We start from the raw sequence: 56,501 nt of genomic DNA, 5'->3' as shown, positions 1-56,501 counted from the left end.
ATTGAAGACCACTAAATTTTCAATTTAGTGGGGGTTTTAAACCCGGTTATTCATCCGCTTTTTCGGTCAAAATTCATACTGAATTCTGACTCCTGACTCCTGTATTCTCTTTTAAGATATTTTCTGCAACTTCTATCTGAGGTAAAATCTTATTTTGGGCACGTTCAATATCTTGGGGGAAATCGATTTCAAGCCAAGGTAATCCAGTGATGTCTTCGTAGCCAAATGTTTCTGGAGTTTCTAACAATAGATCCCGAATGGCTTCTTCATAAGGTTCATTTTCTAATCCATCTGTAACATACTGTTCTGTGCGGGTTGCAAGACGTTGAGCAATAGCACTTCCAAAACGAAAGAATCCCACTGATTCGCCTGCAAAATCATAAGTCAAACCAGGGGCTAATTGTTTGCGAAACTCCACTAGATAATTATCTCTCACACAAAGCTTCACTGGTTCATCTCCCGGTTCAAAATCTCGATCTAGCAAGAAGCTGTTAGGGATATTTGTTTTTACTAGTCGTTCGATGATACGGCGATCACACAATACGTCTGCATCCATTAATAATATGTCATCGCCTAATAATATGTCATCGCCAGCAGCTAAATGCTGACGTACAGCCCAAAGGCTAATTACACTGCCTTTGGTGTAGTCAGAATTATAAACTGTACTAACCCAATTTTCGGCTCCTAATGCTTTGATTTCCTCTTGAATTTTTTGTGATTCATAACCTACAGCAATTACCAACTCGTCAATCTGACAATGACGGAGATTGTTCAAATGGCGCTCTAATAAAGATTTTCCGTTAAATTTAAGTAAGCATTTGGGTTGATTTTGCCCATCTTTACCTAAGCGTCGGCCAACGCCAGCAGCTAATATAATTGCCTTCATTGTCAAGTCACCAGCAAAGCTAAAATACCAGGAAATCTAGAAATTTTCACAGTATTTCCCAGTATTTTATGATGACTGTTTTTTGCCCAAGATAATCTTTGTTAATTAATTCTTAATCTAGTTACCCCAAGGGCGAAACACTTGGCGAAACCCAAAGTAGGCGATCGCGTCTTTCATGTTCGAGACAAAACGCTTTACCATACCCATACGGGTATCGGTGACGTATTCCAAAGTCAAGACAATACGCTGTTCGTTTTCACCCAAAGGAGTAACTCGATGGTAAAGTTTATCACCATTGAATAATACTAGAGTTCCAGGAGTTATGGAGAGCGATCGCGTTTGTGTTTCCCGTTCGGGAATATCCTTGTAGAGTTGATATTCCAGCTTACTGGATGAATTATCAACTAACCCAAGCAACACTGTATAGCGTTTCCCTTCATAGTAAGAGGTATCGTAATGATACTGGATATGATCTCCAGGCTCAGTATAATAATACAGCGCATAAGTATGGGGATCGCTATCAGGACAGGGAAGGAGTTTTTCTGCCGTTATGTTGTTGAGGAACTCAAAAAAGGCACTGAGTTGATAAAACTCTCCAAAAATCGGGGCAAGGCTATCTAAACTATAGCGGCTGATACTACCGCCCTTTTTATGATTGGGAATATAGTTGCGGTTGATAGCAGGTTGCAAAGATGGCAACAGGGTTAAAAACTGCTCAATGATGGAGTCAGGGAGAAAGTTCTCAACCACCAACAATTCATTCTGCGCTTGAAACTCAGCTTTAAGTTTCTGGTAATCAACAACTGCTATAGCTTTATCAATTTCAGTTTGAAGCTCCATTGATAGTTTGATACGTCCAATAAAAAGACTTTTTCCTGATTGTAATACCTAAAATCATCCGTATTACATTTGAAGCGAAACTTGCAAAATTATTTTAAGTCAGGAAAAGGTTTGTTGAACTAACGTTGTTTTATTAGTTTTTTGCCCCATCCCCTTAATTGGCTTCAGACTGTGGGAGTGTGAAAAATTGCCAAATTACCCATAAAGCAAAGGTTGGTGCCCCAATTGTAGCTGCTATTAGTAATGGCTCTAGTCCATTAAGTAAAGTAACTATGGGAAACAAATACAGCACGTCTTCAATGTCAAAGCCGGCGAAATTTGGTTGACGGCTGGCATCTTTACCTAAACGCTGTTCCATAAGGTTTCGCAAATGAAAGATGCAAGCAACAGACACGCCAGATGCTATCCCCATTAACAATGCCCACAAACCAAATTTTCCCTCTCTAAGACCATATCCAATACACACAAACAAAAGAATGTGGATGATAGCGTCACTAACGAGGTCATACTGATGTCCCCATTTGCTACTTTTCCCACTCAAACGAGCTAATTCCCCGTCTGTGTGATCTAAAAAGTTGGATAAAGCAAATAACCAAGCCCCAATGTTCGCCCAGACATCGCCAACCGCAATCGCTACAGCCGCCGCTAATCCGGTTACAAGTCTTACTGTGGTGAGATGATTGGGGTTTACCCAACTGTCTTTTAGAGGTTTAACTAGCCAGTAAGCAAGTTGAGCATCCCAAGGCTTGGTAGTCATAAATGAACTTAAATTTGATGTGGTATTTAAATATTCATAACACTGTAAATCACCACATCTGTCTCTTATAGATTTTTATCAGATGATTTGGAAAACTGCATAGGCATAGCCCGTCGTAGACATCGCTTTTTCCAAAAAGAAACTCCAGATGCACTAAAGCATTCTGGAGTAGTAACAGGTTTCTAACATCAATTAATTTTGACCCACGCGATCGCTAGATGTCGTTGGGGTATATACTCAAATGTATTTATGTCTATTCATCCGCAAATCGAACAGCAAATTACCTTCTTTTACACCCATAATCTCAATGCCTCTACAGAATTCTACGAACAAATGCTGGGGTTGGAGTTATGGCTTGACCAAGGAGCCTGTCGAATTTATACTGTTACTGGTTCTGGATACTTAGGATTTTGTCAAGCAAGCGAAACATCAGCTTCTCCTGACGACCAGCAATCAAGTGTCATTTTCACCCTGGTAACGCAGGAGGTGGATGAGTGGTTTGAATATCTTAAAGAACGGGGTGTTAAATTTGAAAAGCCACCTACACAAAATGAAAAGTACAACATTTATCACTGCTTTTTACGCGATCCCAGTGGTTATTTGATTGAAATTCAGCGTTTTGAGACTAACCCCAAAAAAAAGACATAACTTATTCAGTTATGTCTAAAGATTCAACTTACAGGGCAGGATTTTACAGATTAGAACTTTTTGATTTACTAAGGTATATGACACCGACTAATGCTGTATTACCATTATCCAGAGCCATATACCTTTTCTTCTAGCGATTTATCGGAGTAAAACGCGGAGTTTATGCAGCCACAGATAAATATTTATATTTCTTTACAATTAACCGCGTAGGCGTAGCCAGCCGTAGGTATCGCTTAATTGCAAATAAAAAATTATTTACATTACATTATTTATAATAGGTATTTAACCGGACTAGATATTGTATAACAGAGGCTAAAATACAATCATCGTCGCTAATGTATAATGTTCTTCAGCAAAATTACTTTTTAAAGTATCATCTTTGCCAATTTTGCTATTTATATAGTTATTATTTTAAAGTATTGATATTTAATCTATCAATTCGCTAAATATTCTCTTGGGGTGACTGCATGACAGCCAAAATTACATGGCTACGTACAACATTGCAATTTAAAGGTTCGGTAATTAAAGCAATTTACAAGCATGTTTTATGGTGCGGAGCTTTCGGATTTCTGATTTCGATACTCTACCATTTTGAAGTGGGTGTATCCCAACCCGCTTTAGGAAATGTTATTCCTAGTATTGTTTTAGGTTTATTACTTGTATTTCGCACAAATACCGCTTATGAGCGATTTTGGGAAGGGAGAAAATGTTGGGGATCTCTAGTAAATAACATCCGAAATCTGGCTCGACAAATTTGGGTATCGATTGATGAAATATCTCCAGAAGATAAAGAAAATAAAATTATAGCATTAAATTTATTAGTAGCTTTTGCTGTGACAACTAAATTACATTTGCGTGGAGAAGCAGTTAATAGCGAGTTAGAAGATTTAATGCCATCGAGTAAATATATCAAGCTGAAAATTATGAATAATCCTCCTATAGAGGTTGCCTTTTGGATCGGAGATTATTTACAAGAGCAATATCATCGCAATTGCCTGAATAGTTACCAGCTAACATCTATGCAAGAATTATTAAACAATCTTGTAGATAATTTAGGTGCTTGTGAACGAATTTTAAAAACACCTATGCCATTAGCCTATGCCATCCATCTTAAGCAATTATTGTTACTATATTGTTTACTGCTACCCTTTCAAATAGTGGCAACTCTGGGTTGGTGGACAGGTTTAATTTCGGCTTTAGTTGGTTTTACATTATTTGGAATTGAAGCAATCGGTTTGGAGATAGAAAACCCTTTTGGTTATGATCCTAACGACTTACCTCTAGATACGATTTGCGCCACAATGAAACGGAATATAGACGATTTAATTACTCTGACTCCAAATGCGCGTAGACGCGAAGCGGCTTGTCGTGAGACATCGCAGCCAGGTAATTTGACTTATGAAAAAAGTTGAGATTGTTTCTAAAACAATTAGAGCGTTTTCTGACAAATTCTAAATATTGATGAAATTCATCTGTTCAGCTTTTCAATTTGCTGCTGGAAATAATCTCGCCAATCTTTAGGTAAGGCCCCAAGTTGTACGACACGGTGTAACAGTTCTAGGTCTTCTGTTTCGCGTACATACAATCGAGTGATATCAGCAATAGTGACATTATTTGAGTCTCGACTAATTAACTTTAAAGTATCACCATTTCCTATTTTCCCCTCTTGTAGCACTGAAAAGTAGAACCCCGTTAGGCGGCTATCTAAAAACTGTTTAACTATATCAGCACGTCCAAACTTGATTAAGAGTTTATAACAAGGCATTCGAGGTTGAGTCACTATTACCTCTGCGCTACCAATCTGGAAGCGATCGCCAATATTAACCTCATTTTCTAACAGCCCAACTGTAGTAAGGTTTTCACCAAACATTCCCCAGGGCAAATCTATACCAGGTAACTTGCGCCGCCAGTAGTCGTAATGCTCAAATGGATAAGCATAAACCGCTTTATCCTTGCCTCCGTGGACGCTTAAATCAGCTTGTCTATCGCCATCTAAGTTGAGCGATCGCATCATCACCCGTCCCTCAACTGGTTCTTTAAAAATCCCAGTTGTAACTGTTTTACCCTTCCAAAATACTTCGCGCGGAAGTCCTACATTGACTGAGATAACTTGCATAATTTAACATTTATTATGGCTAGGTGTAGCGCATCGAATAGGCTCATTCCTTCCTGCCCTCCAGCTTTCGCAGTACTATATAAACGCGAAACTATCTCTTCATTGGTGGATGTGCAATGATGCCTGTACGTCAAACTTTATCAAAGCCTGATATCCAACTTTCTTACTTAGAGTGGAACCAAGGTCAAGAACCCTTACTGCTATTACACGGTTTAGGGGATCATGCTCTAGTGTGGTCTAGTTTAGGAAATTACTTAGCAACAGACTACCACATAGTCGCCCCAGATATGCGCGGACATGGCGAAAGTACTAAGCCTGAGAGAGATTATACCTTTGAAAGTGCGATCGCAGACCTCGAAGCACTTATGGATCATCTCGGATGGACATCTGCCCAGATTGTAAGTCATTCGTGGACAGGTAAATTAGCCGCTATCTGGGCAAGACAAAACCCAAAGCGTTTGCGGAGTATAATTCTCATCGATCCAATTTTCATCTGGAAAATGCCCAGCCTTCTCAGGCTAACTTTTCCCATGTTGTATCGCTTCTTACCCTTTCTCAAAAGCATGGGCCCCTTTGCCAGTTATGAAGAAGCCGAACAACAAGCACGGCAGTTAAAGCAATATCAAGGATGGAGTTCCTTACAGCAGCAAGTTTTCCAAGCAGGAATAGAACAAAAACCTGATGGTAGCTGGGGTAGCAAATTTACCATCGCCGCCCGCGACGGGATTTTTGAAGCAGTCATGCAAGTGCCTGGTTTTACAATCCCCCTTGATACCCAAGCCCTCTTTATCCAACCAAAACAAGGACTTAACCGCCAAGATTGGCAAATCCAACCCTACAAAACCTATCTCAAAAAACTACGCATCTGCCAAGTTCCTGGCAATCATTGGCCATTTTTGACACAATCGGAGGCATTTAACCAAACTGTAGCAGCTTTCTTGGCAGAACACAGATAGAAAATCTCATTATTATTAGACGGGATTATCATCCGGCAACAGAAGAATTAATAGGAGTGATGTCTAGCGAGATTGGGCATGGCGCATTGAGTATTGGTTATTCCCCCATCTCCCTCATCTCCCAATACGGTTCGGTTAAAGGGGAAAGGGGAAAGGGGAAAGGGGAAAGGTTTTAAATACATCCTTTACCCCAAATCCAGTAACCTTTTCCCAGACCACAAGGAAAGTTCATTGTGCTTATCCGAACCGTATTGCCTCATCTCCCTCATCTCCCCATTCCCCATTCCCCATTCCCCACTCATGAGCCTTTGTATCAACCCCGTTTGCCCTACACCAAATCACCCGAATAATGAACAAAACCGCTTTTGTCAAAGTTGTGGTTCCCATTTGGAATTGCTAGGGCGTTATCGGGTGACGCACCTATTGAGTGACAAAACAGGGTTTAGTAAAGTTTATGAAGCTTATGAACAAGATACGCCTAAAATCCTCAAAATCCTTAAAGAGGATTTGTCAGGTAACGCCAAAGCAGTAAAACTATTTCAGCAAGAAATAACTGTACTGGAACAACTAAAACATCCCGGCATTCCCAAAGAAGATAGTTATTTCCAATATCAAACCCGAAATGGTTTAGTCTTGCATTGCATTGCAATGGAAAAAATCACCGGGTACAACTTAGAACAGTGGCTACAGCAGCATGGCCCCATTTCCGAAGAACAAGCTGTAGCTTGGTTAAAACAATTAGTAGAAATTTTGGATTTAGTGCATGGTAAACAATACCTGCATCGAGATATTAAGCCATCTAATATCATGATTAGATCCCCCATTGGGAAGGATTGGGGGGATTTAGTACTGATTGATTTTGGCACAGCCACAGAAATTGACAGAACCGACCCAGACCAACTTAGCAACGGCGGCGGGATGACAGCACTTATGTCATCTGGCTACAGCGCTCCAGAACAAATGAATGGTCAAGCAGTACGGCAATCAGATTTTTTTGCCTTGGGACGCACCTTTGTATTTTTGCTAACGGGACACCATCCCTTAGATATGTATGATGTCCAGCAAAATGTATTGCACTGGCAAAATCACGCCATCAATATCTCACCCTTACTATTAAATTTAATTGATTGGCTAACAGCACCAGATATAAAAAATCGTCCTGCGAATGCCCAAGAAATTTTACAGCGCCTAGAACAAATTGAAGAAAGCAAAAAGTTCTGCTCAGATGAGGATTCAACCCCATCTAAACAGGAGCTACTTGTAGAAGTCGAGAATTCAGAGCCAAGCTCTCTGTCGTTGGAGCAAGAGCCAGAAAATAGTATTTCTCCCACCCCTGTTGTCGAAACCCAGCCAACAGAAACTACTTCTGAAAATATTAATTTAGCAATCGATTTGAACACGGAGCAGTTATCCGCGCCAATTCCTCAAACTTCGTTATCACCACAGAAAGATGTAGAAGAAGTACCACTTCTGAAGTTTTTTGCAGGGCTGCTAGTGATATTAGGATTACTTAGTATAATTGCTTTGGCAATGCGAAACTCACAGTTTATTGTCAGGTCAAATTATGGTCAGTCTCCTGAAAAAAGAGGGAATATTGATTATTTTTCTTATCAAGAAGGTAGGGATAGCCAGGGGAAAATAGCCGAATTTAATATTGCTGTTTTATCTTTAAAATATAAATGGCTTTTAGGTAGCAATTTCCAGATTCAATATAACGATCAAATTATTAGTCTAGACCTTTTAAAGTTGAATTTAGAACAAGAAGGCATACAGAATATAATGCAATATCCTAATGAAATTATATCTGTAGGGACAGCTTCTTGTAAAGGTAATATAGCAGTTCAACAGCGAATGGCTCTAGAACGTTCTAAACAAATTCAATTTTTAGCAAAAAAAATATTTATTAATATACCAAGTGTTAAACGTTATCGAATATTAAATTTGGGGCAATTCCAACGGAGTGATTGTCAGACAAATCAGGATTTAACTAAATATCAGAAAAGTATTATAATTATTGGTGTGAAAAACCAATCCGCAGGTGTAATTATCGATGAAGCACTACGGGATAGGTTAGAGAAAAAGCCCTTTGCTGATTTTAAGTTAGAAGATTATTCTTTGGGGACAGCAGAAAAATTTAAGACAATACCAAGTAATTTATAAAATCTTTAGTAAAGTACATCAGTGGATAGACTTAACCCATCGTAGATATCGCAACTTTAGCCATAAACTAAAACTATGCTTTGTCCCAATTCTCAAAGGAGGTGCAGAAGAATCTACTGTGCAACGAGCATTGCAAATTCTTCGCGCCGATGAGCAATTAAGCCAGTTAGAAACCGTCATGGCTTTTTTTGCTACCTTCGTATTAGACAGCGCTTTAGTTCAGCAAATCATGAGGTGGGATAAAAAATAAAAATATGCAGGTTGGGTTGAGGAACGAAACCCAACATTTCCAGGGCTTTGTTGGGTAGCACTAAAGTTCAACCAAACCTCCAAATCTTCTTAACCGAGCAGTATTGAGATAGATTAAAAGTAATTCGACAGGCAATTAAAACTGTGAATAATTTAGATGAATTACGACAATTAATTTGAAGTAATAAAACTTCTTTGAATTTGGCAAATTTGAGATAAGATATGTCAGATATTGAGATATCTTTCTTCTCTAAAGAAAGTTTTAAATTAATTCAAATTAGCCAAACTCTGGAATGGCAGACATCCTCCAAATTATTCATGCTCCCATGCCAGAATACCGCTTCAAACCTGCACGCCATAAGAAGCGATTTGCACCCAAAAACACTAATAGCCAACCGAATATTGACCAAAATCCCCGCCCTATATCCACAGGTAGCCCTACCAAAATGCTCACAGGAAAATTAATCAAATAGGGAAAAGGCGTAAACATAACTATTTGCCGTACAGTTTCTGGAAAAACCTCTAAAGGTGCTATCAATCCAGATAAAAACAGATAAAATAACAACCAAAAATTTTCTAAAGCAGTAGCCCGTTCTGTCCAAAAGGCAAACATGGCAAAAGTGTACTGAATCGTAAACCGCAAAGTAAAAGCTAGCAGCACTGCTAATGTAAATAGCAAAAATCTACTTAAACTTGGTATCCAAAAAGCTTGGGGATAAAGAAGAAAAAATAATCCCACTAATAGAAAAGTAAACGAGATCCTAGCAAATCTTTCAGAAATATGTCCCGCAACATGATGCCATACCGGGTCGAGTGGTTGTAACAACTTGGGCGAAAGCTTGCCTTCTACTACTTCTCTTTCGAATTCCCAAATTACCCAAACAACTGTTAATTGTCTAACAACAAAAACTGTGATGAAGTAACGGCTAAAATCTACAGATGATAGCCCAAATTGCCCACCTTGTGCTGCCTGTATCCAGACACCCATGAGGATAATCGGCAAAGACCCAGACAAAACCCATAAAATTAGTTCTGCTCGATACTCAACCATATAGGCGTAGTATACTAATAGCAAAGTTAGAGCTTTTCTAATAAATTTTTTCATCTATTGTGTATTCTCCTTTGGACAACTTTATTTCTGGCAGCGATCGCTACAGCTACACAACACCTGCCTGAAAAACTCGTCCAATCACTTCTTCTACAGGCGGTTCGGTGACAGTTAAATCAATTACCTCCAAATCCGTCAAAATTTTCGATACTGTGCGGGTGAGCGCCTCTCTAGGTATCATAAAATGCACCGATCGCCCTTCTAAGAGTTGCACATCTCCATAAGTCATAAGTTTTTCTATCGGTAGAGGTTGGCCTAACTCGATATGAACTTCCCGGTATGGGGCAAAACGTTCTAGTAGTCCATCCAAACTACCGTCATACATCAAGCTTCCTTGGTGAATCAACAGCACTCGTTGACACAAAGCTGTAATATCAGCCATGTAATGACTTGTTAACAGCACCGTAGCCTGATAACGCTGATTGTAGTCGCGCAAAAAATCGCGTACCGCCACCTGAGCATTTACATCTAGCCCCAGAGTCGGTTCATCTAGGAACAATACGTGGGGACGGTGCAAAAGTGCTGCTAGTAATTCTGCTTTCATCCGCTCACCTAAAGATAGCTTCCGTACTGGTTGGGTCAGTTTGCCTTCCAGGGAAAGCATCTCTGTTAATTCTCCTACCCGCCGTTGAAACTCTTTATCAGAGATGTTGTATACAGCAGCATTAATTTTCAAAGAATCCAGCGCGGGTAAGTCCCAAATTAGCTGCTGTTTTTGTCCCATCACCAAAGTAATTTTTTGCAAAAATGCTTCTTTACGATGAAACGGGATTTGTCCAGCTACTGTGACTTTACCGCTAGAGGGATGAATCAGCCCCGTGAGCATTTTTAGTGTGGTGGTTTTACCAGCGCCATTTGGCCCCAAAAACCCCACTACTTCACCAGGGGCAATTTCAAAGGAAACATCCTGCACTGCTTTAATTGAGCGGTAGGTGCGGCGAAAAAGATGAGTGATTGTTCCTTTGATACCCGGATTTTTAACCGCGACTGGATAAGATTTACTCAGATTTTCAGCAACGATGATTGACATATTTTTTATATAAAACCACGGATGTATACAGACACACGTACAATTACCCGTGTTTAACTAAACAGAATTCAGGAGTCAGAATTCAGAAGTCAGAATGGGCTAAACCTTAGCTATCTGCTAACAGAATTTAATTTTGACCGAGAATGTGGATAGGGGATCGAGTTTCTTTTAATTCTGACTTCTGGATTCTTCTACTGTGGTTCCAAATACGAAAGCAGGGATTTTTGCCAGTGAAATATGATGATTTTCTGTGGTGGGCATGACGCACAACACATAGATTTTACCGTAAACGTCCCGATCGCAATGTACTGATAATTAACCACAAACCTAATAAGCTAGCGACGGCAAAGAGGGCGGTGCTTAAAAAAGATAGCTGACTTGTCTGCGCTTTGGTGGAAATAATTGCTGCACCCATAATCAGCGAACCTACTAGTATGCTAAAAGATAGTCGGTTAGCTGCATCGTCCATCGTGCGCCGCACCCCATCTAAACCCCGCAGCGATAGATTCCACTGTAAAGTTTCTGAGGTAACTCGGTCTAATAGCAGTTCTATTTGGCGAGGAGACTGGAGAGAGAGACTTTTTATATCTAAGGCTGTTCGTAATAGCGATCGCACTGGATTATCGCCCAGTAATTGCCGACGAAACAAGTCTGTAATTAATGGTTTCACTTCATCGAAAAAATTAAGCTCTGGGTTGAATGTCCGCGCTACACCCTCTAAATTCGCTAGGGTTTTGGCATACAGACCCATATTGCTAGGTAATCTAATTTTATTGTTCCGGGCAACTTGTAAAACTTCATAAATTATCTGACTGAAGTTGATTTGCGTCAGGCTGACATTGTGATACTTTCGCAACATGCGATCGTAATCATTTTCTAACCGTGATAAAATTACTGGTTGAGCCGAATCTGATAGCTGTAAAGTTAACTGAGCGCACCTTTGAGCATCTAAATCAACGATCGCTAACAACATCTCTGTTAATATCTGCTGTGTGCGGGGATCAAGTCTTCCGACCATGCCACAATCTAAAAGAGCAACCCGCCCATCTTTGAGATAAAACAAGTTTCCTGGATGGGGATCAGCATGAAAAAACCCATCAATATATAGTTGCTGAAAAAATACCCGAAATAATAGAGTAGTTATTTCTTTACGCTCTACGTCAGGGTCTTTACCATTATTGTTATTGTTCAAATCTGCCAATAAGAACGGCACGCCATCCAGCCATTCCATCACCAGTAATTTTTCTGTGGTCAATTCCCAGTTAATCTCCGCAACCACTATTTGCGTGGGATCATACCAGCGACTTTTAGATAAGTTGCGCCGCAGTTGGTCTGTAAAACCTGCTTCCCGTGTAAAATCCAACTCGGCTTCTAAAGCTTTAGTAAATTCTTCGGCGATGGATTTGATTTCATAAGTTTGCCCAAATTCAGTCCGCGCTACTAAATCGGCAATACCTTGAATTAAAGCAATATCTTGACCAATAGTTAAATCGATTCCCGGACGTTGGACTTTCAAAGCGACTTCTCGACCATCTGCTAATGTAGCGCGATGTGTTTGGGCAATTGATCCCGCCGCGACTGGGATCGGGTTAACTGTCTTAAAGGTTTCAGCTAGTGGACGTTTTAATTCTTTGCGAAGGATTATTTCTATCTCTGACCAAGGTACTGGCGGTACTTCGTCTTGTAAAGTTGATAGTTCCTCAATGTAGGCAGCGTTCAGTAAATCTGGACGCGTAGACATTAGCTGGCCAAGTTTAACGTAAACTGGCCCCAAGTCTACCAAGATATTTTTTAAAACCGCAGGTGTCGGTAACTGGGGTTCATCAGCTTTACCACCAGTAAGTAACCTTCGCATATAGTCCCAGCCATTGCGAAGGAATACTTCAAGAATTTCTCGTTGACGGGGAACAGTTTGGGTGAGGAACATTTTTTTGGGAATTGGGAATGGGGAATGGGGAATGGGGAATTGGGAATGGGGAATGGGGAATGGGGAATGGGGAATTGGGGAAGAAATAACCAATGCCCAATGCCCAATGCCCAATTCCCAATATTCAATGCTTCCCTTTTCGACAGTCAAGTTATAATAGAAAAATAGACTTTTTCGCCTCTGCCAAGGGTTCTAACTTTTATAGCAGGTCAGTAAATCGGGAATCGCTTTGAAGAATTTTGAGGATCTGCTTAATTTCCTGGGTACGTTCTTTATTGACAACGAGGGTGACATTGCGATCGCGCACAATTACCACGTCCTCTAAACCAATTGTAACAACTACATCCTCTGGATTTGAGGCATAAATAATCGCCCCCTGCGTATCTAGCCCTACGTGGGTAGCGAGTTCCACATTGGGATTCTCTTCTGTTTTGAGTAAGCGCTCGATCGCATTCCAATCTCCTAAATCATCCCAACCAAAATCAACTGGCAAAACGTATGCTAAAGTTGTCTTTTCCATTAGGGCATAGTCTATACTCTTCTTAGGCAACTGGGGATAAATATCAGCACCCTGTTGTTCTAAAGGTTCGATAATTTCTGGAGCATGGGTGTGTAGTTCTTTGAGAACAACTCCTGCCCGAAAAACGAACATTCCACTATTCCAGCTAAAACGTCCCGTAGATAAAAAAGTCTCTGCCGTTTCGCGGTTGGGCTTTTCAGTAAAGCGATTGACGTGATAAGCTGGCAACTCATTAAAGCTACCTATCTTTTCACCTTGTTCAATGTAGCCGTAACCGGTTGATGGAAAAGTAGGTTTGATCCCCAGTGTAACGATCGCTGCTGTGCTTGCTGCCAGTTGCGTAGCCGCGCTTAATGTGTGTGCAAACGCTTCTTCGTCAGCAATCCAGTGGTCAGCAGGGAAAAAGCCAATAACAGCGTCTTCTCCATAGCGCTGTTTGATTTCTAAACTTGTCCAAGCAACGGCTGCGGCTGTGTCTCTGCCTTCCGATTCAATTAGTAAGTTTTCAACTGGTAGATCGGGTAATTGTTGTCTTACCCCTTCAGCTATCTGACTAGAAGTGATCACCCACAAGGAATCCCAACTGCCACCGAGTTTTATCAATCGATCGGCGGTTGCTTGTAATAAACTTCTAGAGCTACCATCAAGACTTAAAAATTGTTTGGGTCGGTCTTTGCGACTCAGGGGCCAAAAACGTTCACCTTTACCACCAGCAAGGATTACGGGGAACAATAAAGTATTCATGTTGTCATACACGCCTACCGAAGAACATTATAAGTTTACAGTGAGCCTTTCCACTGGCAATATCTGTAGCTTGGATTAACATACTTTTAGGGAGTGGTTGAGTGGGGAGATAATTGTGATAAAACAAGTCGAATGGTCGGAAAATCCGGTTACATCTCAGCAAGTTGTAGAATTTGAAACTGAGGTGCGATCGCAACAAATTCAACGCACGGAAAATCAGGTAACGCCAGCACCAGTAGCTGACTCAGAGGAAGAGGATGTCGAACTAAACCCGCCAGCCAATCCGAATCGTAGCGTCGTCGAATCAGTGGGCGCAATACCCAATCAGCTTTACGAGAGACTGGGCTTAACCATGCCTCGATGGTTATTGTGGATAATGACGATTGTCATCGGCATTATCCTATCTGGGCTGCTAGTCTCAAGTTTAGCGTTGTGGACTCCTTTGTGGAGTAACCTCGATCGAACAGATGAAGATTTAGGAACTAATCCTAAAGACGAGATAAAAATCCCGTTACCAGGGGAATTGTGGGGCAAACTCTCTCAGTATGAGCTTTCACGCCCCATGAATATCTTAATTATGGGGATTGAACCAGTTAACGGGAGTGTTGATGGTTCACCAGAAAGCTTTGCCGGCAAAAGCGACTCCATGCTGATGGTACGGCTTAACCCTAGTGAAAAATCTGTACGGGTGCTTTCCATTCCCAAAGATACGATGATTGCCATCCCAGAAAAGGGAGAAAAAGGATTAACTAAGGTATCTGATGCTAACGCCAAAGGCGGCCCAGTCTTGGCAGCACGGGTAGTCAGCCGTACCTTAAACAACGCCCCCATTGATCGCTACATCCGTATTTCTACTAGCGGCTTACGGCAGTTAGTCGATCAGTTAGGCGGAGTAGAGGTCTTTGTTCCCCAATCAATGACGTATAAAGACTCTAGCAGTCGGCTGTCGATTAATTTAGTCAGTGGCTGGCAAACCCTCAACGGCGAACAAGCAGAACAGTTTATCCGGTTCCGCGAACCAGGTTTGGGAGATTTGGCGAGAGTGCAGCGTCAGCAAGCACTAACAGCAGCATTGCTGCAACGCTTAAATAGTCCTACCATCTTACCCCGGTTGCCTCAATTAACTCGCTTGATGCGAAAATACTTTGATACCAACCTGAAGATGGAAGAAATGATGGCGTTGGTCAATTTCGGACTCAACCTAGATCGAGATAATTTCCAAATGACGGTGTTGCCTGGGACATTTAGCCGCTTTAGCAAAGACCCTGATAGCTATTGGCTAGATATGACTGGACAACAGAGCCTGTTGAATGATTATGTTGGGGTAAATGTACCTGGTCTGAAACCAGATATGCGTCAGGTTCCTAACCTCAAAATTGCTATTCAAAATGCTTCTAATCAACCTCAGCTAACTGAAAAAGTTATTGCTTATCTTAAACAGAAAGGCTTTACTAAAATTTACAAAGTACCTGATTGGCCAGATACTCAACGTCAAACTCAAATTATTGTCCAAAAAGGCAATCGGCGAGTTGGAGTTGATTTGCAAAAAGTCTTAGGCTTGGGTCAAATTGAGGTGGCGGCTATTGGTGATTTAGAATCTGACCTGACAATTCGGATTGGTAAAGATTGGAAATAATCATTGGTCATTAGTCATTAGTCATTAGTCATTGGTAAATGACAAGGGACTAATGACAAAGGACTAATGATAAATAATAAAGTTATGAAAAAGATTTTACTGCGATTTTTGGGTTTGATTGTGATTTTGATACTGGCATTTTGCTGGATAATACTTAATCCCAAACCGGCTTTTGCTCAACTCAACACAATTAACTACAACAATATAAATCTAGAAAATCGTGATTTCTCTAATACTGATTTAGCAGGTGTGACTTTTGTCGCAGCAGAAATGCGGGGAACGAATTTTCAAGGAGCGAATTTAACCAACGCAATTCTCACTAAAGGAGTTTTGTTAAAAGCAAATTTGGAAGGCGCGAATCTGACAGGCGCTTTAGTCGATCGCGTCACTATGGATGGTGCTAACCTAAAAAATGCCATCTTTACAGAAGCAACTTTGACCCGTAGCCGTTTTTTCGATGCCGAAATTACAGGCGCTGATTTTACCGATGCTTTGATTGATCGTTATCAAGTATCGCTAATGTGTGAAAGAGCCGATGGGGTAAATCCGGTTACGGGTATGTCAACGCGAGATAGTTTGGGTTGTAAGTAAAAAGTTAAAAGTAACCTGAAAGACACAGTAGTGATATTTCTTAGGAAAGACGTAACCATACTGCTACCTACCTAACATTGTAAAGGTTGAAAGCCTACAGTCCACGTGGAACTATTTGGTAGCGAGAGAAGCAAGCTATAGCCAAACGTGGAATAGCTATATAGGAGTTTTAGATGGTTATGAACAGTTCCTTGACTCGACCTCTAGCGATCGTCACAGGTGCTTCCAACGGCATTGGTTATGAACTTGCCAAACAGTTTGCCCAAAACGGCTTTGATCTTCTAGTCACAGCCACCGGATCAAGCATCAATGAAGCGGCTATTGCCTTCGAGGATCTGGGGGCCAAAGTTGAGACAGTGCAGACCGATCTGGCTACTTATGAAGGTGTTGAGACCCTCTATAACCAGATTAAGGCAACTGGGCGACCAGTGGATGCGATCGCCATCAACGCAGGTGTTGGTGTCGGCGGTGAGTTTGCCCGCGAAACTGACTTGAAAGACGAACTTAATCTCATCAACCTGAACGTCGTATCGTCCGTACATCTTGCCAAACGGGTAGTGAAGGATATGGTTGAACGTGGCAAAGGTCGAATCCTTTTCACATCGTCGATTGCTGCCCTGATGCCTGGCCCGTTTGAGACAGTCTATGCGGCTTCTAAGGCATTTGTGCATTCTTTTTCAGAAGGGTTAAGCAACGAGGTGAAGGACATGGGTGTTACTGTCACCGCCCTTATGCCAGGGCCAACCGATACTAACTTCTTCCACCGTGCGGGTATGGATGATACGAAGGTGGGCACAGATCAAAAGGACGATCCGGCTGAGGTCGCCAAGCAGGGTTTTGATGCTTTAATGGCAGGCAAGGATGATATCATCGCCGGTTCGCTCAAAACGAAGCTTCTGGGCACTGTCAGTAAGGTTTTACCTGATACTGTAAATGCTGAACAACACCGCAAGCTCAGTGAGCCAGAGTCAGGCAATAACTAATTTGCACCTAGAGTTAAAGAAAACAGGACTTACGCGAAAAATAGCCCAAACTTTGATTTTCTGCTAGGGGCAATTCATGTAGACACAAAGCGGCTACTCTGCGAGTTCTCCAACGCAGTACCCACAGGGTATTTATAGCAACAGTCAAGGTGGTTAGGACATCAACAGATTATGAAACTTAGACACAAAAAGACTTTTCACCCAGTCCCCAGTCCCTTGCTATATCGTAAATTCTGCTGTAAATCCCCGTCTTAAATTGTTTTGAATTTTGAATTTTGAATTGTTAATACCCCTACCACTTGTAGTTTTGCGTAAATCCTACAAAATATCCTCAATTGCTACTCTTTTCAAGTCAAGCGGGGCGTGATTAGCTTCGCTGATGCCCTTAGCAAAGCTAATTGTACAGTCGGCAATCTCACATATTTAGGAGATTCATGCAAATTCATCATCTCAATTGTGGCTGCATGTGCCCGCTTGGTGGTTCCCTCTTCGATGGCTTTAGTCGCGGCCCGAAGGCTCACCTTGTCTGCCACTGTTTGCTGATCGAGACAGAGCAAGGACTTGTTCTCATTGATACTGGCTTCGGACTGCGCGATATCAAGTCGCCTTACTCCCGCCTCAGCCCGTTCTTCATTCATTTCAATGGTGTTCAGTTTGATAAAAAATACACGGCACTAGATCAAATTGAGCGGCTTGGATTTTTGGCGCGAGACGTGCGTCATATTGTTTTGACTCACCTCGATTTCGATCATGCGGGTGGTCTGGAAGATTTCCCGGAAGCAACAGTGCATGTAATGCAGACTGAGATTGAAACCGCGCAAGATCGGCGCGGCTTTATCGCCAGAGGGCGCTATCGTCCAGAACAGTGGGATGAGGTTCAACACTGGAAATACTATTCGGCGGGAGGTGAACCTTGGTTCGGCTTTGAGGCAGTACGTAATCTTGATGGACTGCCACCAGAGATTCTCCTCATCCCGCTTGCTGGTCACACGCGGGGTCATGCTGGGATCGCCATTGATACACCAGAGGGTTGGCTTCTACATGCAGGTGATGCCTACTTTTATCGGCACGAGATGGACTCTAAAGCAAGCTGCACGCCAGGTTTGCGTGCCTACCAATGGATGATGGAGGTGGATCGCAAGGCTCGGTTACTCAATCAAGATCGGCTACGTGCTTTATCAAGCGATCGCAATCAAGGCGTGCGCCTCTTCTGTAGTCACGATGCAATCGAGTTCAAAGCCTTCGCTGAACAATCTAGCACTTCTCAAAACTAGAAATTTCATCTTTGAAGAGTTTCACAGAATGGACAATAATACTTCCTACTGCTATTCAAACAGAAAAGTTGTGTAAAGGAAGCAGTTAATCCTCAGACATCCTTTACTGTATTTGAGTGTATACCCTGATGACGTAGGATGCTCTGACGGTGAAAATTTGGTATAGGTAAATGCGTATCTTTCCTGACTCCAGATTTGTTACAAACAAATCTGGAGTTTTTTAATTAGAGAGTAGCGATCGCTCTTGAACAAAATAATTATGAACACCTACGCTATAACTGTGCAGGAAAATTAATATAAATTAGTTAGGACTTACGCAAAACTATACGGCGTAGGGGCAATTCATGAATTACCTCTACCGGAGAATAAGGGTTTTGGTTATTTTTTGCGTAAGTCCTATTAGTAAAGCGATCGCACTCTCTATTTTGGCTAAAGAAAAGTGCGACACACTTAACCTCAATGCTTATTTAGTTGTATATGTCACAAAAATATCCTTTTTCATTTCAACTTCGGCTGGAGAATCAGGATTATAAGTTGGTGATAACAAAAAACTCGCAAATGAGGGTAAAGGAACTCCAGTTTTAGAACTACATGAGGGATAGAATAATGTGTAAAATGGTTCGGCTACAGAAGGGGTATCAAGTTTAACGCTCATAGCAGTTGCTAAAGCCTGAGCGCGACTTTGAGCGTCTTTCATCGCTGATTGATAAACCGAACTCTGCAAAGCCTGACAATCATTTACTGCGTACTCAACACCGACACTCTTAACAGAAAGATTTTCAAGTTGGCTTGTTGCTTTGTTCGCTGTAGCAACAATTTCCTGAACGCGATCGCGCGTCGGCTTTTCCAGTCTTATCAGTATCTTGGCGTTATTTTCACTGGAATTAGGGCTAATTTGCACTTGAATTTTATCATTACTAATCCCTTTGGCAACTAGGCTATTAACTACAGGCTGGAGAGTTGCTTTAGTTAGAGGTTTTTTGCTTGGTGAAGATTCTGCTGCTGTTTTGTAATTTAAGAGTAGAGTCGGTGAGGCAGCCGGGTCTTGTTGTTCCAGACTGACGTTCGCCCTTGGCGTGCCGGAGGCATACCCGGAGGGTGAGGATATGCCGCGGGTTTGCGGTAGAGATGACGGTTGGGTTTCTAACTCATCATTGCTACTTTCGCTACTGAATACCAATTCAATATCGGCTGTATCTGCTGGCACTCTCACTACCCCTTGACCGATTACCATTAATGAATGGCGATCGCTTGCTGGTGGATAAAATAATTGAGCATTAGTAGCTTTGGGTGTTAATGCTCCTACTCCGACAGTCACCGTAATACTTAGTAACATTAAAGCAGTTATTTTTCTCATATCCTGGGAATGTCCTTTGAACCTAATTGTCAAAGTTTACACCTCAAGAGCAGGATACTTGAAGGAGGGTCTGGGGATTGGGGATTAGGGACTGGGGAAACTTGTATGAGAATTCAGATCCCAACCAAGTTTTGTCCCTTGCGCGTCTCTAAGAGTTGAAAACTATTCCTAGTCCCAAATATTCCTATAGGAATCCCGTTTGATTTTTGAAAATATACGTAGGATGTGAGCGCGGAGAGTACGCCATTAAAGCCTTGACAAGATCCGTTCTAACACACTCTACAATACCTAATTCCGTTCAAAATTCAGTATTAATCCTATACTTAGTACAGAATTAATACTGAATTTTGGCTTAACTATTCAAAAATATTCGGCTAATCCCGCAGCATTTAGTTGCGGGATTAGCTCAAAAATTCAATTCATTGCGAAGTATTAACCAAACCAGTGAGAAGCTTCACAAGTTGGCTGAACTGTTTCACAAGCACGATGGTTAATCCAATCTGACTTTTCTTGAACGATTAAACAAATGCCTTGGTGAATCAAATTCTGTAGGTGGAGTTGCTGTTCTAAGGGTTTACGAGGCAATTTGTAATAGGCCAAAGTTCCTTGTTCAGCCTGCGTTAGGGAAATATGTTCGTCAGCCATAGCGCCGTCAAAAGAGGGAATGCGATTGAGAACAAAAGTAATTAGTTCTTGGCGTAAGTCAGGAATTGCAAAGGCTCTTTGATATGGGTGGTATGGATACGTATCCAAAACGCTTTCAATTTCTCCTATTACTGATTGCTGTGTTAAATTGACTACCGTTTTCATAATTTTTAAACCTCTTTTTTAATCCAGTCAAGGATGGGTGGAAAAAACAACTTTTTTAGATGGCAACGTCGTCATGACAATCAGTTAAAAGTAATTCAACTGATAGATGCAAACCCCCTGCAACCAGCCTTTTCTCTTGGGAGAATATCAGACATTTGCTGTTGCTTATTTTAGTTAAAGTTTATACTGATTCCCAGTATGACTTATTAAAACAGCATCCAATCTGCTGATAGGTTAGCGACATTTTATATTTATAATCCTAATTATTTCAAATTTCTGCCATTTTGGAAGAAATCTACATAAAATGCAGCATTAAGAGTAGGGGATCAAGAATAACGCCAATAAAACGACTTGAATTAGGAACAAGTTTTTAATGAAGTTAAGCTTTGTTGGTCATTTATATCACATTTTATTTTTATTGTGAAATTTGTTATTTCATCTAAAAAACTTATTTGTTGCACACTGATTTAAGAAGTCAGAGAAATAACGACTCACTAGAGTGCAAAATCAGTCTAGCGACTGATGAAATGATCGGGCAAAAACGTTTAAAAAGTTCACATTATCTAATGGGAGATGACGCAACTGATGATTAATTTCATCCGCCGCAGCTAATCCAGAAAGCATCGCACCTTCCGCAAGATTGCCGCCACACCAATCACCACAGCAAACTAAAGGTAAGGGGGTTCTGGCAGACAAAAAAGCTTCGTGCCAAGGACGACTAGGAAAGGCATAACGCCAACGATGTACTTGCATCCATTCGGGAGTATTCAGCCAAGGAAAGGACAGAACTTCAGCTGCTCGTTGCAACATCAGCTTTCCGGCAGGTTCTAAATCTTGGGATTCTAAATGGCGTTGGGCGAAATCAGCGCTACTTTGTACTACAAAATGTGGTTGTTGAGGGTTAGGACGCTTGCTACTGTCCAAACCAATCCATGCTAAATCAGCATCATCGACAAAAGTTAAGGCTTTCCACTGAGGGAGGGGGTGGGATGTGGGAGGATATCCCGCGATCGCACTAATGCAAGGATAAAATTCTACAGAACGCAAGTTATCAAGAAAGACTGTATCTAATACATCTTCCCCCAAAGTTTCCAACAACATCACAGCTTGAGGTGCAGGAATGGCAATGACTACAGCTTTGGCAGTTAATTCTTTGTTACTAGATTCGAGAGTCAAACGCCAACTATTTTCGGGAGTTGGGGTAATAGCAATGACGCGCTGATTCAGTAATATCTCTAAACCTGGGGCGAGAGATTTAGCGATCGCACTCATTCCCCCAGGTGCAACATATCGCGGACTGCGGTTTTTCGGTTCAGATAAAGGAGCATCTGCTGTGAGTTCATAAACCTCCTCTGTCCAAACTTCAAGGATATGGCGCGATCGCAATATCTCCACAAAACGCTTAAATAATTCACCCTTTGGCTTCAGGTAACAAGCCCCATGATCCGCCCAAGTTCCATGCAAGCGGCGCGTAGCTAGTCTTCCTCCCAAACCACGGGACTTGTCTACCACTAGCACAGAATATCCAGCTTGGCTTAATTGCTGGGCGCAGACTAAACCGGCCATTCCGGCACCAATCACTGCAATATCAGTCATGAGTCCATAGTCCTTAGTCATTGGTTGTTAGTTATTAGTTATTATCAAAGGACAAAATTACTACTAATGAGTGCTGAAAGCTAATAGTAGAATAAGGTACAGAAAGCTGCATGGAAGGGAGGAAGGGAAATTGGATGAAATGAGGGCGGCGCTAGAGTTAGCGACCGAAGAAGAATTGCAAGATTTAACGGCAATTCTATTTAGTCGTAAGTTCAATCCCCTAGATTATGTACACACACCCGAACCCATCGAAGTGCAAAGCCAAGACCGTAAAGCTTGGTTAGATTCACTAGAGGGACGCTTTCGTTTTTTGGCGGCAGATGGGATAACGGTATTACGAGGACGTACAGGGCAGGTAACTTACCGACAAGCCTTAGTTCAAGTATGTAAGTATCTAAAAATTCCCTATTCTAAACAGCTACCAACTATTGATTTAGAAGCAGAAGTATTTTTACATCTGCTAGGACAGGTGTGGAAAAAATTACCTGAACAGGAAAAACAAAAATTGACTCTCCGAGTGCAGCGTCACCTTGTGCAATCAGAACTAAAGGAACCGCTACCAATTTTATTGCAGCCCGATCCCTTGGGTTTGCTTTTCAAAGGCGGTAGTGCGATCGCCGTTACTTCTCTTCTCCAACCACTTGTACTTAAGCAAATTGCCCGTCAATTTGCCATTCACTTTGCTACTTATGAAGTAGCTAGACAAGCGGCAATTACAGGCACAGAAGCAGCTGCAACGCAATTTCAAAGCTATGTAGCTATGCAAATGGCGCAACGGGGTATGACAGTAAGTGCTGCTCGTTATGGGGCAGCCCGCACGATGTTTGCCGTAATTGGGCCGATGATGTGGACTTGGTTTTTTGCAGATTTAGGATGGAGAGCGATCGCCACTAACTATGGTCGGATCATTCCTACTATTTTTGCCCTAGCCCAAATTCGCCTCACTCGTGAGGAATGTTGGGAGCCAGCTTGAACAAGGTTTCTAACTATTTTAAATCTCGTTGGCGATCTCCTTGGAACTACTCTCTATGGGCACTGTTAATCTTCCCATTGAGTCCATTGTTGGGGGCTGTAACTCTCGGTTTTGTCTCATTAATAACTTGGCTGAAACAATCCCACAAAATTAATCGCCGACCCCTCAACTGGGGATTTGCCCTTTTGAGTGTGTTGCTGATCGTGAGTGCTGCATTTGCCGATGACAAGACAACAGCTTTCCTCGGCTTATTTAATTTATTACCATTCTTTTTACTGTTCGTTGCCCATAGCGCTCTCATTCAAACCTTTGTGCAATTGCGGCAAATGGCTTGGGTTTTAGCGATCGGTTCCATGCCGGTAACAATTCTTGGCTTGGGGCAGTTATTTTTAGGCTGGAGTTTTCAATTAGAGATTTTGTGGGTTGTATTGAGTTGGACGATCGCACCAGGAGGAAATCCACCAGGTCGCATCGCTTCATTCTTCTTGCACGCTAACACCTTCGCAGCCTATCTAACAACAGTTTTCATCCTTAGTTTAGGTTTGTGGTTAGAACAATGGCAATTATTTATTGCTAATCGAAAATTAGGTATTAGGAAAAATTCACTCCCCAATCCCCAATCCCCAGTCCCCAATCCCCAGTCCCCAGTCCCCTTTCTCTTCCTAACCATAGCGGTGATTACAAATTTCATTGCTTTAATTTTCACTAACTCACGCAATGGGTGGGCGATCGCTATTTTTGCCTGTTTAGCTTATGCAGTTTACCAAGGCTGGCGCATTCTTGTGGGTGGTGTCGCTGCGATCGTTTCTAGTGTACTTTTGGCAGCTTTTGCTCCTTCACCAATCGCTCAATTTTTTCGCCAGGTAGTTCCTGCCTTCTTTTGGGCAAGATTAAATGACGATATGTATCCAAATAGACCAGTCGCTTTAATGCGAAAAACTCAGTGGGGATTTGCCTGGTCTTTAGCCCAAGAACACCCTTGGAATGGCTGGGGGTTACGCAGTTTTAGCAAACTCTACAAAGCACAAATGCACATTGGCTTGGGTCATCCCCATAACTTATTTTTGATGTTATCTGCCGAAACTGGTTTTCCCAGTACTCTTTTATTTTGCGGCTTACTTGGTTGGATTTTGATTACAGGTATTCAATTACTACAAAAGTCAAAATATATAAATACAGAAGATAGATTCATCTTTTTTAGTTATCTTTTAGCCTTTGTTGGGTGGCTTCTATTGAATACAGTAGATGTAACCCTCTTCGATTTTCGTTTAAATGTACTTTCATGGTTAGTTTTAGCTGCCATTTGCGGAGTTTTACATCGTTATAACGAACAAGATAGGTTTACATCTGGTTCAAATTAGTTAGGAAAGCAACTTAATAATAGGCATCTGTTCATTTTCAGTGTATGCACTGGGGACATTTAGAGTTTGAAGTTAATAATATTACTATATTCACGTCTGTGAGTGTGACTAATACCTAATTAGTCACTGTTGCTGATTGTTGGGAAGGTGTAGGGACAACCCTTTGGGGTTTTCCTGCATGACGGGCATCTCTTGTAGATGCCCTTTTGTATATTTATTATTTTTCTTCAGTTAAACACAACTAAAAAAATATTCAATATAACGGAATATCTGAAAAACTTTTATCTTTCATAAGGAACATAAAGCATGATTGCTGAAATTAAATTAGGTCTTTGCAACCCGCCAGAACCTATTTATTTGCATGTGAAAAGCGGAGAATTAAACGGGGAATCTTACTTATGGTATAACTACGATATCAATAACGATCAAACTATTCCTGTTCACAAAACAGGGCTAACTGGCTATATATCTGAACTGAAATTAAAATCGGGAGAATTTAAGGGAAATATAAACAATAAATTACATATTGTTGTTAGAGCGGATGAAGTTTATATTGTTAGGACTGGTATAGAAACGAATTTTGCTAAAACTTTCCTTTTAGCTGTATCCCAAGTCCAGGATTTTTCCAAGCCCCTGATTATTGCTGCAATTGCTGGAAAAGAGAATGTAGTTTTTTGTAACCTCTATGATGCAGAAACTAAAACCAGGATTCGCTCTGAATGGAACAGAGATGCTGATTGGCTAGGGATTATTGATAGTGTTCAAACTAAGCTGGAAACATCTAAAAATTCCCATCTCGTCTCTGGTGAGCCAATACTGTTTTGAATAACTGAAGAGAGTATGCGTCTACGCACCCAATATTTTGATTGGCATTAATGACTACGATAACCGTTATGGTGTAAGCTCTCGGTAAAATGGGTGTGTCGGTAACGAAAAAAAGACGCATCTATAACCAACCTTATGCTCACAACAGCTAATTTTCTTCAGTACACCCAATGGTCAGGCATCGCTACCTTGGTATTCGCTGCCATAACAGTTTTGGCTTTTATTCTCAAATGGGGCATCCGCTTTCGGCTGGTGGGTACGACTGGCTTTATGCTGGTGCTGACAAGTGGTTTATTTGCACTCTCAATAGTCCCCTTGAGTCGGACTGTGATTGCAGGAGCAACCAAGTACACTTTAGTTTATGACAATGGCTCAAACCAAGCGGTGATTGCAACATCGCCCCAAATTACACCCACACAATTAGAAGCAACTTTACGTCAAGCAGCTAATAATCTTTTTTCTTATGGTCGTTCAGGTACACGAGAAGACGACAAGTTGACAGTTCGCGCCCGCACCATTATTCACCCGGAACCAGGGCTTTCTGTACCAGTTTACTTAGGTGAGGCCAAGCGATCGCTAGTTTCTCATCAAAATTCACCAGTCACAGTAGAAATTTACACAGATAAATTTGCCCAATTGCCAAAACCTAACGTTTAAGGGAATGGGGAATGGGGAATGGGGAATGGGAAAGAGTTTTACAATGCCCAATTCCCAATGCCCAATGCCCAATTCCCAATCTTAATGCTTGTTATCAGAATGACATCATTTATTTTGTATTTACTGATACATTAATAGTTCTTATTAGATTAAGATATTCACACTTTCGTGATTTTACTGTGGAAAAAGATTGATCGGCGTGCGCGTAATGGATACTGACAGTTGTAAGTTGTCAGTTGTTATCTTAATTGCCACTATTGACATTTTTGCAATTTCTCGCTGCAAAGGGAACAGCATGGGAGTATACATTCCTCTGACGCACCTATGCCTAGCTGGAATAACCATCATATAGATGATTCAGTTCTCAATCACTTTTCTTGAGAATCTGAGAGTGGTAATGTTAACTAATCATACGGTTATTCAAAACTTTGATAGTTCGGAATTTCAGGCTAATGGACACCATAGATTCGAGCAGCGCCGTTAAATGGCTTAACCAGTTGGCGATTAGATCGGTTAAAACCTAGTTGAGTCAGATACAAGTTTGTAGCTATCTGGCAACAAGCATCTTTGGTTGCAAGTCTATTAGATTAAGAAATATCAAGTTTTGGCAAACTAGATTATATGTCTAATCAAATTTCTACTCAACCTTCTTTGTCTACTCAAACCTCTAGTTCATTATTTACACTCACAGTTGCCCCAGCAAAAGTAATCCGTGGTTCTGGGGTGTTGCAAGCAGCCGCAGCAGAGATCGCCTCTTTAGGTAGTCGTCCCTTAATTGTGGCAGGTGATTCTACTCTCACCATCAGCCGAAAGAATTTGCAACCAGTTTTAGAAGCGCAACAGTTACATCCTGTGCAAGCTTCTTATGGTGCAGATTGCTGCGAAGCTAGCCTGAAATCTTTGCAGAAGAAGGCAAAAGAACATAAAGCTGATGTAATTATCGGTGTTGGTGGCGGCAAAGCCTTAGATACAGCGAAATTACTCGCGCAGCAGTTACAGTTGCCGGTGGTGACAATTCCGACATCAGGGGCTACTTGTGCCGCTTGGAGTGCTTTGTCGAATGTTTATTCGGAAGATGGGGCGTTTCTTTACGATGTCGGGTTGTCTCGTTGTCCCGATTTATTGATACTCGATTATGACTTGATTAAAACTGCACCACAACGGACTTTAGTAGCTGGAATTGGTGATGCGATCGCTAAGTGGTATGAAGCCTCGGTTAGCAGTGGGCATTTGCAAGATACTTTAATTATTGCGGCGGTGCAACAAGCACGAGTTTTGCGAGATATCCTCTTGCAAAAGTCAGCCGCCGCCTTGAAAGAACCAGGTAGTGAAGTTTGGCGTGAAGTTGTAGACGCAAGTGTTTTACTCGCTGGGGTAGTTGGAGGGCTTGGAGGGGCGCAGTGCCGCACAGTTGCGGCCCATGCCGTGCATAATGGTTTAACTCATATTTCAGGACATGGCAGTATTCATGGCGAAAAAGTTGCTTTTGGAATTTTGGTGCAACTGCGTTTAGAAGAAATGTTACAAGGCAATCAACTAGCAGCATCGGCACGACAACAGTTGTTAAAGTTCTACACAGAAATTGGACTACCCCAAAAATTAAGTGATTTGGGATTGGGCAATATAACATTAGGCGAGTTGCAAACAGCCGCTGAAATTGCTCTAGTTCCTAATTCTGACATCCATCGACTACCATTTAAAGTCGCGCCAGAACAGTTGATGGCAGCAATGGTTTCCACCACTGCACCTATAGATAGTAGAGACATGAATCGAGTTTCGCCCAAGGGAATGAGTGACGAGGTTGAAGAATGAGTTTAAATTGGATTGTCCCAGCAGAACGTATACAAAAACTACCACCTTATGTATTTGCGCGTTTAGATGAACTAAAAGCGAAAGCACGGGAACAAGGGTTAGATTTAATTGATTTGGGGATGGGAAACCCCGATGGTGCAACGCCAGCACCAGTTGTAGAAGCGGCGATCGCTGCTTTAAAAGATCCCGCCAATCACGGTTATCCGCCCTTTGAAGGGACTGCTAGTTTTCGCCGTGCGATCACCAATTGGTATCATCGCCGTTATGGTGTGGTTTTAGATCCTGATAGTGAAGCTTTGCCATTGCTAGGTTCTAAAGAAGGATTAACCCATTTAGCGATCGCCTATGTTAATCCTGGCGATTTAGTTCTGGTTCCTTCCCCAGCTTATCCTGCACATTTTCGCGGCCCGGCGATCGCTGGCGGGAAAATCCACAGCTTGATTCTTAAACCGGAGAATGACTGGTTAATTGATTTAGCTGCGATTCCTGATAAAGTCGCAAGACAAGCGAAAATTCTCTATTTTAACTATCCCAGTAATCCTACTGCCGCCACCGCCCCCCGCGAATTTTTTGAAGAAATCGTCGCCTTCGCCCGCAAATATGAAATTTTGCTGGTGCATGATTTGTGTTATGCCGAGTTAGCTTTTGATGGTTATCAACCCACTAGCTTGCTAGAAATTCCTGGTGCGAAAGATATTGGTGTGGAATTTCACACCTTATCTAAAACTTACAATATGGCTGGTTGGCGCGTTGGGTTTGTGGTAGGGAACCGCCATGTAATTCAAGGTTTGCGGACACTAAAAACTAACTTAGATTACGGTATTTTTTCCGCCTTGCAAAAAGCAGCCGAAACCGCCTTGCAACTGCCAGATGTCTATTTGCACGAGGTACAACAACGCTACCGTACCCGCCGCGATTTTCTCATTGACGGGTTAGGAGAGTTGGGTTGGGATATTCCCAAAACCAAGGCAACAATGTATCTTTGGGTGAAATGTCCTGTGGGTATGGGTTCCACGGATTTTGCCTTGAATGTATTGCAGCAAACTGGCGTTGTTGTTACCCCAGGTAATGCCTTTGGGGTTGCAGGTGAGGGTTATGTACGGATCAGTTTGATTGCCGACTGCGATCGCTTGGGTGAAGCTTTAAATCGCTTCAAGCAAGCCGGTATTCGCTATCAACCTGAAAGCGTAGTTTCTGCTTCAGAAGCGATCGCCGATCTCGTTGGTTGAATAGAGTAAGGAAACCCAACATTAGAGGCAGGGGAGCAGGGGGCAAGGGACAAGGAGGAAAAGAAAAATATTATCTGAATAAATTGAGTAATTTATTCTCTGGAAGTCCCTTACATGACTAAAATTTTAGCTAATCGGATTTGATATCATGTAAAAAAGTAGAAAGTGCTAAAAATGATTGGTACTAATATTTACATCAGTCAAGAAACTCAAGAATCTCTAATTAAAGCTGCTGCTTTAAAAGAAATCTCTATTGAAGAACTAGCTTCTTTTCTTTTGAAGCAAAGTATTCAAGAAAAGTTTGGGCAAATTAGCTATTCTTCCGAGAATCAAGGCAAATTTGCCATTAATCCTCTTGTAAAAATGCAACCATACACTTATTCAGCAGATCCTAATGAACCCGCTATTTCTACTGATGATCGGGAAATAAATCAGAATTTGGAAGCGAATGATTTGTGATCGTTCTTGATACTCATATTTGGGTTTGGTGGAATCACAATGATTCAAGGTTGACTCCTCCCCACCGTGAGGCAATAAATAGGGAAAGACCTCATGGTTTAGGTGTTTGCTCTATCAGTTTGTTAGAGATCAGCAGACTTGTTACCCAAAATAAGTTAATTATTCCCTGTTCCATTCAAGAATGGTTTAATATTGCTTTGGCACAAGAGGGGCTACTTCTTCTATCAATAACTCCCCAAATTGCCATTGATTCCTAATCACTTCCAGGGGATTTTCATAAAGATCCAGCCGATAGAATTATCGTTTCAACAGCAAGAATCTATAATGCTCCTTTGGTGAGTGTAGATGAAAAAATACTTGCCTATTCTTATGTAAAAAGAATTCTCCCTTGATTCTCGAAATTTAATTCATGCAAACCCCTGCTACTACTATTCCTCATTTAATTGCAGCTGGCTTTCACGCGCTTTCCGATCCACTCAGGATTAGTGTGGTGGAACTACTACGACAGCGAGAATTATGTGTATGTGATTTATGCGAAGCCTTGGGGGTAAGCCAGTCAAAACTATCTTTTCACCTGAAAACCCTCAAGGAAGCTGGCTTAGTTAAATCCCGCCAGGAAGGACGCTGGATTTATTACAGTTTGAATCTTAGCCAATTTAGCGTTTTAGAGGCATATTTGTCAGAATTTCAGCATAGTGGTGTCATTACATCGGTGCGTCCCTGCTGCGATTAGCGACAAGTTTATCTACCGAATGAAGATATTGCCCTACTCGAAGCGTATTGCCAAGCGACGGGAGCCACCAAAACCGGGACGGTTAGAATGCTGTTGCAAATCCTTAAAAATGAGCATTTATTAGCAATTGTTAGGAAAACGCTCACTGTTGATTAACCCTTGGGTAATTGTCTAACTGGTTTACAGATCAATATAGTTACAGGACGGTTGTTTTGGACAAGACTGCTTGACATATCAACTTTTTTTGAAATAATATCTATACATCAACTTTTTTTGAAATGTATGGTTCTAAAGTGCCTAGCAAAGGCATGAAATCCGGTTTACAAAAATTGCTGGCGGATTGCTGGCGAGAGGCTTTGGCAGAAGGAATTGGCACTTTTATTTTGGTATTTGCCGGGACTGGTGCAGTCATGGTGAACTCCATTAGTGGTGGCAGTGTAACGCATATTGGTATCAGTTTTGTATTTGGTGCAGTGGTTACTGCGTTAATTTACGGAATTGGTCATCTGAGCGGCGCACACTTCAATCCTGCGGTGACATTGGCATTTTGGACGAGTGGTTTTTTTCCGAAGCGGCGAGTGTTGCCGTATATTTTAGGGCAGTTAGTGGGCGCGATCGCAGCTTCAGCTTTACTACTAATTAGTTTTGGGCGAGTTGCGAATTTAGGGGCGACTCTACCACTAAATGGAAATTGGTTGCAATCTTTAGTGTTGGAATTCGTTCTCACCTTTATTTTGATGTTTGTAATTTTGGGTTCTGGACTAGATCGCCGCGCTCATATTGGCTTTGCGGGATTAGCGATCGGCTTGACGGTGGGGATGGAAGCAGCATTTATGGGGCCAATTACCGGTGCAAGTATGAATCCGGCGCGTTCTTTTGGCCCGGCTTTGGTGGGAGGAATTTGGCAGCATCATTGGGTTTATTGGCTTGCACCCATTTTCGGAGCGCAATTAGCAGTCATTATATATCGGCTGCTTTCCAATGGATTTAGTGATTTTAAAGAATAAAAAAGCAAGATTTATGGCAATTTTATCTCTACGACAGAAAACGCAAAGGATACAAGCCTCTAAATTTATTTATGGGGATCAAAAATGTTTTAATTTTTAATTTTTAATTTTTAATTTTTAATTCGGAGCGAAGCGACGTGACCTCTTTCAAACATTCGCCAAAAATATTGTTTTTATATGGTTCTTTGCGAGAGCGCTCCTATAGCCGCTTGTTGGCAGAAGAAGCGGCTCGAATCATTCAAGAATTAGGTGCAGAAGTGCAGTTTTTCAATCCTTGTGAATTACCCATTTATGGCAGTGTGCCAGATACCCATCCCAAAGTACAGGAATTACGGGAATTGAGTATTTGGTCTGAGGGGCAAGTATGGTCTTCTCCAGAGATGCACGGTAATATTACTGGGATTATGAAAAACCAAATTGACTGGATTCCTTTAAGTTTAGGAGCAGTCAGACCGACGCAAGGCAGAACCTTAGCAATCATGCAAGTTAGCGGTGGTTCTCAGTCTTTCAACGCTGTTAATACACTACGAATTTTGGGGCGATGGATGCGAATGTTTACGATTCCCAATCAGTCTTCAGTGGCGAAAGCTTACCAAGAGTTTAACGAAGACGGGACGATGAAAGATTCACCTTACCGCGATCGCGTCATTGACGTTATGGAAGAACTTTATAAATTTACGCTGCTATTGCGCGATCGAGTTGACTACCTAACAGATCGGCACAGCGAACGGAAAGAAAAAGCAGCACAAGAAACCGCTAGAGTTGCCAATAGTGCGCTTGAAATGAATGCCAATTAAGGTTTATCAGATTTTTATCCTGTCAACAAAATAATAACTAACAACATGATGAAAAAAGTAATGTTTGTTTGCAAGCATAATTCCCGCCGTTCTCAGATGGCAGAAGGATTTACGCGAATATTAGGAGAAGGAAAAGTTGGGGTTGCTAGCTCAGGTTTGGCAGCAAGTGAGGTAGATCCGATCACAGTTGAAGTGATGTCAGAAATTGGGATTGATATTAGCAATCAGACTTCTAAAGCTTTAAGTGATTTCAATGCTGATGATTATAATGCTGTGATTTCATTATGTGGTTGTGGTGTTAACTTACCCGAAGAATGGGTGTTAAGAGATATATTTGAAGATTGGCAACTTGACGATCCAGCAGGGCAATCAATTGAAGTTTTTCGCCGGGTTCGAGATGAAGTTAAAGAAAGAGTTGTCAAGTTAATTGAGTCTCTCAGTTAACGTGACTTTTCACAGTATCTGAAAAAGCTCTCTTCTCTAAGGCTATTTATTATCGGCATCTTTAATTAACGCAAATATGTGAGTCTGATGCCGCTTACCTCAACCTTATGCTTAATTTCGTAGGGTTTGCTAGAATGACGCGCAGAGGCTTGCTAGCAGGAAAACCGAGTTCTATGTCTATCGTCATTTCTCTTACTCCAGAACTAGAGGCACAACTTTGTAAAAAAGCTGCACAACAAGGGCAGGATGTGAGTATTGTTGCTGCTGAATTGCTAACTCGAATTCTAGAGTGGGAGTTGCAAGATTTGGAAGAATCTGTCGCAGGTATCCAGCGTGGTTTGGATGATTTTGAGGCAGGACGTTCTCGTTCACTTGAAGAGTTTGCTAAAGAACAACGCCGCAAGTACAACCTGTCAGTCGATTCATGACTTATCGCGTTGAAATTTCTAGTGTGGCGCAAGCAGAAGCAGATAAGGCATTCCTTCAATTGTTGCAATTGATATCTCCTGAAAGAGCAAGACAATGGTATCAAGGATTACTCTCAGCAATTGAGTCTTTGTCAGAAATGCCTAAACGTTGTCCTCTAGCAAGAGAAAATGAGTATTTCAGCAAAGAGATTCGTCAACTTCTGTATGGTCAAAGTCGTAATTCATACCGCATAATTTTCACTATTGTTGAGAATAGTGAAGTGTCCACAGTTCGCATTCTGCACATTCGGCACGCAGCACAACAAACATTGGGTGAAAATCAGGAATCTGATGAAGTCTAAAACTACGCTGCACTAAACCTAAAAGGATCGTAAGTTAGTTTGCAGGTTCCTACAACTAGAAAATCAGGTTTGCGATCGCTCGAAGTAATTTAGCTGGTTCTACAGGTTTGGTGATATGCTGCCCAAATCCGGCGGCAATTGCCTGTTGATAGTCAGCCTCACTAGCATAAGCGGTAAGAGCGATCGCTGGAATTGTCCCTCCTTGTTCTGGTGACATCGCTCTAATTTGACGCATTAACATATAGCCGTCTATTTCTGGCATTCCAATGTCGCTTAAGAGCAGATTTGGCTGGAACTGAGGCAAAGCTTGTAATGCTTCCACAGCCGATGTTACCTGAGTTACTACTGCGCCAGATTGTTTCAGAATGAAAGCAATTAACTCTCGCGTATCACGCTCATCATCGACAAGCAGGACTTTCACCCCATTTAGATTGGGTAAATTATCAGGTTGTCTATGAATCTGCTGGCTATCTGGATGAATCTTAATCATCGGTAGCATCACTGTAAAAGTTGCTCCCTGTTCTTCACCCAAACTTTCTGCCTTAACAGTGCCCCCATGTAACTCAACGATATGACGAACAATAGCTAATCCTAATCCTAATCCCCCAAATTTTCTGGTAGTTGCACCATCAGCTTGGCGAAAGTAGTCAAATACGAATGGTAAAAAATCTGGACTAATTCCCTTACCTGTATCACTGACTCGAATTTGAACCTGAGAACCCACAGACTGTAAACTAATTTCTACCTCTCCACCTTGAGGCGTAAACTTAATTGCATTGGAAAGGAGATTCCAAATAACTTGCTGCAAACGACTGGAATCACCTGTTACTAGTAATTTTGAATTATACCTTTGGGGCGCTGGGAGTGCAACTTGAATTTGAGATTTGAGATTGTCAGCTTGGTTGTTAAAATCGATAGATTCTAAATTTATCTGAGAATTTTCTAATTTCAAATCTAAAACCGTAAATCGCAAATTGATAGATTTAGCTTGGGCGGCTAAACGTACAGTTTCTATTGCAGATGCGATCGCAGTTTCTAAATTCACAGAAGTAATATTTAGGCTCAGTTTACCTTGCAAAATGCGAGACACATCCAACAAATCTTCAATTAGTTGAGTCTGAAGTTTGGCATTACGCTCAATGGTTTCAAGGGCGCGAGTAGTAGTTGCTTCATCATACTTTTTAGTTTGCAGTAATTTCGACCATCCCAAAATCGGGTTTAGCGGCGTGCGAAGTTCGTGGGAAAGAACCGCCAAAAATTCATCTTTAATCCGATTAGCTTGGATCAATTCTTCTTTGCCTCGCTGTAACGAAGTCATTAACTCGGCGCGTTCCAAAGCAACCGCCACCTGATCGGAAGTTGCTTGCAGTAAGGCAATTTCCCCAGAGGAGAAGTAGGTACGGGTGCGGCTGGCAAAGGATAGAACACCAAGCAGCTTTCCCTGAGCAATTAAGGGTTGACCAGCATAAGCTGTGATTTGCAAAAATTGGAGGAGGCGGATGTGGGCATTTGGATGAGTAGAGTTAAGTACATCATTGATGACAATTTGACGGCGTTCTTGCGCTATTAGTCCGCACATTTCTTGATTAAATTCCAGGTATTCGATTGCTCGAAATACTTCATCAGTAATACCATTCCAAGCTACTAACCGAAGTTTCTGCTGATTTTCGTGCGTCTCAATTAGATAGTGGAAGTAGAAATGCAAATCCATCTGCGCCGAGAGTTTGCTAAACAAGCTGTTCATTAAATCCAATGGGCGCTCGGTTGAAAGCAAATCGCTGGTGGTTTCAGAGAGTAGTTTAAGTCTTTCACTACGCTCTTGCAAAGCTTTTTCTGCAAGCTGGCGTTCTCGAAGAATGCGTTCGCGTTCGGTGATGTCAACTGCAACCCCTCCTATTAGGCGTTGTCCAGATGCATCAGCAATGGGAAACTTGTATACCAAAAATTCTCCCAAAGTACCATCTGTGCGTGGAGCCGACTCGATGGTTTCCACAATCTGATTCGTCTGGGCAACTATTCTAATGTTATCGAGGAAGGGTTGAGCGATTTCGGCTGGGTATAAGTCAAAAATATTTTTATTAATCGCTTTATTTGTTGTTACATCAAATATGCTCTGATAAGTTGGACTGAGGTAAAGTACACGCCCGTCTGCATTGGTAATCCATGCTGCTGCTGGAATATTGTCCATAAAAGCTTGAAATTGCTCTTGACTCTGACTCAGCGCTTTTTTAGCTTGCTTAAGGTCGCTAATATCAAGAATAAATGCAACTGATTTCTGCCGAGATTCTCCTAAAAGGGAGTAGCCAACTACAACTGGAACAATAGAACCATCTTTGCGAATACATTCTTTTTCATAAGGTGTACAGGTTCCCTTTGCTGTGGCCTCGGCAATAGCCAGTTCATCTAAATATTGGTACTCAGGGAGAGTGATATCAGTCCACCGCAATCTTCCAGCTTTGATATCCGCTTGGCTATAGCCCACAATTCGCAAAAACTCGTCGTTGGCTTCGGTGATACTACCATTCACATCGCCAAAGATAATGCCAACGATATTTGCTTTGAAAAAACTTCTGAGCCGTTCTTCGCTTTCTCGGACTGCTTTTTCTGCTTGCTTGCGTAAACGAAGCTCGTCGTAAATATCGCTAATATCTGTAGTACTGCCAACTATGCGTACTGGTTTTCCATCAGCATCCCGTTGTACCACTATTCCCCGATCCAGTACATAGACATACTGGTTATTTTGGTTGCGAATGCGATACTCAGCAGTATAGCGATCGCTATTTGCCAAAGCAACTACTGCTTCCTGTTCTACACGCTGCAAATCTTCTGGATGAACAAGTTCACGCCACCAATTAGCTGTTGGTTCAGCAATGTCGAGGGAATAGCCCAAAATCCGGGTTAACCCATCGGTTCTTTCAACTGTATCCTGTTCTAGATTCCAATCATAAATCAGACAATTTACCGCCGATGCTGCTAACTCAAAACGCTCATTAGCTAACCTCAAACGTTCTTCTTTCTCTCGCAAGATTTGTTCGGCTTGTTTGCGTTTGCTCAAATCAACAACAAAGCCAATGACACTTTCTTCACTGTCTTCCACAAGGACAGAACCGAGCAAAACAGGAACTCTTGTACCATCTTTGCAGATATATTCTTTCTCAAAGGGTTTACAGACTCCAGTCATTTTCAGTTCTTCTACTGAACGTTCACTCAATAGAAGATATTCAGGTGGGGTAATCTCACGCCACTTCATTTGGTTAGTAGACAAATCTTCTCGCGTATAGCCGACCATTTTCAGAAAAGCATCATTGGCTTCCATGATGCAACCGTTCTTTATATCAGTGACAATGACTCCAATGATATTGGATTCTGCCAGTCGGCTAAACCGCATTTCGCTATTTTGCAACAATTTCAGGCTTGTCTCTGCCTTGCCTCTAGCAGTTCGCAACTCTGAAGAGAGGGCGGTAATTAAGAAGGATACTAGCGAGAATGTAGTTAATTGTACTAAGACGTTCAGGCTGAGAAAATTAAACGAGTAGATTGGCTCGATTAAAAAATAGAGCGCAGTTATAACAGATAATGCGATCGCTAATACTCCAAGTCCCATGCCGCCATACCAGGCGCTGATTGCCACAGCAGCATAAAATAATGTAAATACGCTCGGATCGAAGACTGGTAGCAATAGTTGCGTCACTAGCAGCGCCGCTATAACTGCCAGAATCATCACGCTGTATGTTAGTAACCAAGAGCGCATCATCAAAATTTTTTCGGGTACTTTCAACATCATCTTAAGAGTCCTCCCGTTGCTCCGCTTTTAGGAGATACTCATTCAGTAGTCTTTTGCCTGGTTCACCCATGTTCTGTAACATTTCTTCAATCAGCTTGAGTGCCATCTGTGAAGGCACTGTAGATCCGTTCTCCCAGCGATTGACTGTTCGCAAGGAAACTCCCAACTTAGCTGCAAACTTCTCCTGAGAGAGATCGAGTTGCTGCCGAAGTTCACGGATTAAATCTGAAATTTTTAGTCGCTTTTCTAATTCCATAATAGGAAGATTAAGACAGATGTCTCGCCATTTGGCTCCAACTTTAGGAAGAATTCTAATAATCATTAGTTAATATCAATTTCATCTTGTGGCAATATACCAATATCTGGTTATCAGCCTTCATTAATTGCTGTTCGCCGATCTAACTGCTCTGCTATAGTTCTGATAACTGTTAACTCTTTTAAGGCGGTACGATAAAATCAGCTAACTATAAAATAAATATTAAATTTTATTGCTTAGATGATGCAAAAATAGTATTATTTTAAACTATTTAATGATTTCCAAGCATCAACCACCTCTGCAAATTTAGGATGATGTGTTAAACTTTCATCCTTCATACTCAAATTATTTTTTTAAACTATAAATAATATTTTTAACAATGCTATTTGAGTCATGAAAATAGTTGTACGAGAAGTAATATGTTTACCAGTGTTGATTGTATATTGTGACTATTCTTACTGCTTACTGAGCTAAAGATTACAATCGCTCGAAAGGTTCTAGTCAATCGCCTTTGAGATGGGCTTTCCTTGAGTCAGATAACGATGGCAAAACTAGAAAGCTATAATTAGATTTTAATCAAATATTATTTGCCTGAAGTTTAACCGTTTTGATTAATCAACACTCCGAAAAGCTCCTCGACACCCAACTGGAAAATCCACCAGATGAAGGCTATATATTTAGCTGGTTTGATTGGTTTTGCCTTTGGTATCCTCCAGGCTGGCTAATTTTATTCAATCGTCATTGGCAGCACTACCATACCGATACAGACGGTTGGAATTGGCTCGAATATGGATTATTTTTAATTCCTGGCGGATTTTATCTGGCGTTGTTGAGTCGTTGGTTGCGTCTTGGTTTTCGTTCACCCCGAACAGAAGTTAGTGAATTTGATCCCAGATATCAACAAGCTTTTCGCAAAGAAGTTCTCGGCCCCATTGTGAAATACTATTTTCGGGGAGAATTACAACAAGTCGAAAACTTGCCACAAACAGGGCCATTAATCGTGGCGATGAATCACGCAGGGATGTGTTTTCCTTGGGATTTTTTGACTTTGGGTTATTTATTAAGTGAAGCTAGAGGATGGGTGCTACAGCCCGTAGCAAATCCAGCATTATTTGAGCATCCTTGGGTGATTTGGTGGCTACCACCTAAATGGTCGCAAGTTTTGGGTGGTGTGCGAGCCGAATTAGATAATTTTGAGGCAGCTATCGCCCAAGAGAAAATTCTCTTATATGCACCCGAAGGTATTCGCGGCCCTCGGAAAGGTTGGAAAAGACGCTATCAACTAGAAAAGTTTGACGTGAGTTTTATTAAGTTGAGCGATCGCTATCATATTCCCATTCTCCCCGTAGTCTGCATTGGTAGTGAATTTTTACATCCTTGGGCTGTTAATTTCCAGAAATTGCAACGATTAGTAAATTTACCATTCTTGCCTTTATCACCTTTAATGCTTGCTTTAATTCTGTTTCCTTCAATGGGAATTTGGGCAATGAAAACTCGTTTAAGTTACTTTATTCAAACTTTGGAAACAACAGAAATACCTAATTCAAACAAAGGGCAGACAGTCGCTTATCAATTAGCACAAAAATTGCGAGAAAAACTCCAACTCCAAATTAATCAAAGATAGGATATATCGCAAGTCAGATGTAATGGCAGTCAATAATCAGGACACTAAAATTATTAATTTAGAAATAAGCTTCCAACAAAATTAAATTTAGATTAGCTGATTTCTAAATAAAAAATGAGTCCCAGGAGATTGATTTGTGATTGTTAATGCTACGCCAAATGGTTGGGAAATTATTTATCACCGTGCCCATGCTTTACTAGCCGCTCAATTGGCAGGACAATGGCGAAGCCAAGATGCCCCAGTACGCTTTTATGAAACGCTAGCTGCAATTTCTCATCATGATGACCTAGAGAAAGAGTGGGAAGAAGACCTTCTGACTGAAGCAGGTGCGCCCAAGGATTTCACTCTCGGTACAAAAAAGGATGCAAAGCTTGGAATTAGCAAATTGGCTGATTTGGCAAAGAATGCTCGCTACCGGGGACGGTGGGTAGCTCTATTAATTTCCATGCATATTAGCCGTTTAAATGAGCCAAGCCGGGGTAATTTTCCAGAATTAGACAAAATTTTAGATGAGCAACTTCAAAACCAGCAACGTTGGCGCAAAGAACTAGGCATCAAAAAAGAGGAAGTTGATGCAGCTTATGCATTTATGCAATGGTGCGATCGCCTTTCTCTCATCCTCTGTCAGCAGGAACTACCCGACGATGAGCGGTTTTTAGAAATTAGCAAAGGCCCCGACGAACGGCGTTACGACATCATGCAGCGTAGCGATCGCTCAGTTACAGTCAAACCTTGGCCGTTTCAGAAAGCAGAATTTACGGTCAGTGTTGAAGCCTGTGAGTTGTTTCAGGTAGAATTTGAAAGCCGCGCCGAACTCAGTCAAGCACTCCAGTCAGCCCCCATCAAGGTCTTGGAGTGGAAATTTGTTAAGAGCTAAACGCACGTAGATTTGAAATTTATCTCAGGCGATCGCCTCAATTAAGGCCATATCCCATCATGACAATACAGCAGAAGACGTGATAAATCGCCGTCTCTACAAGTGTTTTGGTATATGGGTAGTCGAAATACAAAAAGACCAGCCTCCCACAGCTGGTCTAGAAAATGTTTTTTTGCGTTGTCTTCTCAAGAGAGTTAAAACCCAATTGCGCGTTCCCAAAATGCAACGGGCAACTTTTCTTAACAATATTGTAACAGTCAACACAGATTTTTCCTGAATATTCATCAAAAAAAGATATTAGCTAAGTTTAAAAGCTTCTATCTATCAGAATAATTCAGCAGAGCGCTGGGTATAGATAGCAGGGGGCAGGGGGCAGGGGGCAGGGGGACAAGGGGGAATTATTGAATAAGTCTCTCCCAAGTCTACCTTGTCTCTTCTTCATGCCCAATGCCCAATTCCCAATTCCCAATTCCCAATTCCCAATGCCCAATTCCCAATGCCTAATGACTAATAACCATTTGTGGTTTTCCCCAAAGAATGCTTTCCTGTTTGTAAATTGCAATTCCCGGTTTTGCTCCTTTGGGTTTATAAACGTGTTTTGGCTGGGTGTAAACTACTGGCACTTGCTCGCTCTGACGGGCGCGACTGTAGTAAGCGGCAAGATTAGCTACAAATTGCAAATCAGCTTCTTCTGCCACAGCGCCGGGTTCTAGCCGTAGTAACAAATGGCTCCCTGGAATTTCTTGAGCGTGGAACCATAAGTCATAATCCCCAGCTACACGAAAGGTTAATTGGTCATTTTGGCGATTGTTGCGACCGATTAATACTTCAAAGCCACTGGGGGTAAGGTAACGATGAAAGTTGGTACTAGGGGGTTCGTTTGCGCTACGACCCCGATATTCTGGATCTTCTAAATACTTTTGCCCAATCAACTCTTCGCGGATTTCTTCTAAAGCTCGCAAATCTTCTGCCGTTTGGTAGGTGTCTATCTGGGCGATCGCAGCTTCTACTTGTTCTAAATAATCAATTTCTGTCTGTACTTCTAACAATAGGGGTTCGACAGCAGAACGAGCGCGTTTCAGCTTTTGGTGCTGTTTGTAAAGACTTTGGGCATTTTGGACAGCATTTTTATCTGGTTGGAGAGCGATCGCTATTGGCAAATTTGTATCAAAATCAGCCAGGATAATTTCTTTCATCCCCGGTTCCCAGTTTTGCAGGTGAGCCATCAGTAAATCAGCTTTTTGCCGATATTCATCGGCTCGATCTGATTGCTGCAACCGCGTTTTAAAGGTTTGAGCTTTATTCCGTAATTTCGCCAGAATATTATTCAATTTCTGACTCAACTGATGGCGCAATTGGGAAAATAATTGTTGGTCAATTTGGTTACTGTAGTAACGATTGAGCAACTCCTGAACATCTTGGACTTTTTCAACTACACCCCAACCCATTACGGTGTAACCATCTTTTGTCCAAGCGGGTTGAAATTTTTTGGAATCCAAAGCTTGCAACCATTCTTGCCAACGCTCAAATAACCGTTGCCAATCGTTAGAATTCAGGCTATCGGTGAATGTTTCTGGTGCGATATTTGCTTCTAGTAGCATTAAATCTAACAGCGCAGCACTCAAGCCACTATAACTTTTTAGCAATTGCCGCTTGATTGCTCCTGGTACTAAACTTACCCGTTCTTGCCAACGTTCTGGAGATTCGCTCAAACTGGGGACAGTTCCAGTTAGTTTTGGCGGTGTTTCATAAGGTTGTCCGGTTTGGATGGGACGGACACTAGATTGCTGCTGACTGACTTGATGGGCTGCGGTGATAATTATATTGCTAGCGTCGGTGAGAATGACGTTGCTATATTTGCCCATAATTTCTGCATAGACATGATATAGGGCGCTTTCTCCAGGACGACGGGCAAATTGCAAATCAATAACCCGCTCCCAAGGGGCGATCGCTTCAATACCCACCAGTGCCAAACCACCCAATTGGTGTATTAGTTGCTGGCTAAAGGTAAAGGTATCTGGCGATCGCGGTGGTGGATCGCCGATACAAATATGTGCTGCTTGGGGATGCCAAGAAATCTGTAGCCAATCACGCTGTTTTAGTGTGCGTAATGCTATGGCAATAGTGTAGCGATCGCGCTGATAAACCTGTTCTGTCCGCGAGGGCAGCCAGTTAGCGCGTATTTCGCTACAAGTAGCTGTAAGGGTAGTGAAATCAACTGGTTGCATAGCCGTTCGCGTTCAAAGGTGGATGCTCAGTATACTTCCATCATCTCTAATATTGATATTAATGTAGGCATAAATATAATCCCGTAAAAAATGTAGAGACGCAAAATTTTGCGTCTCTCTACAGAATTTATCGGTTGTGTAAAATGTTTTATCTGAGTGTATTAGGTTGCTGAAACCTTATTTAACAAGCAATGCAGGTTCTTTTGCTGATGGCTCTAACAATTGGGTGTAAAGTTCGCTCAACTGAGTTGCGACACCATGCCAACTAAATTTGCTTTCAACGCGCTTTCTGCCAGCTTTACCCAATTCGTCTCGCCACTGTGGATCTAAGAGAATTCGGTCAATGGCAGACGCAAAAGCACCTACATTTTGTGGTGGCGCTAATAAACCAGTTTCTTCATTAACTACAGTAAATTGAAGTCCGCCGACATCGCTAGCTATAACTGGTGTACCACTTGCCATCGCTTCGATCGCAACCAGTCCAAAGGGTTCGTAGTGACTAGGAACAACGCAGACATCGGCAGCTGCATAATAAGTTGGTAAAATATCTTGACTGAGACGACCAGGAAAGATGGTTAACTTAGTGATTCCTAAGTCCTGGACAATTTGCTCAATGCGATCGCGCTCAATGCCGTCGCTATTACCTGGAGTACTACCACCACCAATAATTAGCTGGAGATTATTAGAATCGCGTAGCCCAGACTCATTTACTGCACGTACTAAGGTTTCTATACCTTTGCGTCGGTCAAAACGCCCTACATATAATACAACTTTAGCATCTTTGGCAATTTCCAGTTCAGCCCTAGCTGCTTCTCGCCCGATGGAACCAAAGCGCTGAATATCTGTACCACAGGGAATGATATCGATATTACCTTCAGTGGAAACTAGCGATCGCATGTGTTGCTGTTCTTGCGGACTTGTCGCCACAATTCGCTCTGCTGTTTCCAACACCTGTTTTTCCACAGCTAATCGTTGACTAGCAATCAGAGGAATATTTTCTATCGTGTTGTACTTGACTGCTCCTAGTGAGTGGTAGGTATGAACCTGTTTAATCTCTTGGATTTTCTTTAACTCCATTCCCACCCAACTAGAGAGCCAGTAGTTAGTGTGAACTAACTGGTATGTAATCTCATTTTTTACTTGAAATTTGAGGAAATTATCCACAAATTCTGGTAGATATTCAAAAATCTCATCTCGCGGCACAAACTCAAGAGGCCCAGCTTTTAAACGAATCGTTCGACAATTATCGCTATGTTCAACAATCAAGTCTTGCTCCAGACTCGCTTTGCGAGTAAACATATCAACTTGCCATCCCAGCTGCGCCAGTGCTTCACCCACTTGGCGCACATAAACATTTTGTCCCCCAGCTTCTTCTTTCCCTATTTCAATCGCTGGGTCTCCGTGGACGGAAATCAAGGCGATACGTTTTTCGGTGGTAGAGTTCATAGTTTGTGTGTTGCTGATTTTAACAAAGCTTTTGGATGTATCCAAATACGTGTTTAACACACGTATCTGAATTGTTGAGAAACTTTGATTAATGTTTATCTTAATTTAAGATGTCTAATATTTTTTTACATCTTCTGCCAGAAGTATAATTACAGATTAAGTATTTATATTTATTTTATTTAGACAGAGGAAAATACATACTTGTATCTCATCCTTTAGGTAGATAAAATCTATATTTTTTTAATCTTATTTTATGCTTATCTAACTCTTTAGATAAATGTATTAACGCGAGTTTAAGAAAATGACGCTATAAGTTAAGATTCACATTTACTAAGCCAAAAAACTTCATCCCCTTATGGGTAGAATTTTGGATTTTCTTAATATATATAAGCAAACAGATTAGCTAAAACATTAACCGCCGAGTTAAGTACGCCTATTTTAGGAGTATTAAATTTAACAATTAGTTTTAATATAGCTAAATAATTATATATGTTATATTTAGAACACAAAAACTGTTATGAAAGTTTACTGTGTAGGATGTAGATAACGCTCTATTAATTTTCCAGCCTTTGAGAAGTAGGTATAATTTAAACCTAATAAAATTCTTACTTCTTATATTGATGTTTAAACTAGTTAGCACAGTTAACTCACTACATTGAACTCAATTTGTATTAAGTAGTAAGAATAACTGTTAAATATTGATGCAAAATTGGGTATTTTGTTGAATTTGCTTCGGAAAGTTTCAGATTATATTTGCAATCATTAATAAATTTCAGGAGCAAATCAGGTGGTTACTTCAACCTTACTCGCTGCTGCAACTACACCCCTGCAATGGAGTCCGACTGTCGGACTGATTATCATTATTGCTAATATCATTGCCATTGCCTTTGCTAAATCTACCATCAAATATCCCAACGCAGAGCCAAAACTACCCTCATCTAATCTCTTTGGTGGTTTTGGTTTACCAGCCCTTTTAGCAAGCACTGCCTTTGGTCACATCTTAGGAGTGGGCGCTGTTTTAGGGCTGCATAACCTGGGAAGAATTTAGGTTATTGCCTAAGTTAGCCTTTATTTGATGATTCTTTTGTCTCCAGCTTTGAGTCAGAGAGTTACTTCTCTGACTCTTTTTTATGAGAAATAATTCAAAATTGAAGAATTCATTCTGTACAACAAATTGCGGATAGCGAGTCCGCTTGACTACACACAGCGTCTCGTAGAGAGATGAAGGAAGCAAGGGGCATCTGGTATTGGGGAAAAAGGATTTTAGCCTTATTTACTTTTCTTAATACAATATGGTTTTATTCTGCCGACTTACTTACCTGCGGGACGCTATGTGAATGACTTGTCCATTTTTGACCAACGGCAAGCTCAGTATAAGCGTGTTACCACTGATTTGAAGCCACATATAAGCATTTCCTGGAGATAGTTTACTTTTAATTAAATCTTTTTACTTTCAAGCCCAAATTCGTGCATATCTAAAAAATTTGGAAGAAGATGTGATATGCAAAATTAACAACTTTTTTTACTTTATAAATCAACTCTAAAGTTAAACAAAATTAATACTTTTTAAACCAATACAGTTCAGTTAAGCATTTCTTCCTTCTCTTTCTTCTCTTCCTTTGTGTCTTACCCTTCGGGAAGCCACTTCGTGTCTATGCACCCTTTGCGGTTCGTTAAAAAATTGACCTTGAGAAAGAGTTAAGCCTTAACTGAACCGTATTGCTTTTTAAACTCCATTTAATAAGGAATGAGCATGAATTTTGATCGTCACGATAAAGCTGTCATTTTAATAGTCGATGACACCCCTATTAATTTAGAAATATTATTTAGCTTTTTAGAGCATTATGGCTTTCAAGTTTTAGTATCTGAAAATGGGATAAACGCCGTTGAAATTGCAGAAAATACTTTACCTGACCTAATTTTATTAGATGTATTAATGCCAGTAATAGACGGGTTTGAAACTTGCAGAATGTTGAAAATAAATCCAGCCACTCACGATATTCCGGTAATTTTTATAACTGCCATAACCGATAATATAGAGCGAGTCAAAGGCTTGAATCTTGGTGCAGTAGATTATATTACCAAACCTCTTGACTATCAAGAGGTGTTAGCTAGGGTAAATATCCACTTAAATTTACGAAACCTTGCCAAAAAACTTACAGAGCAAAATAAACGTTTAGAGATGGAAATCTTTGAGCGCCAGCAGGTAGAGGAAAAACTGCGATGTCATTCAGCTGAATTAGATGAATGGAATAATCGCTATGAAGCAATAATTCAAGCGAGTGGTCAGATTATCTACGACTGGCATTTACATACCAATGATATTAAATATAGAGGGAATGTAGAGCTAATATTAGGTTACTCTATACCTGAAATGTTAGGAGGTTTGAACCGTTTGCTAGAGTTGGTTCATCCTGATGATAGAAACTTTTTGAACGAAGAGATTAACCGCGTCTTATCTACAAAAGATCGATTACATCTGGCATTTCGCGTATGTCGCAAAGATGGTATTTATATCACAGTAGAGAATAACGGATATATCTTTTTAGACTCCACAGGCAAAGTCTCTCAGATGACAGGTTTTATAATTGATATTACCGAGCAGCAAGCTGTCCTACGCGAACACAAAAGTGGGGAACAGAAAATCCGCGAGCAAGCCGCTTTACTTGACATCACCACAGACGCGATTATCGTTCAAAACTTGGTTAACCAAATTCAATTTTGGAACAAAGGGGCTGAACATCTCTATGGTTGGATGGCAAAAGAAGCACTTGATAAGAATGCCAATCAGCTTTTGTATCGAAAGCAAAAATTTTGCAAAATAAACAACATTGAGAAAACTCTAGTTGAAAATGGTTCGTGGCAAGGTGAATTACATCAAGTTACTAAACAAGGCAAAGAAATTATCGTTGCTAGTAGATGGACACTAGTAAATGATGATGAAGGGCAAGCTAAATCCATTCTAATTGTCAACTCCGATATTACAGAGAAAAAACAACTCGAAGCCCAGTTTCTCCGCGCCCAGCGAATGGAGAGTCTTGGCACTTTGGCAAGTGGTATCGCCCACGACCTCAATAATGCACTCACACCTATGTTGATGACAGTGCAACTTTTAGAGGCAAAACTCCCAGATAAAAAAAGTCAGCAATGGCTAAAAATCATGGAAACAAATGTTAAACGTGCAGCAGATTTAGTTAAACAAGTGCTGTGGTTTTCACGCGGGTCTGTAGGTAATTTTAAAACTTTACAGGTGAGATATTTAATTTCAGAAATTGAAAGTATTGTTAAGCAAACATTTTCCAAAGCTATTGAAATCTGTATCGATGTTCCTCGGCAAAATCTGTGGAATATCTTTGGTGATGCTACTCAACTGCACCAAGTGCTGATGAACCTCTGTATTAATGCCCGTGATGCCATGCCTCATGGCGGGATATTAAAGATTTCTGCGAAAAATTTCTGGGTTGATAGCCACTATGCCCGGATGAATATTGATGCAAAAGTGGGTTCTTACGTGATGATTAGCGTCTGTGATACGGGGATAGGAATTAAGAGAGAAATTGTAGATAGAATTTTTGAGCCATTTTTCACAACAAAAGAAGTCGGTCAAGGTACAGGGCTTGGTCTTTCAACAGTGCTTGGCATTATCAAAAGCCACTGCGGTTTTGTGAATGTAATTACGGAAGTGGGCAAAGGCACAGAGTTTCAAGTTTGTTTACCCGTCACTCAAACAACGGAGATAGATAGTAAATTAGCTGGAGAACATGAATTATCGGCGGGACATGGAGAATTAATTCTTGTTGTAGATGATGAAGATTCAATTCGAGAGGTTACTCAAACCTGGTTAGAAAAAAATGCCTATAAAGTGATTGTAGCTAGTGATGGTATTGATGCGATCGCACTATATACAAAATATCAACAAGAAATTAGTGTAGTCTTAGTTGATATGATGATGCCAGTCATGGATGGCCCAACAACTATCAATGTGTTGAGAAAAATTAATCCAGATATCAAAATTATTGGAGTTAGTGGATTAGCCTGCAATCACGAAATGATTAAAATCCTTGGTAATAGTGTCAAAATTCTTTTATCCAAGCCCTACACACCAAGCGACTTGTTAAGAAATTTACAGATGGTAATTAATTCAAAGTAAAGTTTGTCATTTGTCATTGGTCATTGGTTATTTCTACCTCATCCCCCACACAGTCCCCAGTCCCTAATTCCCAATGAGTGGTAATATATTCTCATGGCTGCTCTAATCCTTGCGATTAATGAACAAACTACTGGATGAAACGCTGTCAATTACAACTGCTGAACGTATAAAAAGCAGAGCTAGTACTCCGTTTGATAATGCTTATAAAGCAGCATTGTCTACTGAGGGGGCAAGATATGTTCAAGGATTTTTAACTTTTGCGGGAAAGCCATACAGACCGATTGAACACAGTTGGATTGAGCTAGGCGATGCTTCTGAGGTACGCATTATCGATCCTACATTACCGCACCTAAACAAAAATCCCCAAGAACTTTGGTATTTTGCAGCACAAAGGCTAACAGTTAAAAAACTCAAAGCCATTATTGAAGAATCGAAAGAAGATTATCCAGAAGATGAACCATTGCCCATTTATGGCGATCCACCTTATGAATATTATGGTGATGTGATGTTGGGTGGTCAAGATTATTTGGCAGCATATCAAGCCGCAGAAGCTAAGTGCAAAGAAATCAACCAACTTAACCCTGAGAGAAACTAAATAATTCGTAATTCGTAATTCGTAATTCGTAATTACGAATTATTTAATAGGATTTACCATCGCTGCCAAAGTATTCTCTGTAGCCACAAATTTTGTCTCCACGTACATCAAAAGAAACTGCTACCCGATTTTTATAAAGCTGTCCGAACAGAAGTCCCTCATCCCGAAACTCAAAAACAGCCGTTGTTTCGTTGCTAGTAACACGGTCTAGACCAGTTAGGTTTAAACCAGGAGTAAAGGATTCAAAAACGTACTCGAAAAATTCTCTAGCTCGTTCTTTTCCGACATTCAAACCGTGAAATTTTCCCATTGGAAACCAAAGGGTGAAGTCTTCTGTAAGCATATCTAACAATGGTTCCCACTCTCCAGTTGCCATACCATGTGTAAGATTCTCAAATGCCTGTCGAGCAACTTTTAAAGTATTTTCTGAATCTTGTGTCATTCTCACCCCTGACTGGATATAAACTAATACCGTGTTACTTAAAACCTCACAACTACTTTGCCACAATTTTGACCACTGAGGAGATATTCTACAGCGTCGGGTATTGATTCTATGCCTTGAAACTGGGTGGGGTCAACGGCAACTTTAAGTTTGTCTGTGTAGAACAGATTTAAAAGGCGATCGCGTGCCTCTGCCATATATTCTTTATAATGAGGCATGAGAAAGCCTCTCACAGAAGCAGCTTTCCAAAATAGCTGGTGATAAAGGCGTGGTTGTGTAATTTGTTCTGCATTTTTTGCGTATTCGGAGATAAAACCAACTACTACTAAGCGCCCCCGCACTGCCAAGTTTTCAACGCAGGTATCAAAAACTTGTTTACCTACACAGTCGAAAATTAAATTAATCCCACTGAGGTATTCTTCCTTGAGGACTTGATTGAGATTTTCTGTTTGATAGTTGATAATGCGATCGCACCCTAATTCTCTCAATAACTTTGCTTTCGCCTCAGAACTGCAAGTACCAATGACATGATTACCAGCTAATTTTGCCAATTGCACCGCAATATGACCGGTTCCCCCTGCTGCTGCTGTCACTAAAACCACTTCATTAGTTTTCATCTCCCCCGCCTGTTCCAGTGCAACCAAGGCTGATACACCTGTAGGCATTAGTGTCAGTAACTTTGGTGTTGCTTCCCGTACCTTCACCGCTAAGTTTGCATCGATAACCTGATATTCTCGATAACCGCCGCCACGCGCCGTAGTTATGACAGCATCACCAATTTGAAAATCTTTGACATTTTCACCGACAGCAATAACTTCCCCTACAGCTTCGACACCTAAATCAAAGGGAGGAATTAAATTAACATAAGGAACATCACCACGGCAAAGTAAGGTATCAAATCCACCGTTAACACCAGCAAATTTATTTTGAATTAAAACTTGGCTAGCAGCAGGTTGGGAAATAGGAACTTCAACAATTTCAATGGCAGATTTAAAATCTTGATTAAGTTGCTTTGCTATTAACTTTCTGTAGGTTGTTGCGTTCATTTCTAAATCAAAGCTTTATCCCACTCTAATTGATGAGCTAAACCATACTTAATAAAATCTTCTTCTTTAGCTTTATCACTTTTACCAAAAACGCCTAAGCTGTAAGGATTCTCTTGCATCCGTTGGGTGACTTCCTCTTTTTCAAATCCTATCACTTCATCTCTAGGCTTATCTGGTTTAAAAAAGTCTACAACCAAGACAGTTCTATCATAATTGGTGTAATTATGTGGGCAGTGTGGATAGCTATGATCTAAAACCAGGAATTTTCCTTCATGCCAATAAAGTTGATCGTGGCATATTTTCATAGCCACATCTCCCTCTGGGACTATTAATCCTAAATAGCCGCGATTCGTATGAAGGTTATAGTTTACATGCAGCTTGATATCCAAGCCTGGATGGAATGTACCATAATACACGTTTCTGATGATATCATCATTACTAAAATTCACATTTTTTATGACATTAGCTAAATTCGGAAAATATTTCTCTCTTAATTCCAGTGCTTTTTTTGATGCGTCATCTGGCCCATAATCAGGATATTGTATTTGATAAGCTTGAATATATTTTTCAATAAACATACCTTGAAACAAGATCCCAAAAGCGCTATATTTTGATTTACCCTTAGTTTTAATCGTTTGGCTTTTAGGGCCAAGAATATCGTAAGTAAATTTTAACTCCTCATTAGATGCATTATTAATAAAGCCTATATACTCATCTCTAATCCCTTGCCAGTTATCTGTAAAAGCTTTTAGAAAAGTAAATTTATTTGGGTCTATATGATATTCATTAAAAGTTTCCATTGTCTTTTCTCCTGAAGATGATTTCATAAAAAACCGTTATATAATGATCAGATTTGGTCTTCATCCCGATTCAATGTTGGAATTCTTGACTAAACTCATTTTAGTGTGAGGTCTACTGTGTCTGAAACTCCTGTATTAGATCAAATTATCAAAAATGTGCGGGTAGTTCGTCCCCATCAGGATGTAATCGAACTACTTGATTTAGGAATAAAGGATGGAAAATTTGCTCAGATTGCTTCTAATATTAGCGCAGACACAGGCAAACAGGTATTTGATGGCAAAAACCTGTTAGGCTTTCCTGGAGTCGTAGATGCTCACATGCACGTTGGTATCTATCAATCCCTTGACAAAGATGCTGTGACTGAAACCAAAGCAGCCGCAATGGGAGGCGTAACTAGCAGCCTGAATTATATTCGTACAGGGCAGTATTATCTTAACAAAGGCGGCTCATACCGCGATTTTTTTCCAGAGGTGTTGGCGTTATCCGCAGGTAATTTTTTTGTAGATTACGCCTATCACATCGCACCCATAGCAAACCAGCATATTGACGAAATACCTATACTGTTTGAGGAACACGGTATATCTTCGTTTAAAATTTTCATGTTTTATGGCGGTTATGGGTTGCATGGTTTATCAGACCAGCAAAACCTCTTTTTGATGATTAATAAAGAGGAAAGATACGACTTCGCCCATTTTGAATTTATTATGCGCGGTCTAACTCGCTTGATGGAAAAACATCCAGAAGCGCGAGATAGCATCAGCTTGAGTTTACACTGTGAAGTTGCAGAAATTCTCAATGCTTATACCAAAATAGTTGAAAACGATTCTAGTCTGAGCGGATTACACGCTTACAGTGCGGCGCGTCCACCTCATTCTGAAGGTTTAGCAATTTGCATTGCTTCTTATTTAGCAAATGAAACTAACTGTGCAAATATCAATTTGTTGCATCTAAGTTCGCGTAAGGCAATGGAAGCAGCTTTGACTATGCAAACTGCTTTTCCCCATATCAACTTTCGGCGAGAAGTTACTGTGGGACATTTGCTATTAGATGTGGATACTCCTAATGGTATTTGGGCAAAAGTAAACCCTCCTATTCGTCCCCGTGCTGATGTGGAGTACTTATGGCAAGCAGTACTTAATAATCAAGTAGATTGGATAGTTAGCGACCACGCTTGCTGTTCTGCTGAACAAAAAAGAAGTAATAAAGACCCGAATAATATTTGGTTAGCAAAGTCTGGTTTTGGCGGTACAGAATATTTACTTTCTGGTGTATTTAGTGAAGGTAGTAAGCGGGGAATGTCTTACAACCAGATGGCTAGGTTACTATCTTGGAACCCATCACGGCGCTTTGGTTTGTTAGAAAAAGGTGATATTGCTGTTGGCTTTGATGCTGATTTGGTGCTGGTAGACTCCAATGAAAGCTTTGTGGTACGTGCTGCTGAGTCGGAGTCACAACAAGGTTATACGCCTTTTGAAGGAGTAGAGTTAACTGGGCGAGTGAAGAGTACTTTTTTACGCGGAAATCTTATTTACAACAATGGGGAAGTTTTGGGTTCTCCTACTGGGCAGTATTTAAAAAGATGTTAAAGTAATCTTCGCACAAATATAAAACTATTTGCGATCGTCCAGCAAGACATCAAAGTGTTTAACTTGTGTTTCTGGTTTTATGAGATATTCATTATCTCTAGAAAGAGGTCTAACTTTTTCAATATCGTTACCAGCAAACTTGCGAATTGCATCCCGTGATTCCCAGTAAGAGATAACAGTAAATTCCGTACTATTACCATTAATACGGCGAAGTACTTGCACCCCTAAATTACCAGGAATTGACTGGATTTTTTTAATTCCAGCTTCTACCAAATAACTATAATATTCATCTGCTTTCGATGTTAGCGTTGTACCATGCCAAATACGTGCGACTACTTTCTTCGATTGGTTACTAGCAGGATTCTTTGGTATGGTTTGCGCTAAAACTGCAAAGGGTTCAACATCTGAAAAAACAGCAAGTGGTAAAATCAAAATTGAAACTGTTAATCCACAAAGATTACCCAAAAACTTACTTAGTCTAATCATTAGGTATCTCCAGGTATATATGATATGACTGTTCCAGCTTGGGATACATCTCTATCAACTCTGACAAAAGATAAATATCCATCATCTGTTGTGTGTCTAAGGGTAGTGTTGTAGGTGGGGCAATAGCCTAAATGATCTTTTGCAAATCGATAATTTCCTATATCACAATAGCCAGCTAAAGCATAAGCCTCTTCATTATATGATTGAATTATTGGATAGTGACCGTCATAATGTGGCAATATGGTAAGTAGCCATGTTCCACCCCCATTATTATGTTTTCTTAAAAACTTCTTTTTTGCTACTTCAAATTGAACTGTTTCTGTTTTACCCCAGGGTAATAATTTGCAATCCAATACAGGTATAAATTCACTTATTCTCGCATCTGGATGACTTCTTTCTGCATATTGGTATTTTAGCGGAACCGGCCCGTTTTCCATCCAAAGAATTTCCACTTCCGCTTCACCTAAAACTTTCCAAGATTCTAATCTGACTCCTGCGGGAATAAACGAATAAGAATGTCTATCTAGTCGCCATTCATCAATTTGAATTTCACCAGCAAGAATAAAAATTTCTAAATCAGCTGTAAGTATACCAGATGGCGCTTCAAATCCGGGCGGTAGTATTACTCTGGAAGTAGATGCACCATAGTCATCCCAAGTCAGCAATCTTCGTCTTCCTGCTGCCACTCCGTCTGGCATTCCACTAATGCGCCATCCTTGTGCTTCTGGCACAGTATTTGTATCAAAAAATTGATACTGGCGAGGCACATACTCTTTGGATATTGCTGTGCGCCTTCCCGATAGATTCAAGCGTCCTCTACCATCTCCACCCCAATCTTCTTTTACAGAGGCTACACTTAAAAAATCATCAGGTTGGTCTTCTGCTGAGAAATTAAAATTTCTATTCTCTTCACCCACGATTCTAAATTCTCCTGTTAATATGCTTTTTCTTAACTAGTAAATACTATATTGCAGCCACTTAGTTTTCCTGTAAAAATTCAATTGCTACCTCTGATATCTTTTCAGGTATCTGGTTCATCATACATATTGTTCCGCCTTCAATATCAATCATCTTTGCATGAGGAATTGCGGTTAAAATAAACTCTCTGTTATCTGCGTTAGCAAAACCTAGTCTTTCTAATTGTTTTATGTCCTCTGTACCAGACAATATCAGAGTTGGAGATTTAATTAAACTAAATCTTGCTGCCATTCTTTGGCAATAGTCCATAACAGCCAAAGGTGCATACCAAGGATAGCCAAAACCTTTTAAATCGTCCAAAACCCAACGATGATTTAACTCAGCAGAACCTATATAACTTGCTCTGGCTGACCATCTTTGCATAAGATGGGAACCGTCTGCTTGTATCTTGAGATTTTCAAATTTATTCGATAAAGCTGCTTTTCCGTCTTCGCTAAAGTTATCTATATTACATAATATAATTTTTTCTACTCTCTCAGAATAAGCTGCTGCAACTTCTGCTGCTACACAAGCACCTGTATGGTTCCCAAGAATACTTGTGGTTTTTATTCCTAATTCGTCTAGCAGTAAAAGAACAGTTTTTGCATAATCTTCAATTGAATACATTCGAGGTGGTTTATCTGAATCTCCTAATCCTAAAAAATCCATAGCGATAACTAGTCTTTCTTGAGCAAAGATTGGTATCAACTCACGAAATTCGTCACCACTTCTGAAGTTCTGATGAAGTAAAAGAAGTGGTTTTCCTTCGCCACCAATACGATAAAGAATTTGTCCATCTTCTGTGTCTAAAAAAGCTCGCTTGATTGGTTTGCTCATAAGACCCTAATAATTTCATTTAACTTATTCAGCAAATTACCTTTTTTGTGCTATGTTTTGCAACCATTCAATCAGTGGTCTTAAGGTTCCTGGTAATGCTGCCTCACTGACAGTTACCGTATGCTGCTTGCCGTTATCTTCTACTGTTAACTTATACTGAAAGCGATCGCTCTCTTGATTTGGCGAGGTAATTAGTTCAGGTAGCCTAAATAAATCTGCAACCTCCACCAGTCGCGCAAGTGTGGCAGCTTCATCTGGCGGGAGAGTGTCTGTATCAACGGTTGTCTTTTTGCTGATTCCAGCAAAGCCGCCTGTGCGTTCAAAGGATATCCGCATTTTTTGCTATCCGTTGTGTTATTTAGTTGGGATCAATATTTAAACTGGGAAGTTTTAGTCTTGGTTCCCAGTTTAGCAACAACAAACAACACATTTATCATTCTTGAGTGTTGAGTGAGGCGGTGGCAGGTATAACTCTTGTAGACGCGATGAATCGCGTCTCTACAAAAAGCGATGAATCGCGTCTCTACAAATAGTACAGACGCGATTCATCGCCTCTTTAAATAACTCCTACCTTTTGCCAAGCGTTCTGCACAGCTTTTTGCTCATCACTACCATTACCGTAGAGTTCGCCAGCTACTTGAATGGTGACGCTAGCAGCTTTTTTAAAGTCTGCTTTGGCTTTCAAGCGATCGCGCAATGCTATGTACCAGATTTTACCAGCTTTTTCCCAGGCATAGCCACCAATTTCAACAGCCGCTAGATAGAAGGCATGGTTAGGGATTCCTGAGTTGATATGCACCCCACCGTTATCATCAGTACCAGTATGTTGATCTTTTACATGGGCTGGTTGAGGATCTTTACCCAATACTGGATCGTCATAAGCTGTTCCTGGTGCTTTCATCGATCGCAAAGCAACACCTTTGACAGTCGGTACTAAAAGACCTTGGCCAATCAGCCAATCAGCTTCTTGTGCAGTCTGATTTTTGATCTTCTGTTTCACCAGGGAACCGAAAACATCAGAAAATGATTCATTTAATGCTCCTGGTTCACCATAATACTGTAAACCCGCTTCATATTGGGTTATACCATGAGTTAGCTCATGCCCAATCACATCAATTGATGTCGTGAAGCGTTGAAACATTTCTCCGTCGCCATCACCATAAACCATTTGGTCGCCATTCCAAAAGGCGTTGTCATATTTAACGCCATAATGCACGGTGGAGTCTAAACGTAGTCCTTTGTCGTCAACGGAATTGCGATCGAATATCTCATAAAATAAGTCATAAGTAGCACCAGCAGCATCATAGGCTTCATTCACTGCTGCATCACTGCTTGGTGGATCTCCTTCACCGCGCACTAATGTTCCAGGAAGTTGTTGGCCATATTTTGCATCATAGATGGTGCGACGCTTTTCACCTGGAGAGGGTGCAAATGAGACGCTACCCATAACATCTCTCCGTCCGCGAAGCTGTGCTGAAACATTTAATGTATGAAAAGCCCAACTACGCTGCTGAGGATTGCCATTTACAACGACATTTTCCAGCATGTGGGGCGGGATAATACAACAAATAGGGCATCTATCAAGTGGATGTTCATACTTTAACCTGGCTGATTTCTTTTTATTTCGAGCCATCTAAAATATTCTCCTTTTGAAATTAAGTGATTTTACAGTGGCTTTAACTCCACTAAAGAAAGGAGCAGAAAAACGAATTCAAATAGCGTGTCCCTGCTTTATTCTCTGAAGAAAATTTTTTACTTTGTATAAGAATCTGGTTTGATTTGGAGAAAATATCCGTAGGATGTGAGCGCAAAGAGTACGGCATCAAATCGTATGAAGAATTTCAAATCAATATGGTTGATTGTGAGCAAACCTCAAGGACTAATTCTAATATATTGTATTGAGAAAACTGATTCATGTTTGTCAAATAAAGTTACCAAAAGTGAATCATTGTTAACTAATTGAGTACTATAGGACTACTATTTGATTTTTGAAAAGATACGTAGGGTGGGAGCGCAAAGAGTACGGCACCAAAGCTTTAAGAATGGTGCGTTACAGCTTACGCCTAACACACCCTACTGGACTGACACAGCTAAAATAGTGCAATAGATATGCCAAGGTGAGGACTCGAAAG

The 56,501-nt window shown here is 40.9% G+C and carries 52 protein-coding genes and 1 pseudogene; 29 read left to right on the top strand and 24 right to left on the bottom strand.

All coding sequences use genetic code 11. The features are described 5' to 3' along the window. Positions 1 to 73: 73 nt before the first annotated feature. The 3 genes from RMZ41_RS27410 to RMZ41_RS27400 form a co-directional block, all read right to left on the bottom strand. A complete protein-coding gene (locus RMZ41_RS27410) occupies positions 74 to 886 on the bottom strand; it encodes a phosphocholine cytidylyltransferase family protein (RefSeq protein ID WP_322734438.1) in 813 nt (270 codons plus the stop codon). A 117-nt stretch (positions 887 to 1,003) separates the two neighbouring features. Beyond that, positions 1,004 to 1,726, bottom strand: a complete 723-nt coding sequence (locus tag RMZ41_RS27405) for a 2OG-Fe(II) oxygenase (protein ID WP_322644815.1) — start codon at positions 1,724 to 1,726, stop codon at positions 1,004 to 1,006. Positions 1,727 to 1,880: 154 nt separating this feature from the next. Continuing rightward, the gene (locus RMZ41_RS27400) at positions 1,881 to 2,483 is read right to left on the bottom strand and encodes a CDP-alcohol phosphatidyltransferase family protein (RefSeq protein WP_322644814.1); all 603 of its coding nucleotides are present in this window, start codon (positions 2,481 to 2,483) and stop codon (positions 1,881 to 1,883) included. A 249-nt stretch (positions 2,484 to 2,732) separates the two neighbouring features. Here RMZ41_RS27400 and RMZ41_RS27395 point away from each other — a divergent pair, with 249 nt between their 5' ends. Together RMZ41_RS27395 and RMZ41_RS27390 are read left to right on the top strand one after the other, a co-directional pair. Continuing rightward, complete coding sequence (locus RMZ41_RS27395) at positions 2,733 to 3,131, top strand: VOC family protein (RefSeq protein ID WP_322644813.1); 399 nt, start codon at positions 2,733 to 2,735, stop codon at positions 3,129 to 3,131. 467 nt (positions 3,132 to 3,598) lie between these two features. Then, the gene (locus RMZ41_RS27390; RefSeq protein WP_322644812.1) at positions 3,599 to 4,543 is read left to right on the top strand and encodes a bestrophin family protein; all 945 of its coding nucleotides are present in this window, start codon (positions 3,599 to 3,601) and stop codon (positions 4,541 to 4,543) included. A gap of 56 nt (positions 4,544 to 4,599) precedes the next feature. On the opposite strand, the gene RMZ41_RS27385 is transcribed toward RMZ41_RS27390, so the two are convergent. Beyond that, positions 4,600 to 5,247: an MOSC domain-containing protein gene (locus tag RMZ41_RS27385; RefSeq protein ID WP_322644811.1), complete on the bottom strand. Its 648-nt coding sequence runs from the start codon at positions 5,245 to 5,247 to the stop codon at positions 4,600 to 4,602. 119 nt (positions 5,248 to 5,366) lie between these two features. On the opposite strand from RMZ41_RS27385, the gene RMZ41_RS27380 reads away from it, so the two are divergent. The 3 genes and pseudogenes from RMZ41_RS27380 to RMZ41_RS27370 form a co-directional block, all read left to right on the top strand. Continuing rightward, positions 5,367 to 6,203, top strand: coding sequence for an alpha/beta hydrolase (locus RMZ41_RS27380; RefSeq protein ID WP_322644843.1), 837 nt, complete (start codon positions 5,367 to 5,369; stop codon positions 6,201 to 6,203). A gap of 300 nt (positions 6,204 to 6,503) precedes the next feature. Beyond that, positions 6,504 to 8,363, top strand: a complete 1,860-nt coding sequence (locus RMZ41_RS27375) for a serine/threonine-protein kinase (RefSeq protein ID WP_322644810.1) — start codon at positions 6,504 to 6,506, stop codon at positions 8,361 to 8,363. A gap of 73 nt (positions 8,364 to 8,436) precedes the next feature. After that, a pseudogene (locus RMZ41_RS27370) lies at positions 8,437 to 8,604 on the top strand (transposase); the annotation flags it as partial. A 324-nt stretch (positions 8,605 to 8,928) separates the two neighbouring features. On the opposite strand, the gene RMZ41_RS27365 reads toward RMZ41_RS27370, so the two are convergent. From RMZ41_RS27365 to RMZ41_RS27350, 4 genes are all read right to left on the bottom strand, one after another. Beyond that, positions 8,929 to 9,717 (bottom strand): ABC transporter permease, encoded by a 789-nt coding sequence (locus RMZ41_RS27365; protein ID WP_322644809.1) that lies wholly within the window; start codon positions 9,715 to 9,717, stop codon positions 8,929 to 8,931. Positions 9,718 to 9,769: 52 nt separating this feature from the next. Continuing rightward, positions 9,770 to 10,750 carry an ATP-binding cassette domain-containing protein gene (locus RMZ41_RS27360; RefSeq protein ID WP_322644808.1) on the bottom strand — a complete coding sequence of 327 codons (981 nt, stop codon included), beginning with the start codon at positions 10,748 to 10,750 and terminating at the stop codon, positions 9,770 to 9,772. A 280-nt stretch (positions 10,751 to 11,030) separates the two neighbouring features. Next, a complete protein-coding gene (locus RMZ41_RS27355; protein WP_322644842.1) occupies positions 11,031 to 12,677 on the bottom strand; it encodes an AarF/ABC1/UbiB kinase family protein in 1,647 nt (548 codons plus the stop codon). 199 nt (positions 12,678 to 12,876) lie between these two features. Then, on the bottom strand, positions 12,877 to 13,941 hold the full coding sequence (locus tag RMZ41_RS27350; RefSeq protein ID WP_322644807.1) for a mannose-1-phosphate guanylyltransferase: 1,065 nt from the start codon (positions 13,939 to 13,941) through the stop codon (positions 12,877 to 12,879). A 115-nt stretch (positions 13,942 to 14,056) separates the two neighbouring features. Between RMZ41_RS27350 and RMZ41_RS27345 the strand changes: the two genes are divergently transcribed. The 3 genes from RMZ41_RS27345 to RMZ41_RS27335 all read left to right on the top strand — a co-directional run bounded on the left by RMZ41_RS27345 (position 14,057) and on the right by RMZ41_RS27335 (position 17,151). Next, positions 14,057 to 15,577: an LCP family protein gene (locus tag RMZ41_RS27345; protein ID WP_322644806.1), complete on the top strand. Its 1,521-nt coding sequence runs from the start codon at positions 14,057 to 14,059 to the stop codon at positions 15,575 to 15,577. Positions 15,578 to 15,661: 84 nt separating this feature from the next. Beyond that, positions 15,662 to 16,168 carry a pentapeptide repeat-containing protein gene (locus RMZ41_RS27340; protein ID WP_322644805.1) on the top strand — a complete coding sequence of 169 codons (507 nt, stop codon included), beginning with the start codon at positions 15,662 to 15,664 and terminating at the stop codon, positions 16,166 to 16,168. 191 nt (positions 16,169 to 16,359) lie between these two features. Further along, positions 16,360 to 17,151 (top strand): SDR family NAD(P)-dependent oxidoreductase, encoded by a 792-nt coding sequence (locus tag RMZ41_RS27335; protein ID WP_409876062.1) that lies wholly within the window; start codon positions 16,360 to 16,362, stop codon positions 17,149 to 17,151. Positions 17,152 to 17,498: 347 nt separating this feature from the next. On the opposite strand, the gene RMZ41_RS27330 is transcribed toward RMZ41_RS27335, so the two are convergent. Next, positions 17,499 to 17,672 (bottom strand): hypothetical protein, encoded by a 174-nt coding sequence (locus RMZ41_RS27330; protein ID WP_409876068.1) that lies wholly within the window; start codon positions 17,670 to 17,672, stop codon positions 17,499 to 17,501. On the opposite strand from RMZ41_RS27330, the gene RMZ41_RS27325 reads away from it, so the two are divergent. Then, the gene (locus RMZ41_RS27325; protein ID WP_322644841.1) at positions 17,616 to 18,425 is read left to right on the top strand and encodes an MBL fold metallo-hydrolase; all 810 of its coding nucleotides are present in this window, start codon (positions 17,616 to 17,618) and stop codon (positions 18,423 to 18,425) included. The two genes, RMZ41_RS27330 and RMZ41_RS27325, sit on opposite strands and share 57 nt — an antisense overlap. 463 nt (positions 18,426 to 18,888) lie before the next feature. On the opposite strand, the gene RMZ41_RS27320 is transcribed toward RMZ41_RS27325, so the two are convergent. The 3 genes from RMZ41_RS27320 to RMZ41_RS27310 form a co-directional block, all read right to left on the bottom strand. Beyond that, a complete protein-coding gene (locus RMZ41_RS27320) occupies positions 18,889 to 19,782 on the bottom strand; it encodes an SIMPL domain-containing protein (protein ID WP_322644803.1) in 894 nt (297 codons plus the stop codon). 432 nt (positions 19,783 to 20,214) lie between these two features. After that, a complete protein-coding gene (locus tag RMZ41_RS27315; protein ID WP_322644802.1) occupies positions 20,215 to 20,592 on the bottom strand; it encodes a hypothetical protein in 378 nt (125 codons plus the stop codon). A 507-nt stretch (positions 20,593 to 21,099) separates the two neighbouring features. Then, positions 21,100 to 22,188, bottom strand: a complete 1,089-nt coding sequence (locus RMZ41_RS27310; RefSeq protein ID WP_322644840.1) for an NAD(P)/FAD-dependent oxidoreductase — start codon at positions 22,186 to 22,188, stop codon at positions 21,100 to 21,102. 130 nt (positions 22,189 to 22,318) lie between these two features. Here RMZ41_RS27310 and RMZ41_RS27305 point away from each other — a divergent pair, with 130 nt between their 5' ends. From RMZ41_RS27305 to RMZ41_RS27240, 14 genes are all read left to right on the top strand, one after another. After that, entirely contained in the window at positions 22,319 to 23,161 is an 843-nt protein-coding gene (locus tag RMZ41_RS27305; protein WP_322644801.1) for a YaaW family protein, read from the top strand. Next, positions 23,143 to 24,522: an O-antigen ligase family protein gene (locus tag RMZ41_RS27300; RefSeq protein WP_322644800.1), complete on the top strand. Its 1,380-nt coding sequence runs from the start codon at positions 23,143 to 23,145 to the stop codon at positions 24,520 to 24,522. Before RMZ41_RS27305 ends, RMZ41_RS27300 begins: the two co-directional genes overlap by 19 nt. A gap of 306 nt (positions 24,523 to 24,828) precedes the next feature. Further along, the gene (locus RMZ41_RS27295) at positions 24,829 to 25,347 is read left to right on the top strand and encodes a hypothetical protein (RefSeq protein WP_322644799.1); all 519 of its coding nucleotides are present in this window, start codon (positions 24,829 to 24,831) and stop codon (positions 25,345 to 25,347) included. A 135-nt stretch (positions 25,348 to 25,482) separates the two neighbouring features. Then, positions 25,483 to 26,004, top strand: coding sequence for a Ycf51 family protein (locus tag RMZ41_RS27290; protein ID WP_322644798.1), 522 nt, complete (start codon positions 25,483 to 25,485; stop codon positions 26,002 to 26,004). Positions 26,005 to 26,625: 621 nt separating this feature from the next. After that, a complete protein-coding gene (locus tag RMZ41_RS27285) occupies positions 26,626 to 27,816 on the top strand; it encodes an iron-containing alcohol dehydrogenase family protein (protein ID WP_322644797.1) in 1,191 nt (396 codons plus the stop codon). Then, a complete protein-coding gene (locus RMZ41_RS27280; protein ID WP_322644796.1) occupies positions 27,813 to 29,045 on the top strand; it encodes an aspartate aminotransferase in 1,233 nt (410 codons plus the stop codon). The genes RMZ41_RS27285 and RMZ41_RS27280 overlap by 4 nt, the downstream gene beginning before the upstream one ends. 174 nt (positions 29,046 to 29,219) lie before the next feature. After that, positions 29,220 to 29,504, top strand: coding sequence for a hypothetical protein (locus tag RMZ41_RS27275; protein WP_322644795.1), 285 nt, complete (start codon positions 29,220 to 29,222; stop codon positions 29,502 to 29,504). Continuing rightward, entirely contained in the window at positions 29,501 to 29,761 is a 261-nt protein-coding gene (locus tag RMZ41_RS27270; RefSeq protein ID WP_409876058.1) for a PIN domain-containing protein, read from the top strand. The genes RMZ41_RS27275 and RMZ41_RS27270 overlap by 4 nt, the downstream gene beginning before the upstream one ends. Before the next feature lie 152 nt (positions 29,762 to 29,913). After that, positions 29,914 to 30,237 (top strand): metalloregulator ArsR/SmtB family transcription factor, encoded by a 324-nt coding sequence (locus RMZ41_RS27265; protein WP_322644794.1) that lies wholly within the window; start codon positions 29,914 to 29,916, stop codon positions 30,235 to 30,237. Between the two features lie 308 nt (positions 30,238 to 30,545). After that, the gene (locus tag RMZ41_RS27260) at positions 30,546 to 31,244 is read left to right on the top strand and encodes an MIP/aquaporin family protein (RefSeq protein ID WP_322644793.1); all 699 of its coding nucleotides are present in this window, start codon (positions 30,546 to 30,548) and stop codon (positions 31,242 to 31,244) included. A 137-nt stretch (positions 31,245 to 31,381) separates the two neighbouring features. Continuing rightward, positions 31,382 to 32,041 (top strand): arsenical resistance protein ArsH, encoded by a 660-nt coding sequence (gene arsH / locus RMZ41_RS27255; protein WP_322644792.1) that lies wholly within the window; start codon positions 31,382 to 31,384, stop codon positions 32,039 to 32,041. A 48-nt stretch (positions 32,042 to 32,089) separates the two neighbouring features. Further along, a complete protein-coding gene (gene arsC / locus RMZ41_RS27250) occupies positions 32,090 to 32,485 on the top strand; it encodes an arsenate reductase, glutathione/glutaredoxin type (protein ID WP_322644839.1) in 396 nt (131 codons plus the stop codon). Positions 32,486 to 32,619: 134 nt separating this feature from the next. Beyond that, positions 32,620 to 32,913: a hypothetical protein gene (locus RMZ41_RS27245; RefSeq protein ID WP_322644791.1), complete on the top strand. Its 294-nt coding sequence runs from the start codon at positions 32,620 to 32,622 to the stop codon at positions 32,911 to 32,913. Continuing rightward, positions 32,910 to 33,254, top strand: coding sequence for a type II toxin-antitoxin system RelE/ParE family toxin (locus RMZ41_RS27240; protein ID WP_322644790.1), 345 nt, complete (start codon positions 32,910 to 32,912; stop codon positions 33,252 to 33,254). The genes RMZ41_RS27245 and RMZ41_RS27240 overlap by 4 nt, the downstream gene beginning before the upstream one ends. Before the next feature lie 55 nt (positions 33,255 to 33,309). Here RMZ41_RS27240 and RMZ41_RS27235 read toward each other — a convergent pair whose 3' ends face one another. Continuing rightward, on the bottom strand, positions 33,310 to 37,038 hold the full coding sequence (locus RMZ41_RS27235) for a PAS domain S-box protein (RefSeq protein WP_322644789.1): 3,729 nt from the start codon (positions 37,036 to 37,038) through the stop codon (positions 33,310 to 33,312). A 1-nt stretch (position 37,039) separates the two neighbouring features. After that, complete coding sequence (locus RMZ41_RS27230; RefSeq protein WP_322644788.1) at positions 37,040 to 37,360, bottom strand: helix-turn-helix domain-containing protein; 321 nt, start codon at positions 37,358 to 37,360, stop codon at positions 37,040 to 37,042. 541 nt (positions 37,361 to 37,901) lie between these two features. On the opposite strand from RMZ41_RS27230, the gene RMZ41_RS27225 reads away from it, so the two are divergent. Then, positions 37,902 to 38,918 carry a 1-acyl-sn-glycerol-3-phosphate acyltransferase gene (locus tag RMZ41_RS27225; protein WP_322644787.1) on the top strand — a complete coding sequence of 339 codons (1,017 nt, stop codon included), beginning with the start codon at positions 37,902 to 37,904 and terminating at the stop codon, positions 38,916 to 38,918. A gap of 136 nt (positions 38,919 to 39,054) precedes the next feature. Continuing rightward, positions 39,055 to 39,795: a DUF3891 family protein gene (locus RMZ41_RS27220; RefSeq protein WP_322644786.1), complete on the top strand. Its 741-nt coding sequence runs from the start codon at positions 39,055 to 39,057 to the stop codon at positions 39,793 to 39,795. A 500-nt stretch (positions 39,796 to 40,295) separates the two neighbouring features. Here RMZ41_RS27220 and RMZ41_RS27215 read toward each other — a convergent pair whose 3' ends face one another. Both RMZ41_RS27215 and RMZ41_RS27210 read right to left on the bottom strand, forming a co-directional pair. Next, positions 40,296 to 42,023, bottom strand: a complete 1,728-nt coding sequence (locus RMZ41_RS27215; protein ID WP_322644785.1) for an NFACT family protein — start codon at positions 42,021 to 42,023, stop codon at positions 40,296 to 40,298. Between the two features lie 177 nt (positions 42,024 to 42,200). Beyond that, a complete protein-coding gene (locus RMZ41_RS27210) occupies positions 42,201 to 43,469 on the bottom strand; it encodes a glycosyltransferase family 1 protein (RefSeq protein ID WP_322644784.1) in 1,269 nt (422 codons plus the stop codon). Between the two features lie 787 nt (positions 43,470 to 44,256). On the opposite strand from RMZ41_RS27210, the gene psaK reads away from it, so the two are divergent. The 3 genes from psaK (at position 44,257) to RMZ41_RS27195 (ending at position 48,214) form a co-directional block, all read left to right on the top strand. Next, complete coding sequence (psaK, locus tag RMZ41_RS27205) at positions 44,257 to 44,517, top strand: photosystem I reaction center subunit PsaK (protein ID WP_322644783.1); 261 nt, start codon at positions 44,257 to 44,259, stop codon at positions 44,515 to 44,517. Between the two features lie 705 nt (positions 44,518 to 45,222). Then, positions 45,223 to 47,619, top strand: coding sequence for a response regulator (locus RMZ41_RS27200; protein ID WP_322644782.1), 2,397 nt, complete (start codon positions 45,223 to 45,225; stop codon positions 47,617 to 47,619). Positions 47,620 to 47,737: 118 nt separating this feature from the next. Continuing rightward, positions 47,738 to 48,214, top strand: a complete 477-nt coding sequence (locus RMZ41_RS27195; protein WP_322644781.1) for a hypothetical protein — start codon at positions 47,738 to 47,740, stop codon at positions 48,212 to 48,214. A gap of 43 nt (positions 48,215 to 48,257) precedes the next feature. Here the strand turns inward: RMZ41_RS27195 and RMZ41_RS27190 are convergent, their stop codons facing one another. Genes RMZ41_RS27190 through RMZ41_RS27180 form a run of 3 tightly spaced genes read right to left on the bottom strand, consistent with a single transcriptional unit; the run spans position 48,258 to position 50,502 of the window. After that, a complete protein-coding gene (locus RMZ41_RS27190) occupies positions 48,258 to 48,656 on the bottom strand; it encodes a nuclear transport factor 2 family protein (RefSeq protein ID WP_322644780.1) in 399 nt (132 codons plus the stop codon). 38 nt (positions 48,657 to 48,694) lie between these two features. Further along, entirely contained in the window at positions 48,695 to 49,702 is a 1,008-nt protein-coding gene (locus RMZ41_RS27185) for a zinc-binding dehydrogenase (protein WP_322644779.1), read from the bottom strand. 2 nt (positions 49,703 to 49,704) lie between these two features. After that, a complete protein-coding gene (locus RMZ41_RS27180) occupies positions 49,705 to 50,502 on the bottom strand; it encodes an aspartyl/asparaginyl beta-hydroxylase domain-containing protein (protein ID WP_322644838.1) in 798 nt (265 codons plus the stop codon). Between the two features lie 117 nt (positions 50,503 to 50,619). On the opposite strand from RMZ41_RS27180, the gene RMZ41_RS27175 reads away from it, so the two are divergent. Next, a complete protein-coding gene (locus RMZ41_RS27175; protein WP_322644778.1) occupies positions 50,620 to 52,089 on the top strand; it encodes an amidohydrolase family protein in 1,470 nt (489 codons plus the stop codon). 24 nt (positions 52,090 to 52,113) lie between these two features. On the opposite strand, the gene RMZ41_RS27170 is transcribed toward RMZ41_RS27175, so the two are convergent. From RMZ41_RS27170 to RMZ41_RS27150, 5 genes are all read right to left on the bottom strand, one after another. Continuing rightward, positions 52,114 to 52,575 (bottom strand): antibiotic biosynthesis monooxygenase family protein, encoded by a 462-nt coding sequence (locus RMZ41_RS27170; protein ID WP_322644777.1) that lies wholly within the window; start codon positions 52,573 to 52,575, stop codon positions 52,114 to 52,116. Beyond that, positions 52,575 to 53,492: a DUF4437 domain-containing protein gene (locus tag RMZ41_RS27165; RefSeq protein WP_322644776.1), complete on the bottom strand. Its 918-nt coding sequence runs from the start codon at positions 53,490 to 53,492 to the stop codon at positions 52,575 to 52,577. The genes RMZ41_RS27170 and RMZ41_RS27165 overlap by 1 nt, the downstream gene beginning before the upstream one ends. A gap of 61 nt (positions 53,493 to 53,553) precedes the next feature. Further along, complete coding sequence (locus RMZ41_RS27160) at positions 53,554 to 54,369, bottom strand: alpha/beta hydrolase (protein ID WP_322644775.1); 816 nt, start codon at positions 54,367 to 54,369, stop codon at positions 53,554 to 53,556. Positions 54,370 to 54,405: 36 nt separating this feature from the next. Further along, positions 54,406 to 54,705: a protealysin inhibitor emfourin gene (locus RMZ41_RS27155; RefSeq protein WP_322644774.1), complete on the bottom strand. Its 300-nt coding sequence runs from the start codon at positions 54,703 to 54,705 to the stop codon at positions 54,406 to 54,408. Between the two features lie 220 nt (positions 54,706 to 54,925). Further along, complete coding sequence (locus RMZ41_RS27150; RefSeq protein ID WP_322644773.1) at positions 54,926 to 56,002, bottom strand: M4 family metallopeptidase; 1,077 nt, start codon at positions 56,000 to 56,002, stop codon at positions 54,926 to 54,928. Positions 56,003 to 56,501: the final 499 nt, after the last annotated feature.

Source organism: Nostoc sp. DedVER02, assembly GCF_034530675.2.
Taxonomy (GTDB): domain Bacteria; phylum Cyanobacteriota; class Cyanobacteriia; order Cyanobacteriales; family Nostocaceae; genus Nostoc.
Note: the sequence above shows the minus strand (reverse complement) of the source record. Positions and strands in the feature narration are given on the sequence as shown.

What these genes read in the sequence shown, in the direction of transcription:
- RMZ41_RS27385 (WP_322644811.1), bottom strand. Translation starts at nt 5,247, where the DNA reads ATGCAAGTTATCTCAGTCAATGTAGGACTTCCGCGCGAAGTATTTTGG.
- RMZ41_RS27405 (WP_322644815.1), bottom strand. Translation starts at nt 1,726, where the DNA reads ATGGAGCTTCAAACTGAAATTGATAAAGCTATAGCAGTTGTTGATTAC.
- RMZ41_RS27240 (WP_322644790.1), top strand. Translation starts at nt 32,910, where the DNA reads ATGACTTATCGCGTTGAAATTTCTAGTGTGGCGCAAGCAGAAGCAGAT.
- RMZ41_RS27340 (WP_322644805.1), top strand. Translation starts at nt 15,662, where the DNA reads ATGAAAAAGATTTTACTGCGATTTTTGGGTTTGATTGTGATTTTGATA.
- RMZ41_RS27230 (WP_322644788.1), bottom strand. Translation starts at nt 37,360, where the DNA reads ATGATTATTAGAATTCTTCCTAAAGTTGGAGCCAAATGGCGAGACATC.
- RMZ41_RS27195 (WP_322644781.1), top strand. Translation starts at nt 47,738, where the DNA reads ATGAACAAACTACTGGATGAAACGCTGTCAATTACAACTGCTGAACGT.
- RMZ41_RS27170 (WP_322644777.1), bottom strand. Translation starts at nt 52,575, where the DNA reads ATGATTAGACTAAGTAAGTTTTTGGGTAATCTTTGTGGATTAACAGTT.
- RMZ41_RS27395 (WP_322644813.1), top strand. Translation starts at nt 2,733, where the DNA reads ATGTCTATTCATCCGCAAATCGAACAGCAAATTACCTTCTTTTACACC.
- RMZ41_RS27280 (WP_322644796.1), top strand. Translation starts at nt 27,813, where the DNA reads ATGAGTTTAAATTGGATTGTCCCAGCAGAACGTATACAAAAACTACCA.
- RMZ41_RS27390 (WP_322644812.1), top strand. Translation starts at nt 3,599, where the DNA reads ATGACAGCCAAAATTACATGGCTACGTACAACATTGCAATTTAAAGGT.
- RMZ41_RS27180 (WP_322644838.1), bottom strand. Translation starts at nt 50,502, where the DNA reads ATGGAAACTTTTAATGAATATCATATAGACCCAAATAAATTTACTTTT.
- RMZ41_RS27290 (WP_322644798.1), top strand. Translation starts at nt 25,483, where the DNA reads ATGCTCACAACAGCTAATTTTCTTCAGTACACCCAATGGTCAGGCATC.
- RMZ41_RS27155 (WP_322644774.1), bottom strand. Translation starts at nt 54,705, where the DNA reads ATGCGGATATCCTTTGAACGCACAGGCGGCTTTGCTGGAATCAGCAAA.
- RMZ41_RS27285 (WP_322644797.1), top strand. Translation starts at nt 26,626, where the DNA reads ATGTCTAATCAAATTTCTACTCAACCTTCTTTGTCTACTCAAACCTCT.
- RMZ41_RS27310 (WP_322644840.1), bottom strand. Translation starts at nt 22,188, where the DNA reads ATGACTGATATTGCAGTGATTGGTGCCGGAATGGCCGGTTTAGTCTGC.
- RMZ41_RS27375 (WP_322644810.1), top strand. Translation starts at nt 6,504, where the DNA reads ATGAGCCTTTGTATCAACCCCGTTTGCCCTACACCAAATCACCCGAAT.
- RMZ41_RS27400 (WP_322644814.1), bottom strand. Translation starts at nt 2,483, where the DNA reads ATGACTACCAAGCCTTGGGATGCTCAACTTGCTTACTGGCTAGTTAAA.
- RMZ41_RS27410 (WP_322734438.1), bottom strand. Translation starts at nt 886, where the DNA reads ATGAAGGCAATTATATTAGCTGCTGGCGTTGGCCGACGCTTAGGTAAA.
- RMZ41_RS27200 (WP_322644782.1), top strand. Translation starts at nt 45,223, where the DNA reads ATGAATTTTGATCGTCACGATAAAGCTGTCATTTTAATAGTCGATGAC.
- RMZ41_RS27295 (WP_322644799.1), top strand. Translation starts at nt 24,829, where the DNA reads ATGATTGCTGAAATTAAATTAGGTCTTTGCAACCCGCCAGAACCTATT.
- RMZ41_RS27355 (WP_322644842.1), bottom strand. Translation starts at nt 12,677, where the DNA reads ATGTTCCTCACCCAAACTGTTCCCCGTCAACGAGAAATTCTTGAAGTA.
- RMZ41_RS27360 (WP_322644808.1), bottom strand. Translation starts at nt 10,750, where the DNA reads ATGTCAATCATCGTTGCTGAAAATCTGAGTAAATCTTATCCAGTCGCG.
- RMZ41_RS27260 (WP_322644793.1), top strand. Translation starts at nt 30,546, where the DNA reads ATGAAATCCGGTTTACAAAAATTGCTGGCGGATTGCTGGCGAGAGGCT.
- RMZ41_RS27210 (WP_322644784.1), bottom strand. Translation starts at nt 43,469, where the DNA reads ATGAACTCTACCACCGAAAAACGTATCGCCTTGATTTCCGTCCACGGA.
- RMZ41_RS27365 (WP_322644809.1), bottom strand. Translation starts at nt 9,717, where the DNA reads ATGAAAAAATTTATTAGAAAAGCTCTAACTTTGCTATTAGTATACTAC.
- RMZ41_RS27350 (WP_322644807.1), bottom strand. Translation starts at nt 13,941, where the DNA reads ATGAATACTTTATTGTTCCCCGTAATCCTTGCTGGTGGTAAAGGTGAA.
- RMZ41_RS27300 (WP_322644800.1), top strand. Translation starts at nt 23,143, where the DNA reads ATGTTGGGAGCCAGCTTGAACAAGGTTTCTAACTATTTTAAATCTCGT.
- RMZ41_RS27245 (WP_322644791.1), top strand. Translation starts at nt 32,620, where the DNA reads ATGACGCGCAGAGGCTTGCTAGCAGGAAAACCGAGTTCTATGTCTATC.
- RMZ41_RS27160 (WP_322644775.1), bottom strand. Translation starts at nt 54,369, where the DNA reads ATGAGCAAACCAATCAAGCGAGCTTTTTTAGACACAGAAGATGGACAA.
- RMZ41_RS27235 (WP_322644789.1), bottom strand. Translation starts at nt 37,038, where the DNA reads ATGATGTTGAAAGTACCCGAAAAAATTTTGATGATGCGCTCTTGGTTA.
- RMZ41_RS27265 (WP_322644794.1), top strand. Translation starts at nt 29,914, where the DNA reads ATGCAAACCCCTGCTACTACTATTCCTCATTTAATTGCAGCTGGCTTT.
- RMZ41_RS27320 (WP_322644803.1), bottom strand. Translation starts at nt 19,782, where the DNA reads ATGAGAAAAATAACTGCTTTAATGTTACTAAGTATTACGGTGACTGTC.
- arsC (WP_322644839.1), top strand. Translation starts at nt 32,090, where the DNA reads ATGAAAAAAGTAATGTTTGTTTGCAAGCATAATTCCCGCCGTTCTCAG.
- RMZ41_RS27185 (WP_322644779.1), bottom strand. Translation starts at nt 49,702, where the DNA reads ATGAACGCAACAACCTACAGAAAGTTAATAGCAAAGCAACTTAATCAA.
- RMZ41_RS27275 (WP_322644795.1), top strand. Translation starts at nt 29,220, where the DNA reads ATGATTGGTACTAATATTTACATCAGTCAAGAAACTCAAGAATCTCTA.
- RMZ41_RS27325 (WP_322644841.1), top strand. Translation starts at nt 17,616, where the DNA reads ATGTGCCCGCTTGGTGGTTCCCTCTTCGATGGCTTTAGTCGCGGCCCG.
- RMZ41_RS27150 (WP_322644773.1), bottom strand. Translation starts at nt 56,002, where the DNA reads ATGGCTCGAAATAAAAAGAAATCAGCCAGGTTAAAGTATGAACATCCA.
- RMZ41_RS27190 (WP_322644780.1), bottom strand. Translation starts at nt 48,656, where the DNA reads ATGACACAAGATTCAGAAAATACTTTAAAAGTTGCTCGACAGGCATTT.
- RMZ41_RS27380 (WP_322644843.1), top strand. Translation starts at nt 5,367, where the DNA reads ATGCCTGTACGTCAAACTTTATCAAAGCCTGATATCCAACTTTCTTAC.
- RMZ41_RS27315 (WP_322644802.1), bottom strand. Translation starts at nt 20,592, where the DNA reads ATGAAAACGGTAGTCAATTTAACACAGCAATCAGTAATAGGAGAAATT.
- RMZ41_RS27215 (WP_322644785.1), bottom strand. Translation starts at nt 42,023, where the DNA reads ATGCAACCAGTTGATTTCACTACCCTTACAGCTACTTGTAGCGAAATA.